Origin of the sequence: Botryobacter ruber (genome assembly GCF_003347595.2) — a bacterium.
GTDB lineage: Bacteria > Bacteroidota > Bacteroidia > Cytophagales > Hymenobacteraceae > Pontibacter > Pontibacter ruber_A.
The window spans coordinates 1-46,139 of sequence record NZ_QCZK02000048.1; the positions used below are offsets into that span (position 1 = coordinate 1).

General features: G+C 51.6%; 38 protein-coding genes, 1 tRNA gene and 1 pseudogene. 29 read left to right on the plus strand and 11 right to left on the minus strand.

Going from position 1 to position 46,139, the window contains the following annotated elements; all coding sequences use genetic code 11:
* From DCW36_RS23070 to DCW36_RS15445, 3 genes and pseudogenes are all read left to right on the plus strand, one after another.
* A pseudogene (locus DCW36_RS23070) lies at positions 1–130 on the plus strand (IS256 family transposase); the annotation flags it as partial.
* 224 nt (positions 131–354) lie between these two features.
* Positions 355–1,140 carry an alpha/beta fold hydrolase gene (locus DCW36_RS15440; RefSeq protein ID WP_114783851.1) on the plus strand — a complete coding sequence of 262 codons (786 nt, stop codon included), beginning with the start codon at positions 355–357 and terminating at the stop codon, positions 1,138–1,140.
* A gap of 28 nt (positions 1,141–1,168) precedes the next feature.
* On the plus strand, positions 1,169–2,416 hold the full coding sequence (locus DCW36_RS15445) for an MFS transporter (protein ID WP_240676197.1): 1,248 nt from the start codon (positions 1,169–1,171) through the stop codon (positions 2,414–2,416).
* Between the two features lie 38 nt (positions 2,417–2,454).
* On the opposite strand, the gene DCW36_RS15450 is transcribed toward DCW36_RS15445, so the two are convergent.
* On the minus strand, positions 2,455–2,871 hold the full coding sequence (locus DCW36_RS15450; protein ID WP_240676198.1) for a lipocalin family protein: 417 nt from the start codon (positions 2,869–2,871) through the stop codon (positions 2,455–2,457).
* A gap of 207 nt (positions 2,872–3,078) precedes the next feature.
* Between DCW36_RS15450 and DCW36_RS15455 the strand changes: the two genes are divergently transcribed.
* Positions 3,079–3,408, plus strand: a complete 330-nt coding sequence (locus DCW36_RS15455; protein WP_114783857.1) for a LysM peptidoglycan-binding domain-containing protein — start codon at positions 3,079–3,081, stop codon at positions 3,406–3,408.
* Between the two features lie 212 nt (positions 3,409–3,620).
* On the opposite strand, the gene DCW36_RS15460 is transcribed toward DCW36_RS15455, so the two are convergent.
* Positions 3,621–4,040 carry a nucleoside-diphosphate kinase gene (locus tag DCW36_RS15460; RefSeq protein WP_114783859.1) on the minus strand — a complete coding sequence of 140 codons (420 nt, stop codon included), beginning with the start codon at positions 4,038–4,040 and terminating at the stop codon, positions 3,621–3,623.
* Positions 4,041–4,266: 226 nt separating this feature from the next.
* Between DCW36_RS15460 and DCW36_RS15465 the strand changes: the two genes are divergently transcribed.
* The 5 genes from DCW36_RS15465 (at position 4,267) to DCW36_RS15480 (ending at position 8,417) form a co-directional block, all read left to right on the plus strand.
* Entirely contained in the window at positions 4,267–5,289 is a 1,023-nt protein-coding gene (locus DCW36_RS15465) for a DHH family phosphoesterase (protein ID WP_114783861.1), read from the plus strand.
* Between the two features lie 46 nt (positions 5,290–5,335).
* Positions 5,336–6,325, plus strand: coding sequence for an FKBP-type peptidyl-prolyl cis-trans isomerase (locus tag DCW36_RS15470; RefSeq protein ID WP_164891152.1), 990 nt, complete (start codon positions 5,336–5,338; stop codon positions 6,323–6,325).
* A gap of 14 nt (positions 6,326–6,339) precedes the next feature.
* Positions 6,340–6,894 carry an FKBP-type peptidyl-prolyl cis-trans isomerase gene (locus DCW36_RS15475; protein WP_114783865.1) on the plus strand — a complete coding sequence of 185 codons (555 nt, stop codon included), beginning with the start codon at positions 6,340–6,342 and terminating at the stop codon, positions 6,892–6,894.
* A gap of 42 nt (positions 6,895–6,936) precedes the next feature.
* Positions 6,937–7,107 (plus strand): hypothetical protein, encoded by a 171-nt coding sequence (locus tag DCW36_RS22620; RefSeq protein WP_164891153.1) that lies wholly within the window; start codon positions 6,937–6,939, stop codon positions 7,105–7,107.
* Positions 7,108–7,190: 83 nt separating this feature from the next.
* Entirely contained in the window at positions 7,191–8,417 is a 1,227-nt protein-coding gene (locus tag DCW36_RS15480) for a serpin family protein (protein WP_114783867.1), read from the plus strand.
* 115 nt (positions 8,418–8,532) lie between these two features.
* Here the strand turns inward: DCW36_RS15480 and DCW36_RS22625 are convergent, their stop codons facing one another.
* Positions 8,533–8,709 carry a hypothetical protein gene (locus DCW36_RS22625; RefSeq protein WP_164891154.1) on the minus strand — a complete coding sequence of 59 codons (177 nt, stop codon included), beginning with the start codon at positions 8,707–8,709 and terminating at the stop codon, positions 8,533–8,535.
* A gap of 223 nt (positions 8,710–8,932) precedes the next feature.
* Positions 8,933–9,142, minus strand: a complete 210-nt coding sequence (locus DCW36_RS15485; protein WP_114783869.1) for a transposase — start codon at positions 9,140–9,142, stop codon at positions 8,933–8,935.
* Positions 9,143–9,397: 255 nt separating this feature from the next.
* On the opposite strand from DCW36_RS15485, the gene mfd reads away from it, so the two are divergent.
* The 5 genes from mfd to DCW36_RS15510 all read left to right on the plus strand — a co-directional run bounded on the left by mfd (position 9,398) and on the right by DCW36_RS15510 (position 17,772).
* Positions 9,398–12,772, plus strand: coding sequence for a transcription-repair coupling factor (mfd, locus tag DCW36_RS15490; protein ID WP_114783870.1), 3,375 nt, complete (start codon positions 9,398–9,400; stop codon positions 12,770–12,772).
* Between the two features lie 118 nt (positions 12,773–12,890).
* Entirely contained in the window at positions 12,891–15,548 is a 2,658-nt protein-coding gene (locus tag DCW36_RS15495; RefSeq protein ID WP_164891155.1) for a PAS domain-containing protein, read from the plus strand.
* Positions 15,549–15,576: 28 nt separating this feature from the next.
* Positions 15,577–15,987 carry a response regulator gene (locus DCW36_RS15500; RefSeq protein ID WP_114783874.1) on the plus strand — a complete coding sequence of 137 codons (411 nt, stop codon included), beginning with the start codon at positions 15,577–15,579 and terminating at the stop codon, positions 15,985–15,987.
* 195 nt (positions 15,988–16,182) lie between these two features.
* Positions 16,183–17,010, plus strand: a complete 828-nt coding sequence (locus DCW36_RS15505; protein WP_114783912.1) for a hypothetical protein — start codon at positions 16,183–16,185, stop codon at positions 17,008–17,010.
* A 309-nt stretch (positions 17,011–17,319) separates the two neighbouring features.
* The gene (locus DCW36_RS15510; RefSeq protein ID WP_125185501.1) at positions 17,320–17,772 is read left to right on the plus strand and encodes a hypothetical protein; all 453 of its coding nucleotides are present in this window, start codon (positions 17,320–17,322) and stop codon (positions 17,770–17,772) included.
* A gap of 36 nt (positions 17,773–17,808) precedes the next feature.
* On the opposite strand, the gene DCW36_RS15515 is transcribed toward DCW36_RS15510, so the two are convergent.
* The gene (locus DCW36_RS15515; RefSeq protein WP_205702944.1) at positions 17,809–18,405 is read right to left on the minus strand and encodes a hypothetical protein; all 597 of its coding nucleotides are present in this window, start codon (positions 18,403–18,405) and stop codon (positions 17,809–17,811) included.
* A 171-nt stretch (positions 18,406–18,576) separates the two neighbouring features.
* Here DCW36_RS15515 and DCW36_RS15520 point away from each other — a divergent pair, with 171 nt between their 5' ends.
* The 4 genes from DCW36_RS15520 to DCW36_RS15535 all read left to right on the plus strand — a co-directional run bounded on the left by DCW36_RS15520 (position 18,577) and on the right by DCW36_RS15535 (position 22,999).
* Entirely contained in the window at positions 18,577–19,173 is a 597-nt protein-coding gene (locus DCW36_RS15520) for a uracil-DNA glycosylase family protein (RefSeq protein ID WP_114783878.1), read from the plus strand.
* A gap of 49 nt (positions 19,174–19,222) precedes the next feature.
* Positions 19,223–20,371 (plus strand): methionine aminotransferase, encoded by a 1,149-nt coding sequence (locus DCW36_RS15525; RefSeq protein ID WP_114783914.1) that lies wholly within the window; start codon positions 19,223–19,225, stop codon positions 20,369–20,371.
* A gap of 100 nt (positions 20,372–20,471) precedes the next feature.
* Positions 20,472–22,142, plus strand: coding sequence for a T9SS type A sorting domain-containing protein (locus DCW36_RS15530; protein WP_114783880.1), 1,671 nt, complete (start codon positions 20,472–20,474; stop codon positions 22,140–22,142).
* Between the two features lie 83 nt (positions 22,143–22,225).
* Complete coding sequence (locus DCW36_RS15535; RefSeq protein WP_114783882.1) at positions 22,226–22,999, plus strand: amidohydrolase; 774 nt, start codon at positions 22,226–22,228, stop codon at positions 22,997–22,999.
* Positions 23,000–23,327: 328 nt separating this feature from the next.
* On the opposite strand, the gene DCW36_RS15540 is transcribed toward DCW36_RS15535, so the two are convergent.
* Positions 23,328–23,720, minus strand: a complete 393-nt coding sequence (locus DCW36_RS15540; protein WP_114783884.1) for a hypothetical protein — start codon at positions 23,718–23,720, stop codon at positions 23,328–23,330.
* A complete protein-coding gene (locus DCW36_RS15545) occupies positions 23,720–26,029 on the minus strand; it encodes a T9SS type A sorting domain-containing protein (protein WP_164891156.1) in 2,310 nt (769 codons plus the stop codon). The genes DCW36_RS15540 and DCW36_RS15545 overlap by 1 nt, the downstream gene beginning before the upstream one ends.
* A gap of 152 nt (positions 26,030–26,181) precedes the next feature.
* Between DCW36_RS15545 and DCW36_RS15550 the strand changes: the two genes are divergently transcribed.
* Entirely contained in the window at positions 26,182–27,468 is a 1,287-nt protein-coding gene (locus tag DCW36_RS15550) for a UDP-N-acetylmuramoyl-tripeptide--D-alanyl-D-alanine ligase (RefSeq protein ID WP_114783888.1), read from the plus strand.
* Between the two features lie 241 nt (positions 27,469–27,709).
* Here DCW36_RS15550 and rfbC read toward each other — a convergent pair whose 3' ends face one another.
* Together rfbC and DCW36_RS15560 are read right to left on the minus strand one after the other, a co-directional pair.
* Positions 27,710–28,258 carry a dTDP-4-dehydrorhamnose 3,5-epimerase gene (gene rfbC / locus DCW36_RS15555; protein WP_114783890.1) on the minus strand — a complete coding sequence of 183 codons (549 nt, stop codon included), beginning with the start codon at positions 28,256–28,258 and terminating at the stop codon, positions 27,710–27,712.
* Positions 28,259–28,313: 55 nt separating this feature from the next.
* Entirely contained in the window at positions 28,314–29,438 is a 1,125-nt protein-coding gene (locus DCW36_RS15560; RefSeq protein WP_114783892.1) for a glycosyltransferase family 4 protein, read from the minus strand.
* A gap of 319 nt (positions 29,439–29,757) precedes the next feature.
* On the opposite strand from DCW36_RS15560, the gene hflX reads away from it, so the two are divergent.
* From hflX to ppk1, 3 genes are all read left to right on the plus strand, one after another.
* Positions 29,758–30,945: a GTPase HflX gene (gene hflX, locus DCW36_RS15565; RefSeq protein WP_114783894.1), complete on the plus strand. Its 1,188-nt coding sequence runs from the start codon at positions 29,758–29,760 to the stop codon at positions 30,943–30,945.
* 247 nt (positions 30,946–31,192) lie between these two features.
* Positions 31,193–31,687 carry a SixA phosphatase family protein gene (locus DCW36_RS15570; protein WP_114783896.1) on the plus strand — a complete coding sequence of 165 codons (495 nt, stop codon included), beginning with the start codon at positions 31,193–31,195 and terminating at the stop codon, positions 31,685–31,687.
* Positions 31,688–31,808: 121 nt separating this feature from the next.
* The gene (gene ppk1 / locus DCW36_RS15575) at positions 31,809–33,914 is read left to right on the plus strand and encodes a polyphosphate kinase 1 (RefSeq protein WP_114783898.1); all 2,106 of its coding nucleotides are present in this window, start codon (positions 31,809–31,811) and stop codon (positions 33,912–33,914) included.
* Positions 33,915–34,037: 123 nt separating this feature from the next.
* Here the strand turns inward: ppk1 and DCW36_RS15580 are convergent, their stop codons facing one another.
* Positions 34,038–35,090, minus strand: coding sequence for a DUF6268 family outer membrane beta-barrel protein (locus DCW36_RS15580; protein ID WP_114783901.1), 1,053 nt, complete (start codon positions 35,088–35,090; stop codon positions 34,038–34,040).
* Positions 35,091–35,183: 93 nt separating this feature from the next.
* Positions 35,184–39,008 carry a metallophosphoesterase gene (locus tag DCW36_RS15585; protein WP_240676199.1) on the minus strand — a complete coding sequence of 1,275 codons (3,825 nt, stop codon included), beginning with the start codon at positions 39,006–39,008 and terminating at the stop codon, positions 35,184–35,186.
* A gap of 443 nt (positions 39,009–39,451) precedes the next feature.
* Between DCW36_RS15585 and DCW36_RS15590 the strand changes: the two genes are divergently transcribed.
* The 7 genes from DCW36_RS15590 (at position 39,452) to DCW36_RS15620 (ending at position 45,595) form a co-directional block, all read left to right on the plus strand.
* Positions 39,452–40,666 carry a Pycsar system effector family protein gene (locus DCW36_RS15590; RefSeq protein WP_114783903.1) on the plus strand — a complete coding sequence of 405 codons (1,215 nt, stop codon included), beginning with the start codon at positions 39,452–39,454 and terminating at the stop codon, positions 40,664–40,666.
* A 142-nt stretch (positions 40,667–40,808) separates the two neighbouring features.
* Positions 40,809–42,143, plus strand: coding sequence for a dihydroorotase (locus tag DCW36_RS15595; protein ID WP_114783905.1), 1,335 nt, complete (start codon positions 40,809–40,811; stop codon positions 42,141–42,143).
* Positions 42,144–42,203: 60 nt separating this feature from the next.
* On the plus strand, positions 42,204–42,458 hold the full coding sequence (locus DCW36_RS15600; RefSeq protein ID WP_114783918.1) for a DUF6364 family protein: 255 nt from the start codon (positions 42,204–42,206) through the stop codon (positions 42,456–42,458).
* Between the two features lie 158 nt (positions 42,459–42,616).
* Positions 42,617–42,693: transfer RNA gene (locus DCW36_RS15605), tRNA-His, on the plus strand.
* A 250-nt stretch (positions 42,694–42,943) separates the two neighbouring features.
* Positions 42,944–43,864, plus strand: a complete 921-nt coding sequence (locus DCW36_RS15610) for a PfkB family carbohydrate kinase (RefSeq protein ID WP_114783909.1) — start codon at positions 42,944–42,946, stop codon at positions 43,862–43,864.
* A gap of 146 nt (positions 43,865–44,010) precedes the next feature.
* Positions 44,011–44,211 (plus strand): hypothetical protein, encoded by a 201-nt coding sequence (locus DCW36_RS15615; RefSeq protein WP_114783920.1) that lies wholly within the window; start codon positions 44,011–44,013, stop codon positions 44,209–44,211.
* Between the two features lie 148 nt (positions 44,212–44,359).
* A complete protein-coding gene (locus tag DCW36_RS15620) occupies positions 44,360–45,595 on the plus strand; it encodes an NAD(P)/FAD-dependent oxidoreductase (RefSeq protein ID WP_114783910.1) in 1,236 nt (411 codons plus the stop codon).
* Positions 45,596–46,139: the final 544 nt, after the last annotated feature.

Sequence of the window (46,139 nt, forward strand, 5' to 3'; positions counted from 1 at the left end):
CAAGCTCGTTTACCTGGTGGTGATGAATGTAGAGAAAAAATGGACGATGCCACTGCCTAACTGGGCCTTGACTTTCTCTCAGCTTTTTATCATGTTTGAGGAAAGACTCAGGACCCACCTGAGGGTTTGACTTTTTTGATGTTAGGCTAAAGCCGTAACATCAAAAAAGCCATTAAAAAAATGAGTGACACAGTTTCGTTTACACTCCCCAACAAAGTCCCTGAAAGCTGTTAGTACAAAATAGAACTATAGAAACACCCGGTTTTCCGCCGGGTGTTTTTTATTTCGCCCATCCTTTTTCCTTTGCCTCTCGTCCTTTCTTTATATTTGCTTTTCAAGATAAACAGCAACACTATGGCAAACACCACCTACTCCGACAGCGGCTCCGGCAACGTACTTGTTTTTCTGCATGGCTTCTGCGAAAGCAAAGAAGTCTGGGCCGATGAATTTCTGAAGCCGCTGCAGCAAAAGTTCCGCACCATTGCCCTGGATTTACCGGGCTTCGGCGACAACACCCAAAACATCAGCAACTACAGCATGGAAAGTATGGCCGATGACGTGAAAAAGCAGCTCGATGCGCTGGGGGTGCAGAAGTGCCTCCTGGTCGGGCATTCGATGGGCGGCTACGTCAGCATGGCGTTTGCCGAGAAATACGGTTCTATGCTCGACGGGCTCTGCCTCTTCCATTCCTCCGCCCTTCCCGACACCGAGGAGAAGAAAGAAAACCGCACCAAGACCATTGCCTTTGTAGAGCAGCATGGCGTGGACGCCTTTATCAACCCGTTTATAGAGCCGCTCTTTTACGAAGGAAACCGCTCCAGGCTGCGGCAGGAAATAGAGCTGATGAAGCGCATCGGCAAGCAAACGCCAAAAGAGAGCATTACCGGTGCCCTGGCTGCCATGCGCGACCGCCCCGACCGGACACAGGTGCTGCGGCAAATCGGATGCCCGGTGCTGTTTATCGTCGGGAAAGAAGACGGGGCTGTGCCGCTTGAAAAAGTACTGGAGCAATGCCACCTGCCAGACCGGAGCTTTGTTTTTTTCCTGAGCGAGACCGGGCACATGGGCATGTTCGAGCACACCTCCGAAACCCGGAAGGCTGTGGAGAAGTTTGCCGAAACTATTTATGAGCAGGGGTAAAACCAAACACTCCTCTAAGTCAGTTTACTTGAAATCCGCAAAAGAAACACAGTTGCCGCCAACTCCTGTGGCGCCTCCGGGCTATTTACTGCCGGTAATTGTGCTGTCGCAGTTTGCAGGCACTTCGCTTTGGTTTGCCGGCAATGCGGTGCTGCCCGAGCTGCAACAGGAGATGCACCTGCCCGGCAGCGGCACCGGTTTGCTTACCTCTGCCGTGCAGCTGGGTTTTATCCTGGGTACTTTTTGTTTTGCGTTGTTATCGCTGGCCGACCGCGTGTCGCCGCGCCTGCTGTTTATGGGCTGCGCTTTGCTGGGAGCAGGAGCAAACGCTTTGGTGGTAGCTGCAGCAGAAAGTTTAAGCACTGTTTTGCTGCTGCGGGCGGCAACCGGCTTTCTGCTGGCAGGCATTTACCCGGTAGGCATGAAAATAGCCACCAGCTGGTACAAAAGCGGTCTCGGGAAAGCCATTGGCTACCTGGTAGGCGCGTTGGTTATCGGTACTGCTTTTCCGCATCTGCTGCGGGCGCTGGGGGCATCGCTGCCCTGGCAAACCTTGCTGCTGCTCGTTAGCGGGCTGGCTGCTGCCGGTGGGGTGCTGATGTACGTGCTGGTGCCGCAGGGGCCCTACCTGGGTAAAGGCGCTGTTTTTAATGCCGGTAACATGCTGCAGGTGTTCCGGGTGCGGGAGTTCCGGGCGGCAGCTTTGGGTTACTTCGGGCACATGTGGGAGTTATATACTTTGTGGGCTTTTGCGCCTTTTCTTATATCCGCGGCCTTGCCACAGCTAGCACCGTCAGAAGTATCGATGTGGTCGTTTGGGGTGATTGCGGCGGGGGCAGTGGGTTGTGTGGGTGGCGGATATGCTTCGCAGCGCTGGGGCAGCGCCAGGGTCGCTTTCTTGCAGCTCTTTGCTTCGGGATTATGCTGTGTGCTTTCGGTGATAGTGCTGCAGTTGCAGGCACCGCTGCTGGTTCTGCTTTTCCTGCTCGGCTGGGGTGTGGTAGCGGCGGGGGATTCGCCGCAGTTTTCGGCACTGAACGCCCAGAAGGCCCCGCCCCATCTGGTCGGGACGGCTTTAACGGTGGTGGTTTGTATCGGCTTTGCCGTTACCATTGCAAGTATCCAGCTCATGGACTACCTGCTCACGCTCTGGCCGCCGCATGCTATGTTCGGCCTACTAGCGGCAGGGCCTGTTGCTGGTCTGCTTTCGATGCGGCGCCTGCTTGTGAACCAGGAAGGTAATCAGCACAGCAGCCCTAACAAAAGCACGCGTTAGCACCGGCTTTTGTTAGGGCTGCTGTTGAAAAAGGAAGGTTAGTCCGCTTTCAATTCCATTCTGGAACCATCGTTGGCCACCAATACCATTTCATTTTCTGTCAGTTCTTCCACCGTAAAGTTTTCTGAAACGCCTTGTCCCTCAAACTGCAGCGATAAGCGTTTTGCAGCTTTATCGTACGACCAGGTGCCTGTTTGCAGCGTGCCGCCGCCCCCGAGCGCAAAACGGCCATCGGCATAAAACTGCATGGTTTCCTGCTCTTCTGCATCGGTCAGTTTGTCTTTATCGCCTGAGGCAGTCAGTTCTTTGTCGGCACGCCAGGTCTTGCTGTTTCCACCCGAAATCATAGCCTGGTCGCCGGTTTTGTCTTCGCCGCCGCAGCTTACCATGGCCAGCGTTAGCAGAAGCGCCATCAGGTAGTGCCACTGGCCAAACAGCCTTTTCCTATTTTTCATGTTGTTCATAGTTTTTTTGTTTTGTTTACGCCTGCCGCTTCACCGGTTTCAGCAGGTTTGAGTGATTACGGCCTTTGCTACAATTAAGTTAAACTTAAATACAGGCGTTAGTTTAAACCACAACCAACTGTATAAGAAGGCGTACAATTAGGTTAGCATCAGGTGTCTGGTGCTTTTACTGAAGTTTGACTTAAATTAATTAATGATATGGGATTGTTGGATTTTTTTAAAAAAGGAAAAGAAGAGCCGGCAAAAGGAACAGGGCCGGTGGTAGGAACCCAAAAAGTGTCGCAGGCGCCCGGACATCCGGAACACGGCTTTTTTAGTCCGAGCGATAAGCAGCAGATAACCGATACGTCTGCAAACCAGGATGTGTACACCGTGCAAAGCGGCGACTCCTTATCCAAAATTGCTAAAAAGCATTACGGCAACGCCAATGCCTGGACTAAAATTTACGACGCCAACAAAGATAAAATTGGCGATAACCCGGACCTGATCAGGCCCGGACAGCGTTTTGTAATTCCGCGCGATAAGTAGTTCGCGGTACTGACAAAAAAAGAGCGGCAGGTTTTAAAATGAAACCTGCCGCTCTTTTTTTGTCAGTATGTAACGGAGAACGAGCCGGGTTCGGTTTGGTGCAGCAGTGGGTGTGGTGGCAGGTGCAGAACAAAAATCCGGGTGGTACAAATAAAAAACGTCCGCTGAAAAAGGCTTCAGCGGACGTTTTTACAATTCTTTTTCCGGGGAAATTAGGAACGCTCGTCGGCAGCGAAGAAGAAGTCGCCTTCGATCTGTGCGTTCTCGTCAGAGTCGGAACCGTGCACGGCGTTGGCTTCGATCGACTTGGCATATTTCTTACGGATAGTACCTTCTTCGGCTTGTGCCGGGTTGGTAGCACCAATCAGCTTACGGAAATCTTCCACAGCGTTGTCTTTCTCCAGGATCATGGCTACGATCGGGCCAGACGACATATATTTTACAAGATCGCCGTAGAACGGACGCTCTTTGTGTACTTCATAAAATTTACCGGCACGCTCCTCAGTCAGCCTTGTTTTCTTCATTGCAACAATGCGGAAGCCGCCTTCCTCCATCATTTTAGTGATGCCACCGATGTGGTTTTCTGCCACTGCATCCGGCTTGATCATGGTAAATGTGTATTTTCCTGCCATGTCTTTGGGTTGTTATAATGTATAATTCTTTTTCGAAGCGCAAAAGTAGTGTATTTGTTTAAATAAAGAATACTTTTGGTTGCAGTTTCGCTTCGTGTGTAAGCCCTTTTTCCGGTTTATATGGCAGAGTTCGCTTCGCGAGTACCGTTTTTATTGCTTTAGAAGTTATTTCTTCAGAAATTCGCATCTTATTTCCCTATTTATCAGAGGATTTATCTGTAGCAGTATGCATGATATTCTTGCTCTAAAAGAGCTACTTCGCGAGCCTAAAGAGGTGATGATCACGACACATCATAAACCGGATGCCGATGCATTGGGTTCTTCTTTGGGTCTGGCAGGCTACCTTAAAAAGAAAGGGCACCGGGTTACGGTAATTACGCCGTCCGACTATCCTGCGTTTCTGGCCTGGATGGAAGGGAACGACGATGTGCTGGTGTATTCGGAGAAAAACGATGCGCTGGTGCAACGCATTATTGCCGAATCGCAGGTTATTTTCTGCCTCGATTTTTCTACCCTCGCCCGTATCAACGAAATGGGGCCTTATATACGTGAGGCAAAAGGAACAAAAGTGCTGATCGACCACCACCTGGAGCCTGAGGCATTTGCCGATCTTAACTTTTCCAATACTTCTGCCGCCGCTACCGCTGAACTGGTTTACGATGTAATAAAAGCTATGGGCGATGGCGATATGATCGATACCAGCATCGGCGAATGTTTGTATGCCGGCATCATGACCGACACCGGCTCATTCCGCCACCCCAGCACCTCTAAAAACGTGCACCTGATTATTGCCGACCTATTGCAGATAGGGGTAAACACCTCCAACATCCACCGGCTTATCTACGACAGTTCCACCGAACTGCGGCTGCGCTTCCTGGGGTACGCCCTCAAGGACAAACTGGTGGTGCTGCACGACTACAAAACGGCTTATATTGCCATCACAGCCGACGAATTGAAAGCCTATGATTCCAAAACAGGCGATACCGAAGGCTTGGTGAATTTTGCTTTGTCCATAGAAGGTATCGTGTTTGCCGCCGTGATCATAGACCGCGGACAGGCTGTTAAGATTTCGTTCAGGTCGGTGGGCAACTTTTCGGTAAACGACTTTGCCCGGAAGCACTTTAATGGCGGCGGACACCGCAATGCCGCAGGCGGCATGTCGCTGGAGCCTCTCGATGCCACGGTAGCCAAATTCGAAAGCCTTATCCCGCTTTATAAAGACCAGCTGCTCAGCAGCACCAGCAAGTAAAAAATTTATCAACCTATAGAAAATGTTATTTAAAACAAAACTCTTATTGCCAGTTATTGCTGGTGCTTTTTTGTTTCAGGCATGCGACAAAAAAAGTGACAAGTTTTATACCACGGCGAATGGCCTGGAGTATAAAATTTTTGAAAAGACCGATAAAGGCGAGTATGAGCCAAAAGGTAAGGTAGCAGACAACGACACTACAGGAGCCCGAATCGGTCAGATTGTAGCGGTGCATATGGCTATCAAAAATGCCGAAGACTCTACACTGGTGGATACGCGTGAGCAGAAGCCTGCTTTCCCGGCGTTTATCCCGGTAATGGAACCTACCATGAAAGGTGGCTTGGAAGAAGCCATTATGATGTTGTCGCCCGGCGATAGCGGTGTGTTCAAAATCAACGCCGATTCACTTTTTGCCCATACGTACCGTCAGCCGCTTCCGCAGGAAATTAAGCCGGGCAGCAAACTGACGTTCTTCATTAAAATGGAGAAAGTAATGACAAGAGCAGAGGCTGAAGTAGAGCAGCAGAAGGTAATGGGCGAAATGCAGAAGGCTGCACAGGCACAGTTCCTGGAGCGTCTGCGTACCGATAGCGCTACTGTTGCTCAAATCGGGAAAGACAGTGTGATCATTGAATCTTACATCAAGGAGAAGAACCTGAAGAACGTGCAGAAGTCGCCAATGGGTGTTTACTATGCCGTTACGCAGGAAGGTACAGGTCCGAAGGCTAACACCGGCGACATGGTGTCGGTGTACTACAAGCTGTCGTTCCTGGACGGAAAAGAGCTGGAGTCTAACTTTGGCAAAGAGCCGTTCACGTTCCCGCTTGGCCAGGGACAGGTAATTCCGGGTTGGGACGATGCCTTTACGCAGTTAAAAGAAGGCAGCAAGGCTATTCTGCTGGTGCCATCATCGTTGGCCTATGGAGCCCAGGAAAGAGGACCGCAGATGCCGGCGAACTCTATTCTGCGTTTTGATGTTGAGCTGGTAAATGTAGAAAACCAGGGCAGCACAGCCCAGAATAATCCAGAGCAATAATTAAATTTCTTTTTATGAATTTCCACTCTATCCTTTTACTTCTTAAAAACCGAATTTCAGTTGCCGTAGTTGTGCTGGTGGTGCTTGTTGCCGGTGTTTCCGCGTGCCAGACCGAAGATCCTTATGCTCGTATGTATCCCAGGTTTGATGTAGAAAAGCAGAAAGCACAGGACGAAAAGGATATTCGTACCTACTTCCGGAAAAACAACATCGATACTACGGCGGCAAATACGAATCTTATTAAAACGGCTTCGGGGCTGTATTATTTAAGAGTAAAAGAAGGAACCGGCGATCTGTTAAAGACCGGCGACAAGGTGGATGTTCATTACATAGGCAAATTTTTATGGGGACAGGAGTTTGATAACTCTTACAACAGAGGGTCGGCTTTTCCTGTAACGATTGGCACCACCAGCGTGATCAAAGGCTGGACAGAAGGGCTAACACTGATGAAAGAGGGAGAAGAAGGATTTTTATTTGTTCCCTCTCATCTGGCTTATGGTCCGTATGACCAGCGTGGTTTTGCAAACATGGTGCTGATTTTTGACATGACTGTTCTCGATAAACATTAAATCCTGCCTGAAAAGGTAAAAAGCGGAGGGGTTGTGCACTGCATGGCCCCTCCGCTTTTTTATTTAGCGCCGTTTGCAGGTTTGAAGGAGCAGCAGAGGCTGTGGTGGCTGGTGCAGCAGAAAATTTTGGTTGTTTTTAAAGCTTTTCAGGCGTTGACCAGAAATGAATTCCTTTATGCAACCATTGCTGGCGTTCAGGGGTCAACAGTATAAAGGCGATAGCAGGAAAGGTGTGCCAACCTTGCCGCTGCTTCAGCTTTTACTAATGTTGTTCCAGCTAACGAAACCGGTATACTATGAAAAATTTTATTAAAACATCTGTTGCAGGCCTGGCAGGTGCCGTTCTGCTGCTCAGTGCCTGCCAAAAGGAAATAACGGATAGTACGCCGGATGTCCGGCCCGTTACAGCACAGGAAGCTACGGCTATTAAAAGCTCCAATAATTTTGCCTTCCGGGCGTTTGCCAGCATCAGTGAAGACGAGGGCACTAAAAACGTTTTCATTTCTCCGCTGAGCATCAGCATGGCGCTGGGCATGGCTTATAACGGCGCAGATGGCGCTACCAAAGAAGCGATGCGCAAAACGCTTGCCCTGGAGTTACCTACCGATAACGACATTAACCAAGCCTACAAGAGCCTGTCGGAGCTGCTGCCTGCCCTGGATAAAAAGGTGCAGTTTCGTTCGGCCAACTCGTTGTGGTACAGGAATACCTATCAGCTGCAGGCCCCATTTGTGAAAACAAACCAGACCTATTTCGATGCCACCGTGCAGGGGCTGAATTTTGACTCACCAGCGGCCAAAGACCAGATCAACAGCTGGGTGCAGAACAAGACCAACGACAAGATTGATAAAATTGTAGAGGAGATAAGACCGGAGCATGTGCTGTTCCTGGTAAATGCCATCTACTTTAAGGGTACCTGGACCTACCCGTTCGATAAAAAGCTGACTCAACCTGGGCTTTTCCGCCTCGAAAACGGCAGTACCGTGACGCATGATTTCATGCACCTGAAAAACGGAAAGTACCTCCTGTACCAGGACAACACGAAGCAGCTCATCGACCTGCCCTACGGCAACCGCCACTTCAGTATGACCATCCTGTTGCCGCAGGGGCAGCAGCAAGTAAGCGACCTGGTAAACGAACTGACCGGGGAAAACCTGGCTGCCTGGCTGGCGGCTGCCGACACATCCGGGATGGAACTCTACCTGCCCAAGTTCAAGCTGGCGTATGAAAAAGAGCTGAAAGAAACGCTCACGCAGCTGGGTATGGGCATCGCCTTCAGCAACAGCGCCGACTTCAGCCAGATGGTGGAGGGGCGGTCTGACCTGGCCATATCGGAAGTAAAGCACAAGACTTTTGTGGAAGTAAATGAAGAAGGCACCGAAGCGGCAGCTGTTACCTCGGTAGGAGTTTCCGTTACGTCCATGCCGCCATCCATCCGCGTTGACCGGCCTTTCGTGTTTTTGATCCGGGAGAAATCTTCGGGAGCTATTTTGTTTATCGGGAAACTGATGCAGCCGGAGTAGAGGCAGGTGAACCTATTGATTGCTTTGTAACATGGTGCGTTGCTGAGATGATGCGTTACTGCAGCCAGACACTCGCAGGAGCTGCGCACACTGCGAGGTCTTTTGAAGCCGGCGTTTATAGCTCATCTTCTTCTATGAGTGGCGCAATTGTGCTGAAGTCTGCTGCATTTTTCTGGTGGAAACTTCGGTATTCCTCTCTTCCGCCAAACCACTTCAGCACTTCGTTGCAGGGTAGTTTTATTTTTTGAAAGGTGACTGTGGTAAGAGGAATAGGGCCAGTCGCTATAGTCATCTATTAAGCCGTGGTGCTGCGGGTTGAAATGAATGTAATGCACCAATCTTGTAAAGTAGGCTGCTGATGTAACCTCTTTCCTGCCAAACCGGTGCTGAAACAGTCGACCCGTACGGTCGTAGCGGTTATTGATGGTTTTGGCGTAAGCACTTAGCAGGTGGGCTAGCTGACGTGGTACTTCGATTGGCTTATAAAATGCTCCCGCTTCATTTCGCAGCACTAATTAACTTTCAGGCTTTACCTGTACCAGGAAATGCACGTGGTTGGGCAGCAGGCAATAGGCATAAGTATGAACAAAAGGTGTGAGGTACTTTCGGTACAGCTGCAGAAACAGGTAATAGTCGTCTTTGTTCCTGCATAAGGTTTCTTTGTTGTTGCCTCTGGTATAAAGGTGATAAAACTTGTCTGGCTCTAACTGAATTGTCTTCTGCATCCATTTCTATACGAGTTAAAAGAACGTTTGCTCGCAAAAAGACCTCGCAGTGTGCGCAGCTCCTGCGAGTGTCTGACAGCAGAAACGCATCAACTCAGCAGCGCACTATTTTTCAAAGCAGCAGACACTCGCAGGAGCTGCGCACAAGCAAGGTCTTTTGAAACTTCCGCAACCTTCTCCCCCTCCTCTCAGTTCTGATAAACGGTTAAGAAATAGTATCTTTGTAGTAGAGAAGAACTAACAGGAGCGATTACCTTGAAAGTTAAAGATTTTTTAGAGCTGTACCGCCTCGACAGCGTGGTGCAAACCATTGCCGACAGGCTGAAGGCCAACAAAAGTTACCGCCTGCAACTCAAAGGCCTCACCGGTAGTTTAGATGCCGTGCTGGCTTCGGCGGTGTATACCTTGAATCACCAGCACCAGCTCTTTGTACTGCACGACAAAGAGGAGGCTGCTTATTTTTATACCGACCTCCGCAACCTCATCGGCGACACCAAGGAAGTACTGCTCTTCCCGATGTCGTACAAGCGCCCTTATAGCTTCGACGAAACCGAGAATGCCAACATTCTCATGCGGGCCGAGGTGCTCAACCGCCTGAATCAGAAAACCGGCAAAGGCGAACTGATTGTGACGTACCCGGAGGCACTGACGGAGAAGGTAATCAACAAGAAATCGCTCGTTGAAAATACGCTGGGCGCGAAGGTGGGGGAGAAGCTGGATACGGCTTTCCTGAGCGAGATGCTGAACGAGTACGGCTTCGAGCGCACTGAGTTTGTGTACGAGGCAGGCCAGTACGCCGTGCGCGGTGGCATTGTGGATGTGTTTTCCTACGCCAACGACCTGCCGTACCGCATCGAGCTGTTTGGCGACGAAATCGAGAGCATCCGCACCTTCGACCCGGATACGCAGCTGTCGGTGGAGACGAAGAAAAGCATCTCTATCATTCCGAACGTGCAGACGAAGCTGCTGCAGGAAACCCGCGAAGCTTTCCTCGATTACCTGCCCAACAACACCAACATCTGGTTTAAGGATGTGCGGCAGACCCTGGATGTGATAGAGGAGTATTTTGACAAAGCCTCGCATGCTTTTCAGAAAATGATGGCGGGCAGCGGCGGCACCCAGATTGTGTCGGACCCGGAGCAGCTGTTCCAGTCGCAGAAGCAGTTTAAGCAGCTGCTGGAGGGCTTTAACGTGGTGGAGATGGGCAAGCGTTTTCATTTCAGAAACAATGCCGAAGTGCTGCAACTGCAGGCCAAGCCGCAGCCGTCGTTCAACAAGGATTTTAAGCGGCTGGTTAAAGACCTGCACGAGCAGCAGGGCGCTGGTTTTGTGAATATCATCGCTACGGATTCGCCGCGCCAGATCAACCGCCTTACCATGATTTTCGATGAACTCGACCACGATGTGCGTTTCCAGCACCTGCCGGTCTCGCTGCGCGAAGGCTTCATCGACCAGACACTCAAGGTAACCTGCTACACCGACCATCAGCTCTTCGACCGTTTCTACCAGCACAAGGCCAAGGAAGGACATTCCAAAACCAAAGCCATGACGCTGAAGGAGCTGCGCTCGCTGCAGCCCGGCGACTATGTAACGCACGTGGACTACGGCATCGGGCGCTTTGCCGGTCTGGAGAAAGTAGAAGTAGGCGGGCGCATGCAGGAGGCGATACGGCTGGTGTATCGTGACGACGATTTGCTGTACGTGAGCATCCACGCACTGCACAAGATAAGCAAGTACAGCGGCAAGGAAGGTGGGCCGCCAAGCATGAGCAAGCTGGGTTCGCCGGAGTGGGAGAACAAGAAGAAGAAGGTAAAAGGCAAAGTAAAAGACATTGCCCACGAACTCATCAGCCTCTATGCCAAACGCAAAGCCGCCCCCGGTTACTCCTTCAGCAAAGACGGCTTTATGCAGGCCGAGCTGGAGTCGTCGTTTATTTACGAAGACACGCCCGACCAGGGCAAGGCTACCGAAGACGTAAAAGCCGATATGGAGCAGCCGCACCCCATGGACCGCCTCGTGTGCGGCGACGTGGGTTTTGGCAAAACCGAAGTAGCCATTCGGGCCGCCTTTAAAGCAGCCTGCGACGGCAAGCAGGTAGCGGTGCTGGTGCCTACCACCATCCTGGCCATGCAGCACTACCGCACCTTCCGCGACAGGCTGGAGCAGTTCCCGGTAACCGTGGACTACATCAACCGCTTCAAAACCGCCAAGGATACAAAGGAAACCCTGAAACGGGTGGCAGAAGGCAAAGTAGACATTTTGATCGGCACGCACCGCATCGTGAGCAAAGACGTCAAGTTCAAGGACCTGGGCCTGATGATTATCGACGAGGAGCAGAAGTTCGGGGTGAAGACGAAGGACAAGCTCAAGGAGATGAAGGTGAACGTAGACACCCTCACCCTTACCGCCACGCCTATTCCGCGCACGCTGCACTTCTCGCTCATGGGCGCCCGCGACCTTTCGGTAATTGCCACGCCGCCACCTAACCGGCAGCCGGTAAAAACAGAGCTGCACGTATTCGACGAAGCTTTGATTCGCGATGCCATTGTGTTTGAGCTGAAGCGGGGCGGGCAGGTGTTCTTTGTGCACAACCGGGTAAAAGACATTGAAGAAATGGCTTCGCTCATCCTGCGCCTCGTGCCCGATGCCAAAGTTACTTACGCTCACGGGCAGATGGACCCCGAGAAGCTTGAAAAGCGCATGATGAAATTCGTGAACGGCGAGTACGACGTGCTGGTGTCCACGAACATCATCGAATCGGGTCTCGACATCGAGAATGCCAACACCATCATCATCAACCGGGCGCATATGTTCGGGCTCTCGGACCTGCACCAGATGCGGGGCCGCGTGGGCCGCTCGAACAAGAAAGCCTTTTGTTACCTGCTCACGCCGCCGGTGTCGGGGCTGCCGACCGATGCCCGCAAGCGCCTGAGCACGCTCGAAGAATTCTCCGACCTGGGCGAAGGCTTTAAAATTGCCATGCGCGACCTCGACATACGGGGTGCCGGTAACCTGCTGGGCGGGGAGCAGACAGGTTTCATTACAGACCTGGGCTTCGAGATGTACCACCAGGTGCTCGACGATGCCATCAAGGAGCTGAAAGAAACCGAATTCCGTGACCTGTTCCTCAAAGACAACCTGGAGCAGTTTGTAGAGCCGGTGCAGGACTGCAACATCGAAACGGACATGGAAGTGCTCATCCCGGACTGGTACGTGAGCAACATCAGCGAGCGCCTGAGTCTCTACAGCAAACTCGATAGCACCAAAACGATGGAGGAACTGGAAAAGCTGCGGGCCAGCATCGTAGACCGCTTCGGGCCGCTGCCCGACGAGGTGCAGAAACTGATCGAGATTGTGAAGCTAAGGTGGCAGGCGCAGCAATTAGGTTTCGAGAAGCTCACCATCAAAAAAGAAGTCATGAAAGGCTATCTGCCTACTGCCAACAACGATAAGTATTTTCAGTCGGATACTTTTGGCAATATTTTGAGGTATGTGCAGCAGCACCCGCGCCGCTCGCGCCTGAAAGAAGCGAAAGACAAACTGATTGTTATTGTCGAAGACATACGTGCCATTGCCGATGCCAGGGCCGTTTTCGAGGGATTTGGGGTGGCTGCTGCTACTTCGGTTTAGTAATGGAGCTTTTTGTTTGCTAAAAACCCACCGGAGGACTGTCTGAACGCCTGTTTCCTGCGTACAAATAATTGTAACATTAGAAAGAGGGCCTTGCACTCGTCAGATGTTTATAATTATGATGGAACATTTACCTGTACAAAAGTTAAAAATAAATTACGGACAGCTCTTTAAAGCGCTTCCCGGTTTATGTGTGCTTTTGTCGCCGGACCAGGTAATCCTGGATGCAACTGATAGTTTTCTGAAACGGACTTCCACAAGCCGCGAAATTATAGGCAGGCATTTCTTCGAGGTTTTCCCGGAAGCGAATGCCGGAGCCGAATCGGGCTCTAAGGAAATCCTGACAAAGGCCTGGCACGATGCGCTGAAAAACCAGACTGCCTACAACATACCCGGGCTGCGCTACGACCTGCCCAAACCCGACGGAAGCGGTTATGCAGAATGCTACTGGCATATTTCCGGGAAACCCCTGACAGACGAAGAAGGGCAGGTAACCTGTGTGCTGCACGAACTGCAGGATGTGACGGAACAACACCTGGCTGCCACCGAACAGAAGCGCCTGCTCCTGCTGGCAGGTGCTGCCGGAGGTATCGTGTGGGAATGGGATATCCCGAACAAGACGTTAACCTTCAGCGATGCCTACAAAGATTCGTTCGGATACGCTGTCAAAGATCATAAAGGAAAATACAATGCCTGGAAAAAACTGGTACACCCCGACGACCTGAAGCAGACGCTGCAAAGCCTGAAAGCCGTGCTGGCAGCCGGTGGTAAATTCTGGGCAGGGGAGTACCGCTATAAAAAAGCCGACGGCACCTACACCAGCGTGATCGACCATGGGTATGTCATGTATGACGAGGAAAATAATCCGCTTCGCATGATCGGTTCCATGATTGAACTGGACGGAAAACGCGAAATAATCGAGAACAACGAACGGTTTGCGCGCATTGCCAAAGCTACCAGCGATGTGATCTGGGACTGGAACCTGCAGGAAAATTCGATCTGGTGGAACGATGGCTTTCAGGAGCTTTTCGGCTACAGGAACGAAGATACTGAGGCCAGCATACACTTCTGGGAAAACTGCATTCATCCCGACGACTTTGAACCCACCGTACGGTCTGTTTACCAGGTAATAGAAGACGGGCAAACAAACTGGGAGGCCAAATACAGGTTCCGGTGCGCCGATGGCAGCTACATGCTCATCCACGACAAAGGCTACGTGATAGAAGACGATGCGGGCAACCCGGTGCGCATGATCGGCGCCATGGTAGACATCACCGAAAAAGCCCGCATAGAACAGGAACTGCAGGAAAGCATTAGCCACGCACGCAAAATACTGGACTCGCTCCCGCTCATGATCTGGACAGCTTCGCCAGGCGGGCATGTTACCTACTATAACCAGCGCTGGTTTGAATATACAGGTGCTACATCCGGGGAACTGAGCGACAGGGGCTGGGAAAAGTTTATTCATCCGGATGACCTGGAAAGCTCGGAGACTACCTGGAGGCAGGCGCTGCAGGAAGGGGAGCCGTTTGTAAACCAAAGCCGCTGGCGGTCGGCCCACGATGGCAGCTACCGCTGGTTCCTGGGGCGTGGAGTGCCTATTTTCGATAACGAAGGCCGAATTTCGCTCTGGGTAGGCTCCCATACCGACATCGAGGACCAGAAGCGCATGATGGGCGCCCTGGAAGAAAGTACACGCAAGTTCCGGTTCCTGGCCGAGTCTATTCCCCAGATTGTCTGGACCACAGACGGGCAAGGCTACCACGATTACTTTAACCAGCGCTGGACCGACTACACAGGCCTGTCGCTGGAGGACAGCCTGGGCACAACCTGGCGGCACGTGCTGCACCCCGACGACCGCAAGCGCACGTCCGAAAGGTGGAAGCACTCCCTCCGCACCGGCGAGTATTACGAAATAGAATACCGGTTCAGAAACGGGAAAGACGACAGCTACCGCTGGTTCCTGGGGCAGGCCATGCCCATGCGCGACGAGCACGGAAACATAATTAAATGGTTTGGCACCTGCACCGATATCGAGGATCATAAAAAAGCAGAAGAAGAGCTGCAGGAAAAAAACCTGGAGCTGGAGCGCATCAACTACGACCTCGACAGTTTTGTGTACACCGCCTCCCACGACCTGAAGCTCCCGATCATTAACATGGCCGGCATTTTCCAGGAACTGACGCGGTCTGCCGCCTTTACCGACCCGGAAGCTCAAATTATGATCGAAATGTTTAACCGCTCGCTCGACCAGATCCAAAGCACCATCACCGACCTGTCGGAGGTGGTAAGGGTACAGAAATCCAAAGTGCGCGACGTGGAGCAGGTAGACCTGGAGGAGCTGACCGAAAATATCAAAGTAAGCATACAGGATTCCCTGACCGATTCAGGTGCCAGCATTTATACAGACTTTAGCAGCGTGCCGGTGATTACGTTTTCGCGCGTAAACCTGAAAAGCATTTTATACAACCTGGTCAGCAACGCCATTAAGTACCGCGACCATACCCGTCCTCCTGAAATTTACCTGAGCACCGCCCGCAGCGGCGACTACGTAGAACTCCGGGTTCAGGACAACGGACTGGGCATTGACATGGACAGGCACCAGAACAAATTATTCAAGATGTTTAAGCGTTTTCACAATCATGTGAATGGTTCTGGATTAGGTTTGTATATTGTGAACAGGTTGCTAACAAACAATGGCGGCTATATAAATGTTGAAAGTAAACTGAACGAAGGAACAACCTTTTATCTGTACTTTAAACAAAAGGAAGCGTAAAACAACAATTGCAGGAATTACAGGAAATATGAAGCCTCTCAATACAATACTTTTAATTGACGATGACGAAACAACAAACTATCTCAACCACCGCCTTCTTTCGCGGATGCAGGTAGCAAAAGATATACGCGTGGTAACAGACGGCGAGCAAGCGCTTGGCTATCTTACCAATGCCTATAATGCCACGAAAGACAACCCTGTGCCGGACCTTATACTGGTTGATATTAAAATGTCTGTAATGGATGGGTTTGAGTTCCTGGATGAGTACCAGCGGTTCGAAGAAATAGACAAGGCAAAATCCATCATGCTGATGCTAACCTCCTCGGCCAGTTTTTATGACCTGGAGCGGCTTAAAAATTATCCGGATGTGAAAAAGCATTACTCCAAACCCTTAACCGAAGCCGATGTGCGCGAAATAGTGCAGCAGTATTTTAATTAAAAATTATCGGTTTAATGAGCAGCAGAGGCTATTGTGGCAGGAGCAGCAGACTTTTTTATTTATCTGCTCCTGCCACAATAGCCTCTGCTGCTCTTCCGTTCTGCTTATTTAACTATAAGTTCCTTTTTTCCGTAGAAACAAACAGTGCCGTTTATAAAAAGCGGTATGTTCAAAAGCAAATCAAACAATAAAGCTATGGAGAATAGGGATAAGAATATTGACAGAGAATACACAGGCCGTGGGGAATACAACCAGCGTTTAGGTCGTGAGCTTTACCAGCGCGACCACGACCCGGAACACCCCGAGGCCAGGCACCACGACAGGAGGCACACCAACCGCAAATGGGACGAGGGAAATTACTTCCATACCGGGCCCAGCGAGCGGGGCGCCCAGGACAGTGGCAAGGGCTATTACAGCAGCGGTACCGGCAGCAGCTCCTATCACGAGGGGCAACACGCGCACATGCAAGACCACTACGGCAGCCGCCGCGACAGCCCTTACCGCAACGAACGCTCTTACTTAGACCACGGCACCCACGGGTTCAGCAAACAGCAGCCCTACAGCCAGGGCAGCAGGAATTACGCTAACCCGGGCAATTACAACGAACGGCCCGATGCGCACGATAACATCTACCGCGAAGGTCCCGGCTCCCGAAGCCGTTACAAAGAAGATGATTACCGCTACGGCAGTGGTTCGCATAACTGGTACCGCGAAGGCCGCTACACACCCGACGAAGACAGAAGCCGCCACGATGACCGGGGCTTCTTTGAACGGGCAGGCGATGCCATCCGCAATACCTGGAACGACATCATGCACGCCGATGATGCAGACTACCAGCGAAGGCACTACCGTCCGCATCACGAAAAAGGAAGCGACAGGGTGCGCATGGGCTCCGAGCCTTACCGCGACCGGCAGCAGTTCAACAGAGGGTACGAAGGCGGACCACGCTGGGCCGATGAATCAGATACCGGCCACGATAACCGGTACGATGACACAGACAGAACCCACCGCTACCGCAGGTAAGGTAGCAGTTTGATAATACATTAAAAGCATAAAGCCGGCAGAAAACGCCGGCTTTATGCTTTTAATGTGGTACTGTTCCTGTATACCATTGAAACTGTGTTGTAAACATCCAGGCCATACTGCCCGTAAACCAAAAAATAGGTCCGGGTAAAGGAATACGACCTTCATGGTACAGGCTGCAAATGCCTGATCTCTATGGGATACCTGCTGGCATGGTTGCAAAAACCTGTGCAGTTCTTATGGTTTGATGTGTAGTAATTTGTAACTTGTTACCTGGTACAGTTTTGAAAACCCCTAAATCTTACAAGGATGCACTACGAGGAAGAAGAAAACTACAGACGCCGCCTGCATGAAGAAAGAATGCAGGGTGAGAGAAGACGGCGCAGAGACGGCCATGAGATAAATGATTTCAGAAACCGCTGGGATGAACCGTCGTCTGATTACCTGCATCCGAGAGAAAGGCAGTGGTCTGATGACGAAGCTGAAGAAAGATACCGGGAGAGAGGCGATGACAGCAGTCGGTATGATGCCCGCAGACAACAACGATACCACGACCGTCCGGCCCCGCGCCTGTTCAGCCAGCAGTATGAGTTCAGGCGACGCTTCGATCCGGAGCAGGAAGAAACCTACAGAGATAAACAGTATGCCATCGACCGCTGGCATGAAGAAAATTACCTGCATTACCTGAACGAACGCTTACCACAGGGGCGGCGCAGACGCGGTAGCAGAGACGATTGGGACTGGGAAGACCACCGCAGATAATAAATGTAAGACCGGCGCAGGAGCTGGTCTTTTTTTTCAGAACCGTTGCCGTAGTCCCACCCCAAGCGCAACCAGTTCGGGCAGCCCGGGTATCAGCGATAACGAGAAGTCTGTTTGCTTTTTTAGCTGGTAGTTATATTCAAGTTCGCCGGCATACCAGTAAAACTTATACTGCCAGCCACGTTTCCGGCTGAAATAATAATCGTCGGTATAACCGGGCAGCCTGTTCCAGTCGCGGCGAAAAACCAGGGTTGGGCCGATGCCCCCGTTAAGCGAGTGCCTGCCCTTCCGGAAAATCAGTCCGCGTAAGCCGACGTGCGTAAAGCCGGCCAGCGATGCCGCACAGTCGGCATAAAGTCCCTGTTCCAGCCTGATACTGATCGCATCCCGCACCACAAAGCGGTCATATGCTGCTATCGCACCATAGTTGAGGGTGGTGTAGCCTTTGTCATCCAGCCTGTTCGGAAAAATCTCCGGATGCGGGCTCCTTTTCAGGTGAAACGAAAGCCCGAATGCTTTAACCGAAAAAGCATTTTTGTAGGATGCTGTCGCAGCATCCTGTGCTTTAACAGCAAAGGCCAGCAGGTGCAGGCACAGCAAAAAAATAATAAAAAGTATCGTTCTGTTACGCATTCGTTCCGGCTTGCTTTATAGCCTCCAGTATTTTAGATTGGTAAATTTGCATTTTTGAAGAAGAAGCAAAGTTTACCATTTCACTTTCATTTCCTTTAGAGCATGTTTAAATTTCGTTTTTGCAGCGCAAAGGATGGAATTTAAACATGCACTTATACCTTTGTTACTGTTATGAAGGAAACAGAGTTGCTGGAAGAGCTGCTGTTGCGGGTAAGAGCCTGTCGTATCTGCGAAGAAAACCTGCCGCTGGGGCCCCGGCCTGTGCTGCGGGCATCTGCCACTGCAAAGCTGCTGATAGTAGGGCAGGCGCCCGGAACCAAAGTGCACGCCAGCGGCAAACCCTGGGACGACCAGAGCGGCAAACGCCTGCGCCAGTGGCTGGGCATGGACAGCGACCTGTTCTACGATGAAACGCAGGTGGCCATTATTGCGATGGGCTTCTGCTACCCGGGCAAAGGGAAGAGTGGCGACCTGCCGCCCCGCCCCGAGTGTGCCCGGCACTGGCACGCGCAGTTGCTGGCCCATCTGCCCCGGGTGCAGCTTACCCTGCTGGTGGGGAAGTATGCACAGGATTATTTCCTGGGGAACAGGGCAAAGGCTACATTAACCGACACGGTGGCTGCCTGGGAAACCTATTTGCCTGACTATATGCCACTTCCGCATCCTTCGCCCCGCAACCAGTTCTGGCTCAGGCGCCACCCCTGGTTTGAGGAAGAAACCGTGCCCGTCCTGCAGCAGCAGATCAGTGCCCTGTTTAGCAGAACTTAACTGCAATTTTAACGTTGCATTTTACTATATTTTGGCAAAATTCCACCCGATGATAAACTATCCCTCCAGCAAGCTTCCCGATATAAACACCAGCATCTTCACGGTGATGTCGGCCCTTGCTACTGAGCACCACGCCCTGAACCTGTCGCAGGGTTTCCCGGATTTTAACTGCCCGGAGCCCCTGGTTGAACTGGTAAACAAATACATGCGCGATGGCTTTAACCAGTATGCGCCCATGCCCGGTGTGCTGCGCCTGCGCGAAAAGATAAGTGAGAAAACGGAGAAATTATATGGTTATCAGCCAAATCCGGATACAGAAGTAACGGTTACAACCGGAGCTACCGAAGGTCTTTTTGCGGCCATTACTGCCATCGTGAAGCAGGGCGACGAAGTGGTGGTGCTGGAGCCCTGTTACGATTCCTATGCGCCTGCTATTCGCCTGGCGGGTGGCATGCCGATTTATGTGCCGCTGGCGGAGCCTACGTTCCGGGTAGACTGGGACCTGGTGAAGAGACGCATCTCTTCCCGCACCCGCGCCATCATCATCAACACGCCCCACAACCCCACCGGAGCCGTCATGACAAAGCAGGACATGGACATCCTGGCCAACATAACCAACGGCACCGATATCCTGGTGATTAGCGACGAGGTGTACGAGCACATGGTGTTCGACGGGAAGGAGCACTACAGTGTACTGCAGCACCCTTCGCTCCGCAGGCGCAGCTTTGTTGTTTCTTCGTTCGGCAAAACCTACCACACCACCGGCTGGAAAGTAGGTTATGTGGTTGCCCCGCCCAGCCTCACAACAGAGCTGCGCAAAATGCACCAGTTCCTCACCTTCTGCACCGCCACACCTTTCCAACTGGCCATAGCCGATTTCCTGGAAGAGGAGGCCCATTACCGCACGCTGCCCGACTTCTACCAGGCCAAACGCGACACCTTCCTGAAGCTGATGGCGCCCTCCCGTTTCAAGTTCATTCCCACGGCAGGTACTTACTTCCAGCTGGCTAAGTACGATGCCATCACCACCGAGCGGGATGTGGATTTTGCAAAACGCCTCACACAGGAGATAGGTGTAGCCACCATTCCGGTTTCTGTATTTTACCACGACAAAACTGATAACCACTTCCTCCGCTTCTGCTTCGCCAAAGGAGACGAGACACTGGAGGCAGCTGCTGAACGGTTGGTGAGGTTGTAAGAGATAAAAGTTATTCCCCTTTACGAAATACCTGTATTCTTGTAATATAAATTAAAGCTTAGTTTTGGAATTTGTACCTTTGTGAACTTATTTAAAATCAATGAAGGCAAATTTACAAAAGCAATTCCTGCTACTAGGGTTGCTGATTATTTTAAGTACACAAGTTCTGTGGGCACAAGTACCTGCTACTAAAGTATGGGACAAAACCATTGGAGGAAATGGCGCAGATTATTTATATAGCCTCACAACATCTGCAGATGGAGGGTATTTATTAGGTGGAAGTTCTAATTCATTACCGAACGGAGACAAATCAGAGGAAAACAGGGGCGAATATAGTGTGTACAATTATGATTATTGGGTTGTAAAGATAAATGCTGATGGAAGTAAAGCATGGGACAAACCATTCGGCAGTGATCAGGGCGTCGATGAATTACGGTCCGTCATCAGGACGGCAGATAATGGTTACCTGCTCGGGGGGTACAGCTTGTCCTATGGAGCCGGAGGCGACAAAACGGAAGATTCAAGGGGTAACTCCGACTTCTGGATAATTAAAATTAATGCCGATGGAAGCAAAGTATGGGACAAAACTCTTGGCGGAAGTGGTTATGAATATTTAAACACATTAATACAAACTGCTGACGGAGGCTATTTAGTGGGAGGAGCCTCAACCACAAATATCGGCGGTGAAAAAACAGAACATTCCAGAGGTGGTTTTGACTTTTGGGTAGTAAAGCTTAACGCCGACGGCAGCAAAGCTTGGGACAGGACTATTGGGGGAGGCGATGGAGAAATATTAGAATCTCTAATAGCTACACCAGATGGGGGCTACCTTTTAGGTGGAACATCTAATTCAGGTATTGGGGGAGACAAAACCGAAAATAACAGAGGCACATTTGGGGACTATTGGGTGGTGAAGCTGAACGCTGATGGCAGCAAAGCTTGGGACAAAACTTTTGGTGGAAGTAATGAGGAAAATTTAATGTCACTTGCAACGACATCAGACGGAGGCTACCTTTTGGGAGGAATTTCATATTCAGGTAGTGAGCATGATAGAACAGGTAGTAGTAAGGGCTTAGCTGATTATTGGGTAGTGAAAATTAATTCAGAAGGCAACAAAATATGGGATAAGGCCTTTGGGGGATCTGATTATGATTATCTGATTTCTTTAGTTGAAACAGAAGACAGAGGGTATTTGTTGGGAGGAACCTCCCTCTCAGATGTTGGAGGAGACAAAACCGAAAATAACAGAGGCATATTGGGTGATTATTGGGTTGTAAAGATCAACTCTGAAGGCAGCAAAGTTTGGGATAAAACCTTTGGGGGGAGTCATAATGAAGAGTTTATGTCTTTGATCAAGACCGCAGATGGCGGTTATTTGCTGGGGGGGATAACTGATTCAGGTACCAGCGGCGAAAAGTCAGAAGCAAACAGGGGAAGTTTTGATTATTGGGTGGTTAAAATACAAGAAACAGTTACTACAAGCATAGGCGAACTGAAGCAAGAATCAAACAGACAGTTTCTGGTTTATCCCAATCCGGGCAACGGAAGCCTTAAAATAAAATTATATGACCCTAAGTTGGGAACAGCACTGGTAGCGTTGGTGCTTTATAATACTCTGGGCCAGCAGGTGCTTTCCGAGACCTTAACCGGATCGGACGTACAGGTAGGTGCTATACTAAATACCTCCACACTACCTAATGGCACATATTATCTGCACCTACAGGTTCAGGAAAAAATACTGAAGACAAAGATTGTAATTAACGAAGGTTAAAGACCAGAAAGATTTGCTTATTTTACCTCTGCCTGTACAGCCATAAACGGAAGCAACCAGAACCATCTTACCATTTAATCCAAATGAAAGATCTTACCGTCACCATTGTACAAACAGCCCTGTACTGGCAGGATGCCGAAGCCAACCGGCAGCTGTTTTCGGAAAAGCTACAAACTGTCGCACCCAAAACAGACCTGATCGTGCTGCCCGAAATGTTTACCACCGGTTTCAGTATGGAAGCAAGCCAACTGGCAGAAGAGCAGGAGGGGGCAACACTGGCCTGGATGCGGCAGGAGGCGCAAAAGCACCAGGCGGTGCTGACGGGCAGTATCATAGCCAGAGAAGGCGACAACTATTTCAACCGCCTGCTGTGGGTGCGGCCCGATGGCAGCTACGAAAAGTACGACAAAAAGCATCTGTTCCGGATGGCAAAGGAACACCATACCTACACGGCAGGAACAGCGCAGTTGGTGGTAGAGCTGAAAGGCTGGCACATCATGCCGCTGGTGTGCTACGACCTGCGCTTCCCGGTGTGGAGCCGCAACCGCGACAACAGCTACGATGTGCTGCTGTACGTGGCCAACTGGCCCGAACCCCGCCGCCTGGCCTGGCAGACGCTGCTGCAGGCGCGCGCCATCGAAAACCTGGCTTACGTTGTCGGCGTAAACCGCGTGGGCAAAGACGGCAACAACCACCCCTATTCCGGCGACTCCGCCATCATCCATCCCAAAGGCCACAAACTCCTCGAAACCAGCTACCAGGAAGGCATCCACACCCTTGCCCTCAGCCCGCAGGAGCTAACCGATTTCAGAGCAGCCTTCCCGGCCCACCTGGATGCAGATGCGTTTACAGTCTGAGAAGTTTGGAAGTTTAGGAGTTAGAGAGTTTGGGAGTTAGAGAGTTTAAGAGGTAGAAAGGTCGAATTTGTAGGGGTTGAAAACTTTCAACCCTATAATCTTCAACCCTTTAATAGGGAGGTAGAGAGGTTGGGGGTATGGTTGTAGAGACGCGCTGCCCGCGTCTCCTGCACGAACCACTGACAACCCCAATCCTGTTATTCCTTAAATCTTCTTAATCGTGTTCAGACAAACCTAATCCTGATAATCCACTAATCTGACGAATCCGAATTCAGACAGAAAAGCAAACATAAAATCAAAAAAATCAATCAATCCTGCCATCAGCGGTTCAGGCAAAATACCGCTGCAGCTGCCTATACACCGTCTGCTCATCGTTAACCACACTGAAAGCAAGCAGTGGCCTTGCCTGCAGCATCCGCTGGAGCCGCTGATTGATGCCATACAGGAGCAGGAGCCTGTCCGGGTGCGGGGTGAGCAGTTCTTCCAGCACGGGCATGATGGTTCCGAAGCCAGCTGCGTCTTCATCTGCTCTGATGCATACAGCAGCCTTATCCGCTTCCTGTAGCAGGCGTACGGCGTACTGCTGCAGCATCGTGTCCGACTGCGCATCCAGGTCGAAAGTGGAAATTCCGGGAAAGGTTTTTTTTACATGCGCCAGCAGAGGCTGCTCATATACAGCTCCTGCAGCGTTGCTTAAGTCTATCAGCAAAAAAGCCTGCATTATTCTACTACCAGTTTTATTGTTTCGTGTTGCCCGTTGCTGCTGGTTGCCCGCACCAGGTACACGCCTGCATTAAAGCCTTTCAGGCTGATGGTGTGGTTGCGGTTGTAGGTGTCGGGTGCCAGGTATACTGCCCGCCCGATGGTATCGTAAATGGTGATGGCTACCGGTTCTGACGCCCGCACTTTTACCAGGCCCTGCAATGTGCTGCCTGCGGGATTGGGATATACCTCCAGTTGCAGCCCTGCCTGCTCGGTTGGGTTGTAGTTGTTGCCGCTGGTCTGCTCCAGCAGGTACAGGCCTCCCGCCTGCGAGCCCACCACCACATACAAATTTCCCGGACCTCCGCCTAAACCGGCAACCGTAATGCCCAAGCCGCGCCCGAAGCGGGTTTGCTGTGCTTCTTCCAGCAGCGGGTTCTCCAGCAGCATGGTTTCAGGAATGAATTTGCCGGTGAGGTTATCGGTAAAATTACGGTATACTTTTAGCGTGCCGGTTTCGTCCACCGTCAGCAGGTCCGGATCGCCGTTGCCGTCGAGGTCGGCTGTGGCAGGATAGAGGTTGCGCTGCCTAAAGTCGAAGGCGATGCCGCCGAAGCTGTTGGTAACCGGTGTGAAAGCGGGCGCCTGTGCGCTGCCGGTGTTGCGGTAGTAGGCAAGGGCGCCACCGGCTTTACCCAGCAGCATATCCAGCTTGCCGTCGCCGTCAGCATCTGTAAAGCAGGGGGCGTCGCCGTCGGTGGTGTTGAGCAGGAGTTGCTGACTTGCAAAGTCGAGCTGCATGGGCTGCCCTTTGGCTGCTGTGTTCGGGATGTAGCTGATGCGGGTGGTGTTGTTTTGTTTCAGGCGATAAGTAAGCACCAGGTCTGCTGCGCCGTCGTGGTTGATGTCGGCAAAGACAGGTTTAATGTGCAGGAACTCATTTGCCGCCAGTCCTAAAAAATCAGCTGTAGCAAGTGTGAAGGCGGGGGCTGTGGCGGTGCCGGTGTTCCGGAAATAGCTGAGCGAAGAAGTGTGTTTTCCGTTAACGACAGCGGCATAATTTCCCGCCAGCATGTCCAGCTTGCCGTCGCCGTCGATATCGGCAAAAGCGGGATAGGCGCCTTCTCCAAAATCGAGCATGTGCCCCTGCAGAAAATCTTCCTGTACAAATTCGAAAACCGGTTGTTCGGCGGTGCCCTTGTTCCGGTACAGCCAGACGTTGCGCTGCAACTGGTCGTTGTCTTCGTTCAGGGTATTGTTGGAAGAAACCAGCAGGTCCGGAATGCCATCAAACGTGACGTCTTCGTAATAAGCTGCCGGAAAACGGCCAATGGCAGCAGGTGTTGTACCGGACGGGAAAGTTGCGTCAAATCCTGTCATGACGGCGTTTGTGCGTGTGCCCTGGTTTTCCATTTTGATCAGGTTGCTACAGCCTACGTTGCCCACCAGCAGATCTTTGTCGCCGTCGCCGTCCAGGTCAATGGCCAGGAGGGCGGAACCTTCGTGGCTGGTGTGTAAGGGCGCTGCCAGGCGCTGCATCAGCAGCGATGGCGGGCACTGTTCGTTAAACAGGTAGTAGTTGCAGTCCTGGCAGACAACCCGCTCGTTCAGCTGTTCACAGGCTTCACACTCCGTAATGCCGCCCCACCAGTTTGTTTCCTGCACAAATTTCAGGATCTGGCAGGGCAGATTTTCTTCCACCCGCAAATTTTTATAATACTCCAGCCGCTCGCCCGGCGAAAACTCCTGCAGCAGGATGTCCAGGTCACCGTCGCCGTCCATGTCTACGATGGCGGGAATGTCTGTTGCCAGCATTTGCATGTTGCTGTTGTTGCCGGACCGGCCCCGGTAAAACAGGGCTTCCTCGGCCAGTTCAAAAGCAACCTGGTTCCCGGGCACCTGCCGGTATACTTTAATGCCCAGCGGACTGCTCGTGAAAATATCTTTCAGGCCATCGCAGTTGAAATCGCGCAGCAGCACCCACGCCTCCAACTCTGCCGGAAACAGCACCTCGTACTGCGGCGCATACTGGTAGCGCCATGCCCCGTTTTCCTGCACCGCCAGGTATGTAAATACTTTTCGGGCCATCCGGTCGAAAATGAAAAGATCGTCCTGCCCGTCCTGGTTTAAATCGATGGTGGAGAACTGCGGCGCGTTAAGGCCGCCGCTCCAGGGAGCAGCAAGTGTGCCGGCAGATGTGGTAACCGGTATGTCGTGGCGGAGGCGGAACTGGATAGGCGTCTGTGCCTGGCACAGCACCGGCAGCCACAGGCAACACAACAGCAGGGCCAGTAGCCACGTTTTAGTTAAGTTAACACGGTAAGTCATAAGAAATATTTTAGCGATAGCACAGGCAGGCACTGTCGCTTTTGCCGTTTCGAATGTATATTGCCACCACACCAGTAACACTACCATACGTTTGCTGCACCTGTAACGTAAACAGCTTCGGGGTAGCATCTGTTTTATAAAATTACGATTTCATGCCGAATACTATTGAGTTTCTTTACCAGAAATACCTGGAGTGCCGGTTTGTAAGCACCGATTCGCGGGCACCGCAGGACCAGAGTATGTTTTTTGCGCTGAACGGGCCTAATTTTAAAGGCGCCAAATTTGCGGTGCAGGCGCTGGAAAAGGGTGCCCGCTATGCCGTTGTTGACGATCCGGCCCTGGCGTCCGATAATTGCTTTGTGGTGGAAGATACGTTGCAGGCGCTGCAGGACCTGGCCCGGTATCACCGCCAGAAGTTAAGCATACCGGTTATTGGCATCACGGGCTCTAACGGCAAGACCACCACCAAAGAGCTGATTTATGCGGTGCTGAGCCAGCAGTACAACACGCTCTACACGCAGGGCAACCTGAATAACCACATCGGGGTGCCGCTTACGCTGCTGCGCCTGAAGCCGGAGCACGAGATGGCGATCATCGAGATGGGCGCCAACCACATCGGGGAAATTGCCTTGCTGAGCAGCATCGCCCTGCCCACCCACGGCCTCATCACCAACATCGGCAAAGCGCACCTGGAAGGCTTTGGCAGCCTGGAGGGAGTGGCGCGCGGCAAAAGCGAACTTTATGTGCACCTCGACAAGACAGACGGGACCGTGTTTGTGAACACCGCCAACGAGCACCTGATGCGCATGAGCCGCCGCATCCGCAACAAAGTTACCTATCCCGGCCCCGGTGATTTCTACCACAGCGAGCTGCTGGAGGCGTCGCCGTACGTGGTGTACCGCGACGAGGAAGGGTATGAGGTGCAGACGCAACTGGTGGGCTCATACAACTACGAAAACATGGCCGCAGCCGCCTGTATCGGGAAGTATTTTGAGGTACCGCTGGAGAGGGCGAACCAGGCCATTGCTGCGTACAGCCCCGTCAACAACCGGTCGCAGGTGCTCACCAAAGGCAGCAACACCATTCTGCTGGATGCCTATAACGCCAACCCTACCTCTATGGCTGCTGCTATCCGGAACTTTGGCGCGATGAAAGCTGCCCGCAAAGTGGTGATTGTGGGCGATATGTTTGAGATGGGAGCAGAAAGTGCCGCAGAGCACCAAAGCCTCGGGCAGCTAATGGCAGAGCAGGATTTTGACACGGTGCTGCTGTGCGGAAAGGAGATGGAGCATGCGGCCCGTGTTTCAGAAGCGTTCCAGTATTTTGAAACGAAACCTGAACTGGAAAAGTGGCTGCAGGAGCACCCGGTAACCGACAGCTATGTTCTAATTAAAGGCTCCCGGGGAATGGGGCTGGAAACGCTGCTGGAGCGGTTTTAGGCCTGAGTTTTGAGCAGCAGAGGCTGTGGTGGCAGGTGCAGCAGATTATTTGTCTGAACCAGGATGAAGCAGATTCAGGGATTTCTCAGATTTCATGTATGGCTGTAGATACGGAAGAGAACCCGCGGAATCATGTTTCAGGTGCAGGTAAGGCTGTGGTGGCAGGTGCAGAACAGAAATATTATAAACAGGAAGAGCAGGCGAGTTAGATCACCTGCTCTTCTTGTTTCTATAGCAGCACTTAAATACTGAAAGTAGATTCGAAATCCTTTAGCAGCGGCAGCACTGCATCTTTTGGCGAGATCAGCGGATCGGCAATTCCCCAGTCAATGCCGATGTCCGGGTCGTTCCAGAGGAGGCCGCCTTCGGAAGAAGGTTGGTAATAGTCGGTGCATTTGTAGAGGAAAGTGGTGCCTTCTTCCAGGGCAACAAAGCCATGGGCAAAGCCTTCGGGTATGTAGAACATGTTGCAGCGCTCATCGTCCAGCAGGCACGACACATACTGGCCGTAGGTAGGCGAACCTTTGCGGATATCCACTGCCACATCCAGGGCCTTACCGGAAGATACGCGTACTAATTTTCCCTGCGCAAAAGGAGGTTTCTGAAAATGCAGCCCCCGCAACACACCTTTCTTGGAAACTGACTGGTTGTCCTGCACAAACTTCGGGCTGATGCCAAAGGGCTCAAACATCTTTTCGCTGAAGGTTTCCAGAAAGAGGCCGCGGTCGTCTTTAAAAACCCGTGGTAAAAATTCAATCAGGCCTTCGATGTGGTAAGTTTTAAATTCCATTTTTATTGTTACTGTTTATTTACATGTTATGTCCGGATTCTGTCTCCGCTATTAATCATCGGGTGGCTGGCGTGCTGTTGGTAACCTCTGCAATAGCCTTTATATATTTCTCGGTCACGAAGCGGTCGTTAAACTTTTCAGTTGTTAGCTGCCGCCCTGCCTGCCCCATTTGTTCCAGTTGGCTGTCGGGGAGCTGCATGAGCTGCATCATTTTTTCGGCCAGGTCGGTGCTGCTGCGCGCACAGCACAGCAAGCCGTTTTTCCCGTGCTGCACCACCTCCCGGCAGCCCGGTACATCGGTGGCAATGAGCGGTTTGCCCATGGCGGCTGCTTCCAGCAAGGTGCGGGGCGTACCCTCGCGGTACGAGGGCAGCACCACGCAATCGGCCCTGCCTATGACCGGAGCCACATCGTCGGCGGTGCCCAAATAGTCAATCACGCCCGTTTGCTGCCACTTGTGCAGGGTGCTTTGGCTGATGCCGGAGCGGCGGCCTTCGGGTATGGCGCCCAACAGCTGGCATGTTGCCTCCGGGAAATTCTTTTTTAGCAGGCGGCAGGCCTCTACATACTCTGCCACCCCCTTTTCATACAGCAGCCGTGCCACCATCAGGAACACAAAAGGCTGATGGCGTACAAATGTTCCGGCAGGCGTAAAGCGCTGCAGATCGATTCCGGAGCCCGGAAGCACATCGGTAAGGGCAGGCTTCACCAGTTTGCGGGAAAGAAACAGCTGGCGGTCGTCTTCGTTCTGGAAGAAAACCTTACGCGGATACCGGAAAGCCACCCGGTACAGCAGCAAGGCAACAGCAGACACAAAGCCTTTGATAATAAAAACCGTCCCAAGCCCCGACACGTTGTTGATAGCCGGAATGCCGGCCATTTTTGCTGCCAGCGTACCATAAATGTTCGGTTTGATGGTGAAATGCAGCAGCACATCGGGTTTCAGGCGGCTATAGATGCGGTACAGCTTCCAGATCAGGAGCAAATCTGCAAAAGGATTGGAACCCTTCCCCATCCTGACCGGCACAAACCGGCAGCCGGCTTCAATCAGCCGTTGAGTGTAAACATCCCGGGGGGCAATGGCCACCACCTCATGCCCCTGCGCCAGCAGCGCCCTGACCAGGTTCATCCGGAAATTATAAATGTTCCAGGAGGTATTGATGACAATGGCAATCCGCATATAACCGTTCTGTTCCCGCAGCCCCAAAGATACATTACCGCCGGCTGATTAATCACGTAAGTTAGCCATTTTGCACTTCTATCAGGAAAATTATTTTATCTTGCACGGTTTGTACCGGTCCGGCGGCGCCTTTTAACTGCTGTGTTACCTAAAGCTTCTGTTGCAGGTAAAGTTAACTGAAGCGAATTTCTGCCTGGTTAAATAAAAGCAGGATAGCCCCGGCAAAGGGTATTTACGTAAAACCAAGCGTTGACAAAAAAAGAAGAGGAAGCTGCAAACAAACTGCCCGCTGCTGTACCAAATGCTTAACTGATTATTAATGGGGAAAAAACAATTTTACGAAACCGCAAAACCACAGGAAACCGCGGTGCTGGTAGCCGTGCCAAGCTACCGACAGTCCGATGAGCAAACCGACGAGTACCTCGATGAGCTTGCTTTTTTAACAGAAACTGCCGGCGCCAAAGCCATAAAACGTTTTGTGCAGAAGCTCGACAAACCCGACACCCGCACCTTTGTGGGCAGTGGCAAGCTGGAAGAAATAAAGGCTTTTGTGAAGGAGCACGAGGTGGATATGGTAATTTTTGACGATGACCTGAGCCCTTCGCAGGTGCGCAACATCGAGCGGGAGCTACAGGTGAAGATCGTGGACCGGAGCCTGCTGATCCTGGACATTTTTGCACTCCGGGCCAAGACGGCACAAGCCCACGCCCAGGTAGAAATGGCCCAGTACCAGTACCTGCTGCCCCGCCTCACCAACCTCTGGACCCACCTTTCCAAGCAAAAAGGGGGTATCGGTATGAAGGGTCCGGGTGAAACCGAGATTGAAACTGACCGCCGTATTGTGCGCGACAAAATCTCGCTTTTGCGCGAGCGCCTGGATAAATTCGAGAAGCAGAATTTTGAGCAGCGCAAGTCGCGGGCCAGCATTACGCGGGTGGCACTCGTGGGCTACACCAACGTAGGCAAATCCACACTCATGAACCTGCTCTCCAAGTCCGATGTGTTTGCCGAGAACAAGCTGTTTGCTACCGTTGATGCCACCGTGCGCAAAGTGGTGCTCGACAACGTGCCGTTCCTGCTGTCTGATACGGTAGGGTTTATCCGGAAGCTGCCCACCAAACTGATCGAGGCCTTTAAGTCGACGCTGGACGAGATACGTGAGGCGGACCTGCTGGTGCACGTAGTGGATATTTCGCACGCATCGTTCGAAGACCACATTGCCGTGGTAAACAACACGCTTAAAGACATACACGCAGCCGACAAACCGGTGCTGCTGGTGTTCAACAAAATAGACAAATACCTGGAGCAGCGCGAGCAGGAGCTGCAGGAGGAAGGCGAAATCGTGCGCCCGTCGCTCGACGACCTGAAGGAAACCTATATGGCCAAAGTACATGCGCCAGCCCTTTTTATCTCAGCCACGAACAAAATCAACATCGACCAGCTGCGCGAAGAGCTGCAGCGGCGCGTAGCGGAGATCCATTTTCAGCGCTATCCGCATAATGTGTGATATTTATATGATTGGATGGCTAAATTGTTAAATTGTTATTTAGCCATCCAACCGTAAAGTATTTCTGCGCCTGCCACCACACCCTCTCCTCAACAATTTGACCATTCAACCATCAACACATCAGCACATTACCCCATTAACACATTACCACATTACCCCATCAGCACATTAAAAGCACAACCATTACGGCGTATTTAAGTACAAACACAAAGCCACCGCAGCTGTGGCTTTTGCTGATGTTACGCCCATGAAAACACTTTACATACTTCGACATGCCAAATCGAGCTGGGAATTTGAAGAGCTCAGCGACCACGACCGCCCGTTGAACAAGCGCGGGCGTGGCGATGCCGTACTGATGGGGCAGGAACTTATATCGCGTAAGGTAAAGCCCGACCTGATTGTATCGAGCCCTGCCGTCAGGGCTATATCTACGGCCACACTTTTAGGCAAAGAGTTAGGCTACGATCCTAAAGAAATCTTAGTTGACGACCGGGTATATGGCGCTTCGAAAAAGGTGTTGCTGGAGGTAGTGCAGGAAACACCTGCCGAGGTGAAAAGGCTGTTGCTGGTGGGGCACAACGAGGCGCTTTCGGAGTTTGCGAATATGCTTTCGCCCCAGTCGGTTTCCCGAATGCCAACCGCCGGTATGGTAGCCCTGAAATTCGACTGCGAAAGCTGGTACGATGTGAGCCGCGATAAAGCCGAGTTGCTTTTCTATGATTTTCCTAAAAACTACAAATAGCAGAAACAGACCAACCGGGCCGTTTTCCGTACGTTAACAGCAACAGCAACCCGGTGTAGCCGGTTTGGCAAACGCTGATTTAGTATCACCAGTAAGGGCCTGGCAAAGGCTGCTTTATTACATGGAACAGGAAAAACCAACTACGAAAGGCAAGGATTATCCACTTTTAGACAGGGAGCTGAGCTGGCTCGCGTTTAATTACAGGGTGTTGCAGGAAGCAAAGGACCCGCAGGTGCCCCTGCTCGAGCGCATTAAGTTTATGGCCATTTTTTCGTCTAACCTCGACGAATATTTTAAAGTACGGGTGGCCACCATCAGGCGCCTGATCATGCTTAAAAAGAAAACCCGCCAGAAGCTGGCGCAGGAGCCGCTAAAAACATTCGAGCAGCTTATTCAGGAAGTAAGGCGGCAGCAGGAGGAGCTCGGGCGTGTGTTCCGGGATGGAATTATGGCCGACCTCCGGAAAGAAAATATTCACCTGCTTACCGAGAACGACCTGAACCCGGAGCAGGAGGCGTTTGTGCAGCAGTACTTCAGGAGCAAACTGCAACCGCTGCTACACCCCATCCTGCTGGACGATACCGAAACCCACCTCTTCCTGAAAGACCAGACGGTGTACCTGGGGGTGCGTTTAACAGCTCCTGCCAGTGCCGATGCACTTCCCGGGCAAATTGCCATGATCGAGATACCTACCAAAAGGCATGGCGGCCGCTTTGTAAAGTTACCTACCGTAGACGATCAGCGCTATGTCATGTTTATCGACGATATCATCCGGTTCTGTCTGCCTGCGCTCTTCCCGGATTATGGCTGCTTCGATGCCCATGCCGTAAAGGTGTCGCGCGATGCGGAGCTGGACATAGAGGAAGAGGTGTCGGGGAATTTGATGGCCAAGATCAAGAAAAGCCTGAAGAAGCGCGAGACCGGCTATCCTGCCCGCCTGCTCTACGACCCCACTTCGCCGCCGGTGTTGCTGCACGCCATTATGGCACATACTGGCATCTCGGAAGACGCCCTGGTAGAGGGAAGCAAATACCACAACTTCCGCGACTTTTTCCAGTTCCCGGACTTTAACCTGCCCGACCTCAAATACGTGCCGCAGCCAACGCTGGTGCACCCGAAGCTGGAGCACGAGCCCAGCATTATGGCAGCCATGAAGAAACAGGACTACCTGGTGCACTACCCCTACCAGAGCTTCAGTTACGTGATTCAGCTGTTTAACGAGGCCGCCGACGATCCGAAAGTTACTTCGGTAAGCGCCACGCTCTACCGGGTGGCAGAAGATTCGGCCATTGCACAGGCGCTGATAAAAGCGGCCAATAACGGAAAACTGGTAACGGTGGTGGTGGAGCTAAAAGCCCGTTTTGATGAGGAATCGAACATCTTTTGGGCGGGTAAGCTGCAGAAAGCGGGCGCCACCGTAATTTTAGGACTGCCCGACCTGAAGGTGCACTCCAAGCTCGGCCTCATTACCCGCAACGAAAAAGGAAAGCTGGTAAACTATGCCTACCTGAGCACAGGCAACTACAACGAGCAGACCTCCAAAATCTACACCGATCATGCCCTCTTTACCACCAATACTGCCATCACAAAAGATGTGGACCAGGTATTCAACTTCTTGATAGATCAGCAAGCCGACAGTAAGTTCAGCAGCCTGCTTGTGGCGCCTGTAAACATGCGGGAACGTTTTCTGGAACTGATAAACCGCGAAATCCGGAATGCTAAAAAAGGCCTGCCTGCTTCCATGCTTCTGAAGATGAACGCACTGCAGGACGAGCGGATGATAAAGAAGCTGTATGCGGCCAGCCAGGCGGGTGTTAAAATTCAGCTGATCGTGCGTGGCATCTGCTGCCTGGTACCGGGCGTAGAAGGTGTGAGCGAAAACATCGTGGTGCGCAGCATTGTAGACCGGTACCTGGAGCATGCACGGGTGTATGTTTTCCACAACAACGGCGAGGAGCAGTACTACATCGCTTCCGCCGACTGGATGACCCGCAACCTGAACCGCCGCGTAGAAGTTGCCTTCCCGATCACGCAGCCCGACCTGGTGCAGGAGGTGCGTGCTATCCTGGACCTGCAGCTGCAGGATAACACCAAAGCCCGCAACACCGACAACACCTACATACAGCCTCAGGAAGAACAACAGCAGGTGCGGGCACAGTACGATACCTACCATTACCTGCGCAGCCTGGTGCAGGAAGAGGAAAACCCGGAGCGAAAGGAAGAGTAGCTGCTGATAAAACAGAGCAGCAAAGGCTGTGGTGGCAGCGGCAACAGCGTTTATTTGATAAAAATAATTCTGCTGCCGCTGTCACCACAGCCTTTGCTGCAGCTAACCACGGGTAAGAAGCGGTTATTTGTTCTTTTCCGAGAATTTACGTGGCGGAACCACAAACAGTTCTACGCCTACATAGCCTGTTCCGGCCAGGTCGCTTTTTATGATGTAGTTTTGGCCTGAGGTACCGATATCGTCATAGATGTTGTAGCGGAAGTTATGCCTGTAGCCTCCTTCCACCGAAAACCACAGGAAATCGTAAATCTCCTGTTCCAGCCTCAGCAGTAATTTAAGGTCGGTGCGGCGAAGCTCGAGCTGGTCGAAACTGGAAAGCGGCTCATGCTTTACATACATGTTGTAGCTGGCGCCATCCAGTTTATAGCCGGCGTACAGCAGCGTTTTCTCCGACACATTCCGCCGCACCCGGAGGTTTGCCGGCACGATCGCTTCTATCCCCCACCGGTCGTTAAAGGTGCGGTTATAAATGGCGGCCGGGAAAATGCGCCTGCGCCCAAACGTGTAGCCCCACTGCAGGCCAATCCCAAACACATAGTTGGGACTTTTTTTCCAGCCATAGAGCAGGTCTACAGAAGTTTTCAGGTAATCATTTCTGCTTACATTTTCGTTGGTATAGTCGCCGTTCAGTTCTCCTTTAACACGCACCAGGTAAAAGTTCTGCTCGTTTACGGAGTGCAGAAAGGCCGCCTGTGCTCCTAAGCTTTTCAGGTCCTTATCATGCAGGTTGGAGTAAAGGCTGTAGCTTTCAAACGGCTCTACGTTCGACTGTACATTCGTGAAATCGTACTCTTCCAGGTTATAACTCACCCCAAACAGAAGCTTGTTCTGCGGTTTGTTCAGCACCGGAAGTATGATCCTGGCATCGAACACGTTGTTGCGCCTTACATGCCCGCTGCCATTTCCTATGGTCGAATTGCTGGATTCTGATTCTATGTCGAACTGGGGCAGGCGCTCATAGCCGACCACAATGCCCCGGCCTTTGCCCATGCCTTCAACAGATGGGCTGGCGTAAAGTATCGTCTTTGCTTCCTCCGCATCCCGCTGTTGCGCCTTAGCCTGCTGCGCCAGGAGCAACAGCGGCAAAGCCACTATCAAGGTAAAATATTTTTTCATAGTTAGGTAGATAAATGGTGGTAAAATAATGTCATGTATCAGTTTTATTGTACAGGAACGGTACGCATAAACAGTGGTTGCATTTGAAGTTGATTAAAAAAGGAATCCGAAATCCAGTGCAAACAGCTTGTCGTCTTCGCCTATGGTATAGGTAAAGGTGACCACTTTGTTTTTAAGTAAATCAAGCCACAGGCCGCCTCCTACGCCTGTATGAAAACTCTCGATAAAGCCTTGCTTCGGTTCGTTGTCGTGTACGATACGGCCGGCATCAATATGTCCTAAAATGCCCAGCTTGCTGCGCGACACCAGCAGGTTGAGGTCGGCCAGGCCTATCCGTGCCTCGCCATTGGCATACATCACACTGCGCCCGGCAAAACGGGTGCGGCGGAAGCCTCGCAGGTTTTCCGTTCCGCCCAGGGTGTTGGCCTGGTAAAAACGGAAGTTGCCGAAATTATGTGCTCCGCCAACGCGTCCGGCCCACGTTAGCTGGAACGGGAAGCTCGGGCTGACATAGAAACTGAATTCTGAACTTAGGTTCATGTAGTGCAGGTGTTCTGCCCCCAACTGGCGGTTATAGCTGATGCTGTTGAGAAAACGCATCCCGATGCGCGGGTTCGACTCTTCTTCATCGCCACCAAACACGATCACATTGGCAAAGGCTGTGGCGCCTGCATAGTTCAGCGCATTAAACTCGCCTGTTGCGGCATTAAAAGTTCCGGGCTTCAGGTTTCCTGCCTTTGCCTCGCTCAGCAGGAACGTTTCTGCGTCAGGCTTGTCTACTTTAAAACGCTCGAAGGTGGGGCCTATGCCCAGTTTCAGGAACGAACTGAAGTCGGTGGAAAGCGCAACAGAGGCAGCCTGCCGTTGGTAGCGTACCCGGTAAAAACCTACATCCTGCTCCTGCGATTGCTTTGTTCTGTTGCCAAAACCGTAAAAATTGCGCTGGTACTGCGGCCCCTGCAGGTACGTGTTAATGTTTAGCCCCCAGTCGCCAAAAACCTTGTTGATGTCTGCTGTGTAACGGATGTTGTAGGAGTTTGTCAGGAAGGCAAAGTTTGCTTCCAGCAGGTGTTCTGCCGCATAAGGGGTATTCCTGAAATTGTATGTCCGGAGCAACAAGCCGGCACCCAGAAACAGGCCATCATCTACGTTGTACTCAGCCGACAGGCGCGGCCCGATGTAGGGGATCTTGTATTCGTTTCGGTTGTAGATGTTTACATCCGGAAATTCGGCGGTTCTGTCTTTGGTTTCAGGACCGAAGGAGAAGGTGTTGCCTGCGTGGGTATCGTACACCACCGTACGCTTTCGCTGGCCCCGCACATGTGAGTTGTCTGTTATAACGTCTTCTCCGTTTCCGCCTATAATACGAATCAGCGGACTTCTGCTCACCTCGCCTGTTACATCAAAAATATCCTGTCCTCCCTGCCCGTAGAGGCGCAGTTCTTTTGTTTCGGAAAAATAAAACGTGCGGTTAAAGATGGTGTCGCGCACCTCGCCCTCTTTGGTAATTTTAAGCACGGTAACCTGGGTGCGTTCGTTGTCGAGGCGGTTCACCATAAAGTGTTCGTGTTTGTCGGAGCCGGTTACGTCTACCACCTTGGAGATGTGTTCATAAAAAGCCTCGGCGGCCTGTGGCAGTTTCTGGCTGCGCGCCTTCAGTTTGGCTGCAATCGTTTCGCCGGATAAAACGCGTATGTTCTCCGGCCACTGGTTAATAGCTTCCCGGATAACGGAATCGGTCATGCTTGCCTTTATCGCTTCGGCATGGCGTATCCAGTCTGCCCGCGTTAACTTGGAGGTAAAGGCGCGGTCCAGGCTAAGCGCACTCAGGTTGAGGCCCACGATGTCGTTAAAATCATAGCCAAAGTTCTGAATGTTGCGCACGCCCCACTTGCGGGTAGCCAGCCAGGGCACAATGCCGTCTGCTTTAAAAAAGGCCTGATCGCGGTCTTCGGGTACAGGCGTGTAGCGTTTGCCGGGCTCCGGATCCAGGTCCTCTTCTTTCCAGCGCCACTGGCCCTCGTGCCTGTCCCAGTCGCCAATGAGCATGTCGAACAGGCGGGCACGTGCAAAGGCCTGTTCATCCACTACGTTGTCGTTATCTTCGCTTACCTCCCGGAACACTTTATCCGTGCCTACCAGGTTTTGGGCATATCCCAGGCTGGCGACCGTTTCGTGGTTTTCGTCGGCGTCTTCCTCAAAAAAGGCCAGCGTGTTCCCGAACTCATCCAGGTACTGCCGCAGCAAAGGCGTGTTGGGAATGTAAACCAGCTCTGGGTTGGTGTGGTACACACCGGCAGCGTTGGAAAGTGGCGGAATGGCAAGCGCGCCGTACGGATGCTGGGCCGATATCTGGTCCTGCAGCAAGGGTTTTACAGCTGTTTCGCGCAGGTACTCCGGGAGGATGGTTGTCGGATCTTTGTTAACGGTGCGCAGTACATATTCTTCCGCCTCCTCGTTTCGCACCTTCAGTGTGGCGGTTTGTTTGCCGCCCCCTTTCTGGTAGGGCCGCAGGCCGCCCTTCTCGGTTCCGAGATCGATAAACGGCACTGTAACAGGGGTCGTCCATTCTTTGCGGTAGTGGCCGCCGAGCAGAGCTTTGCGCAATCCTCCGGCCTTGTAGTTCTGGTTGGCGGCCAGCGTGATGGTGCTGTCGGCATAATTTGTTTTGTCTTCCACCAGGGGCACTTCCGGCCGGGGCTTTTTGGCGTAGAGCGGAGTCCGGAAGGTAACTCTGCCGGTAGAGCCGTTTCCTTCGGGTACCCAGAACTCGGTCCATACTTCCCCGTTTTCGTAGTAGAGCAGTTTGGCGAAACCCTGGATAGACTGCACATAGGTAGCGCCGTTGCCTCCTCCGGTTGTTTTGGTGTACTGGATTTTGCAGCCCGACCCGCTTACAATCTGGGGCAGGTTGTTGATCTTGAAATATTCCAGCGCGTGCTCGTGCCCGGCGGCATATACAATGTTTTCGTATTTATCAAAGATGTTCATCAGGCCCTGGATGTAGGCCTGGTAACGGGGGTGCGGGATGTCCTGCAGAATGCCGCCGTACTTGCGGGCAAACGGGTAAATAGACCCGATCACCGGCATGGGCAGGTAAATCCAGTCGCGCAGCATGGTAAACGGGAAAATGTGGTCTTTCAGCGTAAAGAAACCACCGTGCGCCCCGTTGCTGGCGAGCGGGTGGTGGCCCACCACCAGGATATCGCTGCCGCTGTTTTTTTCGATGATATCTTCCAGTTGCATCAGGAAGTCTGCTTCGGTAGCTGCTCCGCAACCCGAGTTGTCGCCGTAAGGCCTTTCGAAGGGGTGCAGCCACCACTCCGAGTCGATGGCAATCAGAACAAGATCATCGTAAATTTTAACTTCATAGGGGCCGGGGCAGCCGTTGCCGGGAACAAAAAAGTCGCCGCCGACCACAATGTTTTCCTCGGTCAGGTAATTGTTTACATACACCTGTTCCCGCATGATCGCCTCCAGGCCGCCGCGCCCGCTGTGGTTCCAGTCGTGGTTGCCCGGTATCATGTACTTCTCGCCCGGGTAGCCTTTGAGTACATCCAGCTGTGCATTCAGGCGCTTTTCGGAAATTTCGCGGTCGTATTTGCCCGGCTCCGGCAGCCCGTTATGATAGACATTATCGCCCAGGAAAATCGTAGTGCTGGTTACGCCCGCTTTGTCCATGTGCTGCCGCATGAGCTTAAGCGTAGGTTCCTGTTTATCCAGTTCAGGGGCGCCTACATCTCCAACCAGGAAAACGGTATAGAGGACATTGTTTGGCGAGGAGGGTTCTTTTTGTTCCCAGTTATGGGCATCGGGGCCATAAAACGGAGCTTTTGAAACACAGGCCGTGAAAGCCAGAACAAGCGCTGTTAACAGTGAGCGAATAGCAACAGTGCGCATGAAGCGGTTTTTTTTCATAAGTAGTATAGGTCACTTTTTCGTCCTGCCGGAGAAGCGGCCACTGTTGCCAAACAGCACTGAGCAGGTTGCTGGCACAACCCTGCCTGCCACATGAAGGACTGGCTGGTTTCTGCCTTTTTCTGATAACGGCAGAAACATACTGAATTACTCCACTGCAGGCTCTGGAGCTGTATGTACGCATGCTTGTTGCAGCATATGAACAGGTGCAGCTGGGAAAGCAGAACTGAAGTAAATAACGAGTACAAGCTGGTTTTAGTTGTTTTTCCATGCAAGTGAAACCTGGCACATGCGGTTTGGTGCTCTAAGCCGGCTTTAACAAAATACAGTTATTAACGTAACCGCAATCAACAGTATAAAATAAGAGCGCTTGCGCTTACCTGCTGTCGGTGCCAGGGACATGGCTTCCGAAATTCCTCTGGCCACACAGTATCAATAGCATTATGGAAGACAAAACAATAATTCAACAACAGGCAAAGATTGTACTACAGGCAAAAGAGTTTGTAGCGGCTCTGTTTAAAGAAAGGCTTTCCAGGAAACTGGTTTATCATAACTTCAAACATACATGTGATACCGTGTCTGAGGCGCAGCAACTGGGGGAGATGCACCAGCTGCCCGAAAACGAAATGCAGGACCTGCTGCTGGCAGCCTGGTTTCATGATACCGGTTATATAAAAACATATACCGGGCACGAGGAAGAAAGCGTGCGTATTGCTACGGAATGGCTGGAAAGGCAGCTGTACCCGGCGGAGCGGATTGAGTTGATTGCCGAGTTGATTATGGCCACCAAACACACCAACCAGCCGGTGGGGCTGCTGCAGGAAATTATTGTGGATGCTGACCTGTCGAACATTGGCAAGAACACGTTTTTTGCCACGGCCGAGCTGCTGCGCCTGGAGTGGGAGATTTTCCTGGATAAGTTTTACTCGGAGCGGGAGTGGGCGCAGTTCCAGATGGACTTCCTGTTGTCTACCACTTTCCGGACCTCCGAGGCGCAGCGCAGGTTTGCGGCGCAACTGGGGCTCAACATCCAGGACCAGCGCAACAACCTGCACACCGAAGTAAAGAAGGAAAAGAAATCGGAGAAGAAGCACCGCAAGACCCTGGCGCAGCCTAAGCGTGGCATCGAGACCATGTTTCGCAACACGTACCGCACACACCTGAACCTGAGCGCCATCGCCGATAACAAGGCGAACATGATGATCAGCCTCAATGCCATTATCATCTCCGTTATTATTACCTACCTGAGTGCCAAGTCGTCGGTTATCGGAACCGACTTTGCGCAGCACCGCACGCTCATCATTCCAATCGGCATGCTGCTGCTCACCACGCTTGGGTCTATTGTGTTTGCCATTATATCGGCCCAGCCCGACGTTACGCGTTTCACGTTCAACGAAAAAAAGGTAGTGAACCGCAACGTAAACCTGCTCTTCTTCGGCAACTTCACCAACCTGACGCTCGAGGAGTTTCAGCAGGGGATGCACGACATTATGCGCGATAAAAATTCGCTCTACACCAACATGGTTACCGACATTTATTACCTGGGCGAAGTGCTGGACCGCAAGTACAAGATCCTGCGCATTTCCTACACCATCTTTATGGTGGGGCTGGTGCTTACGGTAGTTTCGTTTGCGGTTGCGCTGCTCACGTACGGGTAACAGCAGGGAGCAGCGGGAGTGGTGGCTGGTGCAGCAGACTTTATTTGGTTAATCCGGGTTCAGATAGCATTTGCCTTATATCCTCCCAACAAGCCTGCCTAAAAATGAAGCAGGAAACGCGGTAATTCTGTAACTTAGCCACATGAAATCAATCCTCATAAAGAACGCGCAACTTGTTAACGAGAATACAGTTACCACAGCCGATGTGCTGGTACAGGACGGACGCATTGCGCAGATTGCCCAAAACATAACAGCCACGGCTGACGAAACCATAGACGCCACAGGCCTGCACCTGCTGCCTGGCGTGATCGACGACCAGGTACACTTCCGGGAGCCGGGGCTGACGCACAAAGGAACGATTGGTTCTGAAGCAAAGGCTGCGGTGGCTGGTGGCGTAACCTCTTTTATGGAGATGCCCAACACCGTGCCCAATGCCGTAACGCAGGACCTGCTGGAGGATAAGTTCGATATTGCCGCCGAAACCTCGCTGGCCAACTACTCCTTCTTTATGGGCGCTACCAACGATAACCTGGCGGAGGTGCTGCTCACCAACCCGAATACCGTGTGTGGCATCAAGATCTTTATGGGTTCCTCTACGGGCAATATGCTCGTAGATAATGTGGAAACACTGGAGGAGATTTTCGCCAAAGCCAGGTTGCCGATTGCCGTGCACTGCGAAGACGAGCAGACTATCCGCGACAACATGGCTTTTTATGAAGAGAAGTATGGCGAAGACATTCCTGTAAAATGCCATCCGGAAATCAGGAACGAGACTGCCTGTTTTAAATCGTCGTACACGGCTGTAAAGTTGGCCGAGAAGCACAACACGCGCCTCCACATCCTGCACATCTCCACCGAAGAAGAGCTGTCGCTGTTCCGCAACGATATTCCGCTGCAGGAGAAAAGAATAACTGCCGAAGTGTGTGTGCACCACCTGTGGTTCGATAAAGAAGATTACGACACGCTGGGTACCCAGATTAAATGTAACCCCGCCATTAAAGAGGCGCGCCACAAGAAAGGGCTGCTGGAGGGGCTGCTGGACGACAGGCTCGACATCATCGCCACCGACCATGCCCCCCACACCTGGGAAGAGAAACAGGCGAAGTATAAAAAAGCGCCATCCGGGGTGCCGCTGGTACAGCACTCGCTGCAAACCATGCTGGAATTTGTGCAGCAGGGCAAGCTGCCACTGGAGAAAATGGTGGAGAAAATGAGCCATGCGCCAGCTATATTGTTTAACATCCGGGAGCGCGGCTACATCCGGGAAGGCTACTGGGCCGATTTGGTGCTGGTAGACCTGAACAAGCCCTACACCGTGAGCAAAGACAACATCTACTACCACTGCGGCTGGTCGCCTTTCGAGGGCTACACCTTCGGTAGCACCATTACCCACACCATCGTATCCGGGCACCTGGCCTTTGCCAACGGCAGCTTCGACGAGAGCAAAAAAGGAGTGCGGATGCTGTTTGACAGGTAGGCGGAAATATCAAGCAAGTTGTACGTGCTGATTTTGGTATTTTGTACGTATGTTATGTATATGGATACCAAACTTACTTTAAAGCTGGATAAGGATGTGATAGAGAAAGCGAAAGCTTATGCCTCTGCTCACAACCAGAGTTTGTCAAAGCTGATTGAAACTTACCTGCGGTCGTTAGTAGCAACGGAGCAAACCGATGACGATGAAATTCAGATTGCGCCGTTTGTGGAAAATTTAGCAACCGGCGTAAACATTCCTGTAGACCTTGATAACAAAAGTGAGTACGCAAAACATCTGGCCAAAAAACATAAGTGAAGAATGCCTTAAAGAATTAAGTCTTGGACGTAAAATAATCAGCCTGATTAGCAGAGAGTTCTGTTTTTGAAGCTGCAGCTGAAGCAAAATTTTACATTTTTTGCGCCTGTCGTATTGCAAATCACAAATTCAGGCGTATATTTGCAATCTCAAACACGGTGGTTGTAGCTCAGTCGGTTAGAGCACCAGATTGTGATTCTGGGGGTCGTGGGTTCGAGCCCCATCTTCCACCCCAAGCCCTTGAAGCTTCAAAACTTCAAGGGCTTTTTTATTTTATTGTTAAATTGCCACATCGTTTGTCAGAATCAGGATTTACAGAATTTTAGCATAACCAGGAGCAGAGGCAATGGTGGCAGGAGCAGAAATGTTTTTCTGTTATTATTTATAGGGTTGAAAGTTTTGAACCCCTACAAATCCAACCTCTTTCCCTTTCTGACTTTCTAACTCCTAAACTCTCTAACTCTAAAACTCTTAAACTTTAAAAGATGAGCTTACTCGTAGTCGGATCTATGGCGTTTGATGCGCTGGAAACACCTTTCGGAAAAACAGATAAGATAATTGGTGGAGCTGCTACCTATGCTGCTTTGTCGGCGTCTTATTTTGTAAACCCGGTAAATGTGGTATCGGTTGTTGGGGGCGACTTCGACCAGGAGCACATCCGGCTCATGCACCAGCGGGGCATCGATACCGAGGGGGTACAGGTAAAGGAGAACGAGAAGTCGTTTTTCTGGTCGGGCCGCTACTTCAACGATATGAACAGCCGCGAAACGCTGGTAACCGAACTGAACGTGCTGGCCGATTTCGACCCGGTAGTGCCTGAGAGCTACCAGAACTGCGAAATCCTGATGCTGGGCAACCTGGCACCGCAGGTACAGCGCACGGTAATAGAGCGCCTGAACAAGCGCCCGAAGCTCATCATCATGGACACCATGAATTTCTGGATGGACATTGCGCTGGAAGAGCTGAAGCAGACTATTGGCCTGGTAGATGTGCTGTCCATTAACGATGAAGAGGCGCGGCAGCTGAGCGGCGAGTATTCGCTGGTGAAGGCGGCCAAAAAAATAATGGCACTGGGTTCGAAGTTTTTGATCATTAAAAAAGGAGAACACGGCGCGTTGCTTTTCAACGAAGAAAAAGTGTTTTTTGCCCCGGCCCTTCCGCTGGAAGAAGTGTTTGACCCAACCGGAGCCGGCGATACATTTGCGGGTGGTTTTGCAGGCTACCTGGCCAGAACCGGCGATGTAAGTTTTGATAATATGAAGCGCGCTGTGATCAATGGGTCGGCACTGGCCTCGTTCTGTGTAGAGAAGTTTGGAACCGAGCGCATCATCAACCTGAGCAGCAGCGAAATTGAAGCGCGTGTGCAGCAGTTTGTAAACCTGGTAGCCTTCGATACTGTACTTTAATAGCTGCTTTTGCCGCATCAGCCTGTCAGGCAGTTAAAGGGAAGCTTCGGTTTCCCTTTTCTTGTTTTACAGCACTGTCGGCAACAAAAGTGTAACAAAGTACGGGTGTGTGCGGTAAAACTAGTATAACTAATGAAGAGAAGGACATGAGCTTAAAAAATGAAAATAAAAAGAACCTGGACGAGTTGAAGAAGAATAATCCGAACGCAAAGGATACCAATAAGCCGATGGGTAACATCGAGCACAGCCCGAACAGGAATGCACTAAACGCAGACGATACGAAAGTGCAGAACCCGAACCGTAACCTTGCGAAAGGTGGTAACAATACACCATTAAATAAGAAATAACCACCTACACATGATATATGAAAAGAGGAAAGCCTGTAAGCCTTCCTCTTTTTTTGTGCCTTTTTGCTGCCATTATGCCTGCTTTTGGGGCTTTTCTTGCAACAATGCCGTAGATATTTGATAATTTACGCGCTTCTCAACCTCTTTTATGCAAGAAGCTGATATTTGTATTGTAGGAGCCGGTCCGGGAGGGGCAACCGCAGCGCTTCACCTTGCCCACAAAGGCATTCCTTCTGTTTTAGTTGATAAAGCTGTTTTTCCCCGTGATAAAATTTGTGGTGATGCCCTCAGTGGCAAGGTGGTAAATGAGCTGAAGCGTATAGCGCCCGAGCTGCCCCAACTGCTGAGCCAGGAGCCGCACCAGTTGCCCTCGTGGGGTATTCATTTTATTTCGCCGGGCGGCCATAAGCTCAGCGTACCGTTTAAAAGCAACTACAACACCACCCGCGACACCCCCTCCGGCTACATCGTCAAGCGCATCCATTACGACAATTTTCTGGCAGAAGAAGTAAAAAAACGTCCCGAGATCACGTTGCTGGAAGGAGTGGATATCGCCTCTTACCAGAAGCAGGAAAACAGGTTTGTACTCTCTGATAAAAGCGGAAAGGTGCAGATCAGCTCCCGCTTGCTGCTGGCGGCTAACGGAGCACACTCCGCCTTTGCCCGGCATTCGGCAGGTATAAAACAGGAGCCGGAGCACTACTGTGCCGGGCTGCGCGCCTACTATAAAAATGTGGCGGGGCTCGATAAAGACGGGTTTATTGAGCTGCACTTCCTCAAAGACTTCCTGCCGGGTTACTTCTGGATATTCCCGCTGTCAAATGGCTATGCCAATGTGGGCGTAGGCATGCTGAGCAGCGTGGTAAGCAAAAAGAAGCTTAACCTGAAGCAGGAGATGCTCCGCATCATCAACACCCATCCTGAATTCAAAGCCCGCTTTGCCAACGCAGAACTACAGGGCAACATCAGTGGCTACGGCCTGCCCTTGGGCAGCAAGCGCAGAATCATCTCCGGCGATAACTACATGCTGCTGGGCGATGCTGCTTCCTTGATAGATCCGTTTACCGGCGAAGGCATCAGCAATGCCATGATCAGCGGGCGCTGGGCTGCAGAACAGGCGGCGCAGTGCCTGGCGCAGAACGATTTCTCTGCCAGCTTTATGCAAGGCTACGACAAAGCCGTGTACAACCGCCTCTGGAAAGAACTGAAGCTAAGCCGCCAGATGCAGCGCCTCCTCAACTACCCCTGGCTTTTCGACCAGGTAGCCAGCAAAGCCACCAAAAACAAAGCCTTAGCCGAAACCATCTCCTGCATGTTCAACGACCTGGACCTCCGCGAAAAACTAAAACAACCCTCGTTTTACCTGAAGCTGCTGTTTAATTAGTTATTCGTTATTGGTTATTAGTTATTGGGGAGATTATGAAGGCGTGAATTGTGATCGTAGGGGTACCCTTCACGGGTACCCAATCGTTTGTAAGGGGTTTGAAAAATGTTCTGCCCCAGCCACAACTGCCTCTGCTGGTTTGCCTGAACCGTTGATGGTAGTGATGAAATGATTTTTGTGATTGTCTGAATCAGGATTTACAGAATTTTAGGATTTTCAGGATTGGCACTATCTCGTTTCCACCTACCTGGTATAGCTGAGGCAGAGGCTATGGAGGCAGGTGCAGTAAACCTGAGAAGCTGTTTCGAGTGAAGCAGGTTAATGCAATCTGGTAGAAAGTACCTTCCGTTTTATAACCTCTTTTAGCAGGCGTTTCTGCAGCTTGCCCACAAGGTACTGTCTTAAAAGTCAAGTTTTTTTATAGGATAATTTTGTTATCTTTGTCTTACCCAAAAGAGAGCTCCCAGCCGAAAGGTCACGGATGTTCATCTTGTGTAGCCCCGCTAGCCGGGGCTACTTTTTTATGCTGCTGCGCAGCAACCCA

What these genes read in the sequence shown, in the direction of transcription:
- DCW36_RS15440 (WP_114783851.1), top strand. Translation starts at nt 355, where the DNA reads ATGGCAAACACCACCTACTCCGACAGCGGCTCCGGCAACGTACTTGTT.
- DCW36_RS15450 (WP_240676198.1), bottom strand. Translation starts at nt 2,871, where the DNA reads ATGAAAAATAGGAAAAGGCTGTTTGGCCAGTGGCACTACCTGATGGCG.
- DCW36_RS15455 (WP_114783857.1), top strand. Translation starts at nt 3,079, where the DNA reads ATGGGATTGTTGGATTTTTTTAAAAAAGGAAAAGAAGAGCCGGCAAAA.
- DCW36_RS15460 (WP_114783859.1), bottom strand. Translation starts at nt 4,040, where the DNA reads ATGGCAGGAAAATACACATTTACCATGATCAAGCCGGATGCAGTGGCA.
- DCW36_RS15465 (WP_114783861.1), top strand. Translation starts at nt 4,267, where the DNA reads ATGCATGATATTCTTGCTCTAAAAGAGCTACTTCGCGAGCCTAAAGAG.
- DCW36_RS15475 (WP_114783865.1), top strand. Translation starts at nt 6,340, where the DNA reads ATGAATTTCCACTCTATCCTTTTACTTCTTAAAAACCGAATTTCAGTT.
- DCW36_RS22620 (WP_164891153.1), top strand. Translation starts at nt 6,937, where the DNA reads ATGGCCCCTCCGCTTTTTTATTTAGCGCCGTTTGCAGGTTTGAAGGAG.
- DCW36_RS15480 (WP_114783867.1), top strand. Translation starts at nt 7,191, where the DNA reads ATGAAAAATTTTATTAAAACATCTGTTGCAGGCCTGGCAGGTGCCGTT.
- DCW36_RS22625 (WP_164891154.1), bottom strand. Translation starts at nt 8,709, where the DNA reads ATGACTATAGCGACTGGCCCTATTCCTCTTACCACAGTCACCTTTCAA.
- DCW36_RS15485 (WP_114783869.1), bottom strand. Translation starts at nt 9,142, where the DNA reads ATGCAGAAGACAATTCAGTTAGAGCCAGACAAGTTTTATCACCTTTAT.
- DCW36_RS15495 (WP_164891155.1), top strand. Translation starts at nt 12,891, where the DNA reads ATGATGGAACATTTACCTGTACAAAAGTTAAAAATAAATTACGGACAG.
- DCW36_RS15500 (WP_114783874.1), top strand. Translation starts at nt 15,577, where the DNA reads ATGAAGCCTCTCAATACAATACTTTTAATTGACGATGACGAAACAACA.
- DCW36_RS15505 (WP_114783912.1), top strand. Translation starts at nt 16,183, where the DNA reads ATGGAGAATAGGGATAAGAATATTGACAGAGAATACACAGGCCGTGGG.
- DCW36_RS15510 (WP_125185501.1), top strand. Translation starts at nt 17,320, where the DNA reads ATGCACTACGAGGAAGAAGAAAACTACAGACGCCGCCTGCATGAAGAA.
- DCW36_RS15515 (WP_205702944.1), bottom strand. Translation starts at nt 18,405, where the DNA reads ATGCGTAACAGAACGATACTTTTTATTATTTTTTTGCTGTGCCTGCAC.
- DCW36_RS15520 (WP_114783878.1), top strand. Translation starts at nt 18,577, where the DNA reads ATGAAGGAAACAGAGTTGCTGGAAGAGCTGCTGTTGCGGGTAAGAGCC.
- DCW36_RS15525 (WP_114783914.1), top strand. Translation starts at nt 19,223, where the DNA reads ATGATAAACTATCCCTCCAGCAAGCTTCCCGATATAAACACCAGCATC.
- DCW36_RS15530 (WP_114783880.1), top strand. Translation starts at nt 20,472, where the DNA reads ATGAAGGCAAATTTACAAAAGCAATTCCTGCTACTAGGGTTGCTGATT.
- DCW36_RS15535 (WP_114783882.1), top strand. Translation starts at nt 22,226, where the DNA reads ATGAAAGATCTTACCGTCACCATTGTACAAACAGCCCTGTACTGGCAG.
- DCW36_RS15540 (WP_114783884.1), bottom strand. Translation starts at nt 23,720, where the DNA reads ATGCAGGCTTTTTTGCTGATAGACTTAAGCAACGCTGCAGGAGCTGTA.
- DCW36_RS15545 (WP_164891156.1), bottom strand. Translation starts at nt 26,029, where the DNA reads ATGACTTACCGTGTTAACTTAACTAAAACGTGGCTACTGGCCCTGCTG.
- DCW36_RS15550 (WP_114783888.1), top strand. Translation starts at nt 26,182, where the DNA reads ATGCCGAATACTATTGAGTTTCTTTACCAGAAATACCTGGAGTGCCGG.
- rfbC (WP_114783890.1), bottom strand. Translation starts at nt 28,258, where the DNA reads ATGGAATTTAAAACTTACCACATCGAAGGCCTGATTGAATTTTTACCA.
- DCW36_RS15560 (WP_114783892.1), bottom strand. Translation starts at nt 29,438, where the DNA reads ATGCGGATTGCCATTGTCATCAATACCTCCTGGAACATTTATAATTTC.
- hflX (WP_114783894.1), top strand. Translation starts at nt 29,758, where the DNA reads ATGGGGAAAAAACAATTTTACGAAACCGCAAAACCACAGGAAACCGCG.
- DCW36_RS15570 (WP_114783896.1), top strand. Translation starts at nt 31,193, where the DNA reads ATGAAAACACTTTACATACTTCGACATGCCAAATCGAGCTGGGAATTT.
- ppk1 (WP_114783898.1), top strand. Translation starts at nt 31,809, where the DNA reads ATGGAACAGGAAAAACCAACTACGAAAGGCAAGGATTATCCACTTTTA.
- DCW36_RS15580 (WP_114783901.1), bottom strand. Translation starts at nt 35,090, where the DNA reads ATGAAAAAATATTTTACCTTGATAGTGGCTTTGCCGCTGTTGCTCCTG.
- DCW36_RS15585 (WP_240676199.1), bottom strand. Translation starts at nt 39,008, where the DNA reads ATGAAAAAAAACCGCTTCATGCGCACTGTTGCTATTCGCTCACTGTTA.
- DCW36_RS15590 (WP_114783903.1), top strand. Translation starts at nt 39,452, where the DNA reads ATGGAAGACAAAACAATAATTCAACAACAGGCAAAGATTGTACTACAG.
- DCW36_RS15595 (WP_114783905.1), top strand. Translation starts at nt 40,809, where the DNA reads ATGAAATCAATCCTCATAAAGAACGCGCAACTTGTTAACGAGAATACA.
- DCW36_RS15600 (WP_114783918.1), top strand. Translation starts at nt 42,204, where the DNA reads ATGGATACCAAACTTACTTTAAAGCTGGATAAGGATGTGATAGAGAAA.
- DCW36_RS15610 (WP_114783909.1), top strand. Translation starts at nt 42,944, where the DNA reads ATGAGCTTACTCGTAGTCGGATCTATGGCGTTTGATGCGCTGGAAACA.
- DCW36_RS15615 (WP_114783920.1), top strand. Translation starts at nt 44,011, where the DNA reads ATGAGCTTAAAAAATGAAAATAAAAAGAACCTGGACGAGTTGAAGAAG.
- DCW36_RS15620 (WP_114783910.1), top strand. Translation starts at nt 44,360, where the DNA reads ATGCAAGAAGCTGATATTTGTATTGTAGGAGCCGGTCCGGGAGGGGCA.